The organism is Mammaliicoccus lentus, assembly GCF_947036595.1.
Classification (GTDB): Bacteria; Bacillota; Bacilli; order Staphylococcales; family Staphylococcaceae; genus Mammaliicoccus; species Mammaliicoccus lentus.
In genome coordinates this window covers 2,133,846-2,191,180 of the sequence record NZ_OX344834.1, presented here as the reverse complement: position 1 = coordinate 2,191,180, position 57,335 = coordinate 2,133,846, and the positions used below count along the sequence as shown (strand labels likewise).

The following is a 57,335-nucleotide window of genomic DNA, read 5'->3' as shown; positions in this document are numbered from 1 at the left end:
TGAAACGAAAAAATTAAATTTTATTTTTTCTCTAGTATCTGCTAAGAAAAATGAAGATAAGTATATTAAAATTAGAGTTAAGAAATACTTACTATCAATATTAACCAGAGAAAATATTAATAATAAAAAACCTAGCAAAACAAAAAGCCAAAAAGATAATTTTGATTTTAAAAATTTAATTGCTCATACCCCCTATATATGCATAATTAAGATATAACCCATTATTATCGTAATTTTATAAAAAGGAAGTGTAATTTTGCATTTGTCTAAAAGAAGCGTAATATTTAACTTTATTTTTATATTTTTAATAGCGTGTTTTATAAGTTATGTTGGTTTAACTAAAACATTTGATTTATCATTTCAAGTTTCATCTGTAGGTGGATTATTATTTGGTTACTCAATACTAATGCCAATGAGACTTTATGCTGAGAATTCAAAATATAAAGATGAGAATTAAAAAATATACATTAAATAAGTGTCAAACGCGTGTCAATTTAGTTATAAATAATGACACTTCGTTACAAAGTTAAATGTCTATAAACGTTGTATTTACAGTGTTTTACTACTACTTACATAATCATTAAAAGGACCCGTCTCCACTACATAGCTCTCAACCATTGTGGTTGAGGGTTTTTTATTTTGCATTAATATAGTACAGAAATATGGAAAAACTATTAGTATATTAAACCTTTAGAAGTAATCATTGGTTTAGTATTAATTAGTAAGAAAGACCATAAAAAATAACCATCTCTAGCTTTGGTCGGCAAGATGGTTATATAAATTCAATTCCGGCTACCGTCTTTTTAACGGGCTCATAAGGGCGATGCATGTATGTGCGTCGTCCTTTTTCTATATTCAAATTACCATAATTTACATATATTGTCTATTAAAAATAATAGATGGATTTTATAATGAAAATATATTAAAATCTAATGACTGGTACTTCAGTCGAAATAAAAAAATTAAAATTTGTGTAGATTCAAACTAATATATGCGTTTTTTGTAAATAGACAAATTTTGGTAATGAAGATAAAATATTAAAGTGAGCAAGTTGGATAGATGGTGGCTAATCTTGTATAAATGGGGTGATGCCTATGAAATATGGTTTAACTCCTAGAAAGGTGTAATATTGACTGATTATGAATTACTGATGATTGTCATATCAATCATTGGTTTAATATTAATTAGTAAAAAAGACCATAAAAAATAACCATCTCTAACTTTGACCGGTTTTGATGGTTATTCAATAATTTATTAAAACGAGGTCACCGTCTTTTTAACGGGCTCATAAGGGCGATGCATGTATGTGCGTCGTCCTTTTTCTATATTTAAATTACCACATTTTACATATATTGTCTATATATTTTGTTACTTATTAGCCTAGTGGTAACTATCATTTTGTTTGATTATTTCATTAAAAATATTATGTTTATATTAGCACAAATACAACTGTTCAAAATCTATCAACTTATTCAATAATTGTCTTACTCTCACAATTATTAAAACATTCTCTTATTTGTTTTTCGGTAATTCTCTTAGTTGATAGTTTTGGTAATTGATCAATATCAAAATATTGTACCGAACTTGTTTCTATACTTGTTGTTAGGTTTCCACTTAATCTTTTACAATAATAAACTAACTTATAATAGTGTGCTAATGAATTTTCTGGATTAGACTTATTAGTATCATACACTGCAATAAGATTGGATACAGAAACTGATAAACCAGTCTCTTCTATCACTTCTTTCACTACATTTTCTACTGGGGAAGTTCCTACGTCAGCAAAACCTCCAGGTAACGACCAAGATTTTGTTTTAGGATCTTCTACTAATAAAACTTTATTGTCTTTATCTAAAATTAAAGCTCTAACATCAATTTTAGGTGTAGGGTAACCAGCTTCCTTTTCTAATGTTAAGTTCTTGTTATTGCTCTGAGAATTTATGAATTCTTGAGTTATATCAAAAATTTCATTGAACCTCTCTACGTCATATGGGTCCTTAGAATAATTAATACCAGAGTTTGAAATAGCTAATAACTTTTGGAAAAATTGTTTACTATCCATAATTACACCTCAATTCCTTTAAGTATATATTATCTTAAATAGAAATTATGGACTAATCATAAGTCTATAAAAAGAAAGTTGATAAATAACTAGTGTGTAATTAATAGTTGAAATATTTATAATTAATAACAATAAAAAATTAAATAATTTAATTACACCTATTAATTTACTGATAAAACATATATTATTGAAGGTAATATATGTAAGGGGGAATATGTAATGAAAAAATTATTTATTTTATTATTCGCAAGTTTATTAGTATTAGGAGCATGTGGAGAAAAAGAAGAAACCTCATCTAAATCAGAAACCACAAAACAACCAGATGATAAAGAAAATAAAAAGCAAGATGAGAAAAAAGATAAAGATAAGGAAAAGGATAATAAACAAGATACTTCTAATGAATCAGAAGCAGATACAGAAGAAGAACAGTCTGCTGAAGAAAATGAAAATACAGAAGGCCAAGAAGAAATTGAGAATAGTGAACAAACAAATAACGAAAATGAATCAGAAAATAGAGAATTAACTAAAGAAGAAATATCAAAACAAATAAAAAGCGGGGTTAATGTAGATGGTATGGTAGACGCAGATGGGGACACATGGTATCAGGCACCTGGTAACGGTGATGTTGTGGGGTATGTAAAGCCTGATGGGACACAATGTACAGTTGGCGGATGTGTAACTCCTGAGCAACAAGAGAAAATGGACGAAGAAGAAGATTTAGATATGCAAGATGATGAACCTGATGATGTTAACGCCGAAATCAATGCAGCTGAGACTGAAGATGAGTATATAGACGCTTTACGTAAAAAATATAATGGTGGTTTATCTTCTGCTGAAATACAAACTAAAACAGCAATTGAACAAGGTTATTATGAAGGTGACGATGCCGAAGATGTTTACAAAGAAATAGAGGAGAGAGAATCTGAAATTGAATCAGGTAAATATGATCACTATAATAAATAAAGTTAATATGAGTTTAAATATCAACTAAAGTAAAACCTAATGTGACAATAATGTTCGTTTAAAAACATCAAGGTGTTTGTTAGCATTAATATAAACCTTTAAGGAGGGAATATTATGTTTCTAGATGTGTTCGGATACTTATTGGGTTCTGGTTTTTTAATACTTGGTATTTGTGCTTTGTATTTTATGTCTTATGAGATGTATGAAGTTTTTACAAAAGGTGAGAAAACTGTAAGTTTCAAGGGAACTACTTACTTTGCATTAGGTTCTGTATTTTGTGGAGTGGTTTTGATTATTATGGCAAACGTTCTTTGAATTTATTAAAATATACGTAAAACACTCCAAAAGTTTAACTTTTGGAGTGTTTATTTTTATATGTCATCCTCTAATATATTCGTATTCTTTATAGAGAATCCTGTGATTTTATCGGAAAATGCTGCAAATAGTGCTGCTAAAATTACATAGGCGATTGATCCGATTATATAATGTGTTTCTAAATCAGTGATTAATAGGTATGTTTCTGCAAGTAGTAACACAACAGAAATACCGATTAAAGTTTTGAGTAATGCTGGTGGCAGTTTGATAGGTGCATTAGCGTATGCTTCTGGGTATAGCTTAGGTAATCGTCCTGCTGCAACTACTGGGAACATAAATACGATTAATGAAAGGCTTGTTCCAAGTTGTGCTACTACGTTTAGCGACACGTTTGTTAAAATTGGTACTGCTCCAATGATATAGAAAATAGTGAGTAACCAATGTGGTGTTCCAAATTTTTCGTTTACTGCTCCTAATTTCTTAGGTAAGACGCCATCTTGTGTAGCTACATATAAACTTTTTGTTACCCAAGTGAATGTTGCGTTTAATGTTGTTGCTAGAGCAAACATGGCACCACCTACAATAAAGATAACAAATACAGGTTTTGGTAATACTTCATTAGCTACTGCTGTTAAAGGCTGACCTGCAACTTGTTCAATAGGTAAGACACCTACTGCAACTGCAGCAATTAAAGCATAGAAGAACCCGATTAGTACTGTAGATCCTATAATGACGATAGGTAAATCTCGTCGAGGATTCTTCATTTCCCCACCTAATTCCGCAACGAATTGTGCACCTCCAGTTGCAAAACCTACCAATCCAATTGCAGTAAAGAAGCCTGTGAACCCTGCTGGAAACATTGTTTCTGGTTGGAAAACTGTATAATCTACTTTAGGTAATCCAAAAACTACGAAACAACTTAATGAAAGGATTAAAATAATAACCATCCATTTATTAATGATAGAAGCTGTTTTTACACCAACTAAATTCACAATAAATAGTAATGTTAATAAACTAAAAGCAATTGGTGTGATAGGTGCTTCCGGTAAAACGCCTTGTAAATATTGTGCAAAGGAAATAGCATACATTGCTAATGTAATTTGCATCAATGTAAACATGCATAGCCAAAATACACCAATTTTTGGTGATAACAACCGACTGGTATATTTATATAAACCTCCTGTAGTAGGGAGTGTTCCTCCTAAAATAGCAATTGGTGACATCGCAATAATACCAAGTAATGAAGAAATTATATAAGCTAAAGTCACACCGCTACCAGACATTTGAATACCTATGCCAGTCATGGTCATAATCCCTGAACCGATAACTTGTCCTAGTGCGATACCCATGACATCACCTAGGCCTAAATTCTTCTTTAAATGAGTTGATTCAGACATAAGCGCCTCCGTGTATATGTATAATTAATAATTCATACTTCTAAACTAAGATAAAAGTACCACAAGTTATTATAGTCCAATTGAGAGAAATTATCAATTGGAACTTTGGCTTTTATATAAGTATAGTTATTTTTGAATTCCATGGGTTTTATTATTTACTTTTCTAACCTAAATATACTTATTGCTAGACCAATTAAGACTGTACCAATAGCGTAATCTAGCATACTTTTGATTTTTACATTATTAAAAATTTGTCTAATATAGTTAAATAAAAAGCTACATAAGAAGAACCAAATGAAAACAGTTAATATGAATAAAGAGGAAAGTACTAGAATCTGCATTGATCCATCTTCTTTAGTTATAAATTGAGGTAAAATGCTGACATAAAATAAAATTGCTTTTGGATTAAAAATAGTACTTATAAAACCTTGTTTATAAGACAATCTAAGTTTCATATCTGTTTTTACATCTTTATCAGTACTAATATTAAAGGCTTTTTTCGCATTTAAAATTGTTTTAATGCCTAGATATGCAATATATATTGAACCTAAAATCTTTATAACTGTAAAAACATAATAAGATGTCGTTAAAATAAATATTAATCCAAATGCTGCAAGTGCTGAATAAAAAACATGTGCACTTGAGATACCCAAACCAGCCATAATACCGTTTTTCGCATTACCTTTTAATGTGTTATTCAATACAATGAAAAAGTCAGGGCCTGGTATTATGATGATCATTAAAGATATTACGATGAAGCTTAACCAATTATCCATATATTTACACCTCTCTGTTGATTAATGTTTCTCACAAATATATCAAAAACTAGTTTGAATAACTATATTATTTATAAAATAACTATATTTATTTTATAATTTGGTTTAAGTAAGTATAGTAGTTATAATCATCATAGATGAATAAGAGATTATATATGAATACAATTAGAAATGAGGATTAATATGAAAATAGGTAAATATTCGGTTGATTCAGTATGGCTAAGTATTATTTTAGGCTTTATATTTGTAGCTTTAGTATCCCCGTTTATGTGGGTTTCAGTTTTAGTATTAATAATCTTTGCGATAAAGAAAGATAAAATTAAAGAAGAAGAATGAAGTAAGTCTTTAGAATTACTAAGTATATAATTGTATTTATATTTCACCATGGCTTATTAACTTTTTAGTCGTTTGTTTTCTAAAACAAACGGCTATTTTTAATGTCTTTTTATATACATATTCTACAAATAATGATTTTGATAGGTTTATATAAAAATAATCATTAAATTTAAAGAAAATTAAAAAAATAGTTATTAATTAGTGTAAAATCTGTTATTATTACTTTAATGAATATATTTTAGGAGAGTAAGTTATGAAAAAAGGATGTTTATGGTTTTGTTTTGTAATCTTCATGCTTTTTATTTTAATAGGGGCTTGTAGTGATGATGATGTGAATAAAGATGATAAGAGTCAAGTAAGCGAAGAGAATAAGAAGCAAAATGATGACAAACAAAAGAAAGATGAAAAAGCTCATAAAGAAAAATCTGAGAAAAAAGAAACAGATAAAAAAGAGAAAACTAATTATACTAAGAAAGATTCAAAGGATGAAAAGAAAGAAGTAGAGAATGCTACGCAAGATTCAAACAAAGAAGAAAAAAAGACATTCACACCTGGTACGACTGATAGAATACCTGTGGAACTTTCATCAACAGTAGACGGGGATACTGCTAAGTTTATATATAATGGTAAAGAAGGATCGTTTAGATTTTTATTAATAGATACGCCTGAAACGAAGCACCCTAGAATTGGGAAACAGCCGTTTGGTCAAGAAGCTTCTGATAGAACGAAATCGTTACTCATGAACGCTAACAAAATCGAAGTTGAGTTTGATGTAGGTGAGAAACAAGACAAGTATCAAAGATATTTAGCTTATATATATGTTGATGGTGAAATGGTAAACGAAATATTAGTTAGAGAAGGTTTGGCGAAAGTAGCGTATGTTTATCCTCCTAACACACGTTATCTAGATCGATTGGAAAGTGCGCAGGCTGTAGCTAAAGAACAGAAATTAGGTATTTGGAGTTTAGATAGTGCTTTTGAAGAAGCTAATAATACAGAAGCAAATACAAATTCAAATACTTCTAATAACAATACAACGACAAATGTTCCTGCCTCTCAACCAGAGACTCAACAATCACAAAGTAAAGAATTTTATAAAAACTGTACTGAACTAAGAAAAGTATATCCAAACGGTGTACCAAGTACTCATCCAGCATATTTACCAAAACTTGATAGAGACAAAGATAACTTTGCATGTGAAGCAAATTAAAATAAAACTATAAAAAATAAAAGAAAACCTATTAAAGTTATTTTAAACTTTGATAGGTTTTTTATTCCACGTTTCATATATGCTTAAATAGTATTAATATAAAAAAGAGTCATATATTACTTATAAAGAGCAGGAGTGAGACAACATGAACATAAGAATGTTTGAAACAAAAGATGCTGAAGAAATAAGCGAATTAATTATACATACACTTAGAACAACGAATGTTAAAGATGAGCCTGTTGAAGAAATTGAGAAAGTAGTTAGTACGATGACACCAGAAGCTATTATAGAAAGAGCAAGTTTTACTAACTTTTATGTCTTTGAAGAAGAATCTAAAATCGTTGGAACAGGCGCTATTGGACCGTACTGGGATAGTGAAACTGAGAGCAGCTTATTTACAATATTTGTTTCACCAGATTATCAAGGTAAGGGAATAGGAAAGTTAATCATTCAAACATTAGAAAGGGATTTTTACTTTAAACGAGCTGAGCGCATAGAAATACCCGCTTCTATCACTGCCGTACACTTCTATAGAAAATATGGATATGATTATAAAGATGGTATTAAAGAACCAGATGATGAAGGACTTTTAAGACTAGAAAAGTTTAAACACAATTAATATATAGACTAAAAAAGATGGGTATATAATATACATATGAACTGTAAAAAATTAGGATTTTTTAAGGAGAGATGTTAAATGCAAAGAATGAAAAAGCGAACGATTTTTATGGAAGTGGTATCAGATATTTTATTTGAAATACCAGGTATATTAATGCTTATACCAAGATTTTTTATCTGGATTGGAAGAGTTATCTCTAAAATATTCTAGTAGTATAATTAATTTGTATACAAAAAATGAAGAGATAAATAAGATATTAATATAAATAAATGTGTAACCTTCTTAATTGTTGGGTATGTACTGATAAAGGTATAAAATAATCCGAAAACAAGGAGTTAAACAATATGCAAAGTATTATCAAACGAATTTTTAGATATATTAGTGTAGCAGTCATAATGAGGTTAATACGTAAATTAATAAATAAAGGTTCTAATAAAAAGGGTAATTAGGTGTAAAACACTTAATTACTCTTTTCCCATTCTTCTCTTAATAATCCCATGCGAATAGAATCATAATAACAACCATTATAATATCTCACTTTTCTTATTTTAGCTTCCATAGACATACCAAGCTTTTCACCAATTCTTATCATGCCTTTATTTCCAGACCATGTTGTATAGCCTACACGTACTATATTTAAAGTGTTAAATAAATGTTCTATCCATATACTCATAACTTTTGTGTTGAATTCATAACTTACCTCATTTCTATATCAATATTAAATGTAATTATACAATATAATGTTGTTTCTTGAATATGAGTCATAAAAATAAAAAACAAAATATTTCAAACATGTTAATTAATAATTACAAATATTAATATCCTGTATTAATTAATATTATTTTATCATACAATGTTCAAAGAACTTTAATGAAGGAGGATTATTATGAAGTATAAATTTGGAACGGTATTAATTTTGACATCTGGTTTATTGCTTTCTCAATCTGGTTTGCATGTGAATGCTGAAGAATCTAATGAGGCGAGTAATAGTCAAACTGAAAATACAAGTAAATCAATTAACTTCGAAGAGGCTCAAAAAATGAAGCCGAAAGAACTTACGAATTTACTAACGGATGAAGATTTAGAGTTACATAATAAAGTTGCTGAGCATGGTTCTACTGAAATGAGATCAAAGAAAAGTACGAACGAAGCTTATCAAAATGTAAATAATTACATTGAGAAAAATAACATAAAGCCATCGAATATTACTCAAGATTCTAGAATGGATAGCTTACCAAAATATGATTTTAAATCTGATGAATTTATTGGTGTAGTTATTCATGAAACATCTAATCCTAGTAGTACAATCGATGATGAAATTAATTATATGTATAATAATTATGAGAGTGCATTTGTGCATGCATATGCAGGTAGTAATAAAATAGTACAAACAGCATCAAGTGACTATTTAGCGTGGGGTGCAGGTGCTAAAGCGAATCCTTACTTTTACCAAATAGAATTAGCGCAAGCAAGTACGTTTGATGAATTTGCTAAATCAGTAAATAATCAAGCATATTTAACAGCTGAAATGCTTAAACAAAATGGTTTAAAACCATCATTAGCAGATAATAATGAAGGTACTGGTACTGTAATCAGTCATAATGCCATCAGTGAATATTGGGGTGGAACAGACCACACGGATCCTATCAATTACTTTAGTCAATGGGGATACGATATGGATCAGTTCTATAAACTTGTAGAAAAACATTATAATGGAACGAATGAAACAGATAATGAAGAGACTATAAGTGGTGATACACATAAAGTAGTTTCAGGAGATACATTATATAATATTTCTAAACGAAGCGGTGTAAGTGTAGATAAACTTAAAGAATTAAATGATTTAAGTTCAAATGACTTAACAGTAGGACAAGAATTAAAGTTAAAATAATTAAATAAAGCTAATAAGATTAAACAGCTCTAAACGTAAGAAAACCTTACGTTTAGAGCTGTTTTTTATGAAATATATTCACATTTTAATAAAGCCATTAAAAAAGCGTCTTTATATTTACCTTTAGCATAAAAGTGTTCTCTTAATAGACCTTCTTTTTTAAATCCGTAACTTTCATATATATGTATAGCTTTTTCATTATCTTGGTCTACATATAAATAAACTTTATGCATATTTAAAATATCAAACGCGTAACTTGTAGCATTATCAAAGGCAAATTTAGCATATCCTTTGCCACCGAATTCTGGTTTAATAATAATTTGAATTTCACAGTTACGGTGAATATAATCAATTTCTACAAGTTCAACAATCCCTACAATCTGTTTATCATCTTCAACTATAAATCTTCTTTCAGATTCATCAAGTAAATGTTTATCAAACAAATACTGAAGCTCAGTTAACGATTCATATGGTTCTTCAAACCAATATGACATGATTGAATATTCATTGTTTAATTCGTGTACAAAAGGTAAGTCATTAGATTCTAATGCTCTAACTCTCAAGATTTCACTCCTAATTATTCATAATATAACTCTATTATTACACGACTTCATTAAATAACAAAATAAAGTTATTAAGATATTAAAAAATAATTTATTTGATGAATTTTTTTATGACGCGTATATAAACTAATTCACCAATTAATTCAACAACTGTTTGTGTCACAATTACTACCGTAACGATAGCAGACCATTCTTTAGGTAACGAAAGAGCTAAAGGTAATACAACTAAAGCATTTCTTGTACTAGAACTGAATGCTAAAGTTCTTTTTAAATCAACAGGTAGTGCAAAAAGTTTTCCTGTAAATGACCCAATGAATGGAGCGATAGCCATAAAGCAAATATAAATAGGAATAACTGTAATAACATTATCTAAATCATGAGTTAACGTAGAAATATGAGAGGCAATAACCACCATTAAAACAAGTGCCATAAAAGGAACAGGAAGCCATTCAGTTAAATTCAAACACTTTTTCATTTGGATAGATTTTTGACTCGCTAGTTGTAAAATCAGGACTAAAATAAATGGAATTAAAATTAATAAAACAAACGTTTCAATAAATGGTCCTAATTTTATATATTGAGAGAAGTCTTGTCTTAAAAATAATACAAAATAAACAGGCAACAAGACAAACTGTACAATAAACAATATTGGAGTAGAGATTAGCATGTACTGAGCGTTACCTTTACCTAGTTTAGTGAAGACGATGACATAATCAATGCATGGTGTCAGTAAAACAAGATAAACACCGATTAAAATGGGTATAGATGTCACATTGAAAAGAGACACGAGTATAAAAACAAAAATAGGTATTAAAATAAAATTCGAAACAAGTAGCGCTAAAACATATTTAAAATCTAATAGTTTATCTTTAAGGTTTAAAAACGGTATTTGAGCAAACATGCTAAATAATAATATAGCTAAAAAAAGTGAAATAAAAGGCTCAAACAGATTTTTTAAATCACCAAACGATAAACCTAAAACAGCACCACAAATCAAGAAAATAATATAAATATAAATCTGTTTAACCTCTAAAAATGATTTAATATGCTGCATAAAAATCTCCTTCAAAATATCATTTCAATTATATATAAGTTTACCAAAAATAATGAGAATGTATTATGGTATATTAAAAATGAATAGAATTTGTTAAATCACTTTAAAAAGTCGGTGGTAGATATGAAAAGTATATATATGTTAGATAGTTTAGATACGAATGTAGAAGTTGAAAAATTAGCAAGATATTTTTATAACGAAATTAAAATCTATGTTGAAAAATTAAAAATAGAATATGAATTAAAAGATGAACCAGCACATATTATTTGGACTAGTAAGTATGTAATGGAAAATGTGTTACAAAAAAATATCCCAGCTTATACTAATGAAAAAGGTGTTTTTATAAGTATAGACTTAGATGGCTGGAAAGAATTTTTAACAGAAGCAATCCAAGACGATATGAGTGTTGATACAAAAACATTTTTTGATCATTATTTGAAGAAGGAAATTTTATGTATATTAGGGCATGAAATAACACATCACTGTGATTTTTTCTTGTCTGATTTTGACGATGAAGATGTTTCTTCAGATGATTTATGGTTTGAAGAAGGACTAGTTATGTTCTTACCGAGATTTTATTTTTATACAGAAGAAGAATTTAGCAAAATATATAATCTTGAATTAGAATTATTTAATTATTATAAAGAACGTTATGATGAAAAATATTTAGAGGCTTTCACATATGATTTGTATGAAAATGAAGATACAAATTCAATTATGTTTCATTATTGGAAAAGTTTTTTAGCAATCACTGATTTAGTATTTAATCATTACAACAAAAATATACATCTATTAATTGAAGATTATCATAGTTGGGATAAAGGAGGACGTAATCAAAGGTTGAGTGAATATTTGTATAAAATCAAAAATTGAGATACTTTAAACTCGCTATGAAAACGTGTTCTTTCGGTTTTTGAAACAAAATAAATGACATTTGTTTACATTAGGTCTAATATAAACTGATGTAAAAACGAAAAAATCAAGGGAGTAATGTAAAATGGAAAGTTTTATATTTAGCGTTTTAGGAATTATAGTATTAATAGCTTTTTGTGCAGCTCTAGGTACAACTGTGGTTAAAGCGATTAAAGATACTAGGTTTAGAGTTCCGTTGCTAAGTACCATTGTATTATTCTTTTTAACTTTAGGTTGTATTGTTGGCGTTGTATCTACTGAGCCAAACCAAGATCGTGATTCAACTTTTAATATGGATGGTAATGTGGCACAAGCTCAAGCTGATCACTTCAATCAAGAGAAAATGAATCATTCTATTGAGATTGATCATGATAAGTTCAATAATGAAACTTATGATCATGATCAATTATTAAAAGTAACGAATGCAAAGGTTAAGAAAATTAGCGAGAATGAAGTAGGGAATAAGGTTGTGGAAGTAGTAAAAGAAAGTGGTAATAGTACAGAATCTTATTTTATTATTGATTACGACCATAAATTGCTAGAAGAAGGCAAAACTTATACGTTTTATGGTAAAGAAGATTTGAAATTTGACGAGAATAGCCAAGTGCATGGTCTAAATGTTTGGAAAGTAGAATAATATAAAATTCAATTTATAAAAAAGCATCTCATCATTTACTTTGATGAGATGCTTTTTTTATTTCATTAGGGGAAAATACCGCTTCTTTATTCAAATTATCGCCAATCAATATTAAGTAATCATCGATATTAATGTTATATTGTTCTATCCTTAGGTTATCATTTGAAACTTGGATTAAATATTTATTTGGATCGTTTTTAAATGTAATAAAGCCTTTAATTCTATAGATGTTATTAGGTAAATCTTTTAACCATGTTTTAAAACCTTCCATTGTAATTGGTTCTGTTAATGGATAATATTTATGGAAAACATGACCATGATGATGTGCGTCGTGTTGTGTAACCTTTAAATCTCGATTAGATTTTGTAAAATGACTAAAATGGATATTTCCAAATGTCGTAGAAAAGATATCTGCTTCTGTATAGTCTTTTTGTATAGATTTCATTGTGTTTATAGCGTCGTCTGTATCCATCATGTCGATTTTGTTTAATACAATATCGTGACAATATTTAAGTTGTATATCTATCAGTTGTTGTGTTTGTTCAGTATAAGAAGAAAGGTGTTGATAAGCCGGTAAATCCACAATGCCAATAATTGTTCTTATTGTTGAAAATGGCGCAAGTACCGGTGTTAAGCATGCATCTAATACTTCAAGTGGATGGGCGATGCCGCTACATTCTATAAATACGACATCTGGTTGGTATTCTAAATAAACTTGGTGTAATTGTGTTGCAACATCTTCTTTCATAACACAACATATGCATCCATTTATCATTTCACTTATTGGAACGTCAGATTGAATGAGCTCAGTATCAATGCTACGTTTTCCGAATTCATTCATAATGACTGCTGATTTTTTATTTTCTTGTTGAACATCATTGATTAAACTATTCAACATCGTCGTTTTGCCGCTTCCTAAAAATCCGGTTATAATTACAATTTCCATTTAAAAGCCACCTTTATTTTGGGTCTTTATCCATATAAACTTTACTACCTGTTGTATTCTTTTGTCCTTGATATTTACCATTGTAAGCATGATTGGCAGGAGAACGTGTTTGAGCGAGAACTAATTGACATATACGCTGATTAACATTTATTTCTAATGCAAAATCGTTCGCGTTGAATAACTCTAATGTAATTTGTCCAGCAAATCCTGGATCAACCCATCCTGCGTTTTGTATGAATAAACCAGCTCTTCCTATAGAACTTCTTCCTTCTACAAATCCTGTTATATCATTCGGTAACTCAATATACTCAACAGTAGTTGCTAAGACAAAGGATTTAGCAGGTATGGTGAATTTCTCTGCGTGAATCTCGTTGTACTCTATAGCTGTTGATAAAGGCTGCACACCACTTTTAGGTGTTTTAGGTAAAAGGAAATGATTGCCTAATGTTAAATCGATAGAAGCGGGTTCAATAAACGCTTCATGAAAAGGTGTAATTTTTAATTTTTCTTCGTTGATATATTGCTTTATATCTTGATCCGATAATATCAAGGTTTAATCCCCCTATAATAAATTTAAAATTAATACTGTAATGAAGAAACAAATCGTTGCAGTTACCATCTGTTTGCCAACGATTTTAATGCCTTCTAGCCAACCTAAACTTTTAATTATCATCGTAATTGTTACTGAACAAGCAGAAAAAGTCGAACTAAATAATATAAGTAAAAAAGCACTTTTTAACGAAATAGATTGTAGTATAGCTCCATGATTCATATTAAATAAAAGCATGCCGTTTTTTCTGATCATTGAAAAAAGAATGCCTGTAGACATTTCTTTAGGTACGTTAATTGCTTGTAATATGACATTGAATATATTTGAGACATAAACAAGTATAGGTGTCATAGATAATAAACTTGCTATGATGCATATTACGAAGAATATAGGTAAAGCTTGAACGAGAAAAGACTTAATTGTATCCATAGATTGAAGCCATATAGCTTTTATAGAAGGCTTTCTTACTTTATCTAATACAAAATAATGTGTAGGTAATATAGACTTTGGAGACCATAGTTTTATATGTATGATTCCACCTATAAAGACAATTAAAATATAAGGCATAAAGAGCCAAGGTGCGTTCATCACACTAAAAAGTGATAAAGTTGCACCAATTTGATAACTGCATGATGAACCGAAACTTATTAAACTAATGCAATTGCTTTTACTACAAGCACTACAATCATGGTTGGCTCTTAATACTGCAGCTGAGTTACAACCGAACCCTTCAATCACTGGTATAATATCGTAACCGGTTAAACCAACTTTAGTCATAATTGGATCGATTGACCATACGATATAAGATTTTAAATGACTTTCACTCACAATGTTTGTAGAAATACTAATGAATATGACAACTGGTAACGCCCAGACGACAGAATAAATGCCAAGGGATAGTAGCCCATAATCACCGAACAATATATCATTTAAAAAATCTGATTGAAAGTGTAGACTGTTAGATGTAAAACTAAGAAAACTTTCCATCCAGTTGTTTTGAACAAAGCTTGAAAGATAAAAAGATATATAAATAGGTAACATAAACATTAAAATAATAAGTAATAATGATGATGTCATATCTTTCAATGTAGGAACTCGACGCAACTTTTCTTTTCTAAGTAATTCTAATTCTGAAATGATATCTTTAGTTTCAGAACGATTTTCTATGATGTTTTTATGTGATTCATCTAATGTTAAATTTAATTTTTTCTTAATAATAAAGTTTTTGAAAGACATTTTTTGTTCAGTTGTCAGTTTATTTAAATGCTTTACAACAATATAATGTTTTTCATTAGGTATATTAGAAAATGACCCATCTTTTAAATTGTATTCCACTCTTAACATGAGCAATCAACTTCGCAGCAAGAATAATCATCTAAATACATTTGATTATTCTTATAAAATTCAATTGCATCTTCATTTGCTTCTATGCCTTCTCTTTCACAAACAAGATTAGCTAATACTGCAAAGCGTGTTCTAAATTTATAAATGTAGCAAAGAATGACATCTTGATGTTTAACTGTATCTCCAATTAGGAATATATTTTGATTAATTGTTGATTCATCATCGTCAGTTAATTCATAACTATTCCCGTTATTTTCAAATAGAATATTTGTTAACGGATTATTTTGAACAGGGTTAAAGCCAGTAGCTAAAATAGGTTCATTTGCAACAGTTATACTTCGTGTTTGATTTTCAAAATGTATTGTATATTGATTATATATGAAATCAATTTCCTCTATAGAATAGTTTGAGTGTAGTTTAATAGGATAACCTTGTTCTACTAACTCAACATAACGCTGATGTGTATATGGCGAAAGTCTAACGCTTGGGTCAGGGTCTTGTTGGTCGTAGCTTGTAGAATTTGTGTATATATCGACTTTCTTACCTAAAAGGGCTAAGTGTATTGCAGCATCGAAGCCACTTTCATTTCCTCCTATTATAGTAGCAGTTTCTCCTTCAACATTTGAAAAATTCTTTATCTCACAGTAATGAACACCATGTTTAAATGGTTTATGTGGAAATGAGAAATTACCTGTTCCTATAAAAATATAATCTGCTTTAAAATCTTTCTTTTCTGTACTTATAGTATATGAATCATTTTGTTCATCAGTTGAAATATCGATGACTTCTGTATGTTCCTTTATATTTAACTCATATATTTGAGTAAGTGCATTTAAATATTGAGCGTATTCAAATCCTGAAATATGTTCCTTTTTAAATGTGAATGCTGGAGAGCTATGTGGTGTAATAGCATTGATGTCTGGTGTACCAAATCCATTCGTAGTAAAAGATGGCGTAATAAATCGAGTAGTATTTGGCCAATTAATGAATGATTCACCAACTTTACCTTTATCTAAAATCATGACATCTTGCAAACCAAGTTCTTTTAGAGCAATAGCCATACCGATTCCAGAAGGGCCGGCACCAATTATTATTGCTTTAAATGTGTCTTTCATATTATACACTTCCTAAATCGTAATAATTACGTTTTGTATAATAGTAAAGTATCATCTTTGAAGTAGGTAAGCAAGTTTAAAATTATTGAAATTGAAAGAAATGAAATTTTCTACTTGCAAAAGTTGGAATTATGTTTTATAGTTAAAGCGTAGTCATTACGATTTACCTCCGAGAGATTACGTGGCTACTTCATTTACTTTATTTAATATACGATTTCAAGCCAACTTCTTTGTTGGCTTATTTATTTCATTATTCACATTATGTTCAATAATAATTTAAAAGGAGTTATATACATGGCAAAAAAATCTAAAATAGCAAAAGAACAAAAACGTATTCAAATGGTAGAGAAATATAGAGAAAAAAGAGAAGAATTAAAAGCAAATAAAGACTACGAAGGTTTGAAAAAACTTCCTAGAGACGCATCACCTACGCGTATTACACGTAGATGTCAAGTTACTGGTAGACCTAGAGGTGTATACAGAAAATTTGGTATGTCTAGAATTGCTTTAAGAGAATATGCGCACAAAGGTCAAATTCCTGGCGTGAAAAAATCAAGTTGGTAAGCAACTGTGTGATTTGGGCATAAGCAATTAGAAAGTAGGGGGAAACAAATTGAATAAAATACCTGTAACTGTACTAAGTGGATATTTAGGTTCAGGAAAAACGACGTTATTAAACAACATCTTAAAAAATAGAGAAGGTTTAAAAATAGCGGTCATCGTAAACGATATGAGTGAAATCAATATAGATAAAGATTTAGTCATAGAAGGTGGGGGTATTTCTAGAACTGATGAAAAACTCGTCGAACTTTCTAATGGCTGTATTTGTTGTACATTAAGAGAAGATTTATTAGTAGAAGTACAAAAAATAGCAGAACGTGGAGATGTAGACCAAATTGTAATTGAATCAACAGGTATTTCAGAACCCGTACCAGTTGCTCAAACATTCTCATATATTGACGATGAACTAGGTATCGATTTAACAAGCATTTGTCGATTAGATACTATGGTAACAGTAGTCGATGCGCACCGCTTCATTAACGATATGCGCTCTGAAGATTTATTAACTGATAGAGATCAAGGTGTTAGTGAAGAAGACGAAAGATCAATTTCTGATTTATTAATAGATCAAATTGAATTTTGTGACGTGTTGATTCTAAATAAAACAGACTTAGTGGACAAAAAAGATTTAGATCAACTAGAGAATGTATTAAGAAAATTACAACCAACCGCTAAATTTATAAAAACAAACTTTGCTAATGTACCAATTAAAGAGGTTGTTAACACAGGCTTATTTAATTTTGAAAAGGCGAGTAATTCTGCCGGTTGGATTAAAGAATTGACTGAAGGCGGTCATGCTAGTCATACACCAGAAACTGAAGAATACGGTATTTCATCATTTGCATACAGAAGACGTTTACCTTTCCATGCTGATAGATTTAATAAATGGATGGAAAATATGCAAGGGAATATCATCAGAGCAAAAGGTATTGTATGGTTAGCACAATATAATCACGTAGCTTGTCTATTTTCACAAGCAGGTTCATTCGTTAATATCCATCCAATAACATATTGGGTTGATGCAATGAGTGAAGCACAAAAAAATGAAATACTAAGTGAAAGACCTGAAGTAAAAGCAAATTGGGATCCAGAATATGGAGATAGAGAAACACAATTTGTTATTATCGGCAGTGGTTTAGACGTTGATGAAATTACAAAATCATTAGATGAATGTCTCATTAATGCAGATGAAATAGATCAAGACTGGTCACAATTAAAAGATCCATATAGTTGGGTATTACAATAAAACTTATGAAATAGGAAAGAATCCGAGACAAAAGCACGCTCGGGTTCTTTTTTTATGGAATAATTTATTTCTCATACTCTTTCCTACGATTAGTCAAGTGCTTAAGTTTAAAATAGTCATCACTTAATAAGACCGTCCAATTTTATTTTTTTGAATAAGGTGTTAGACTATATGTGATTATACGATTTAATGTGGGGACATTTCGTAATCGTATAGTTTATGTTTCATTATTAAATAATGAAATGTTTTTAATAGTCGATTAATACATGCGACAACAGCAGTCTTATGAGATTTCTCATTAGGCTGCTTTCTTAATTTATAGTAATAATCTACAATATGATTATTATAACGATGTTGTCCACGAATAATATTCATTATTACCAAAAATAATAAGCGTCTCGCCTTTTTATTACCTCGTTTATTGATGGTATCTCTATAATGTGTCCCACCAGATTGATATCGTTTGATATCAATTCCTACAAAAGCATTTAACTGTTTATTTGATTTGAATCGAGATATATCTCCAAGCTCACCGATTATCATGGCTGCAGTTAGATCTCCAATTCCTGGTATAGAATAAATAATTTCAAAGCAGTCAAGTTCTTGAGCTAATTGAATCATTTCTTTATCTAATTGTGATAATTGTCCAATGGACTTTTTCAATTTTTGAATTAATAATTGTGCTTTTTTAACTAGGAACGAAGATGAATTGACGTTAGGGTAACTATCATTCGCTAATTTAAAAAGTGTTTCTCCATAACTTTCTGCTTTTCGTTGAGATAATCCTTTATCTGTAGATTTTAAAATTGTAGAAATGATACTTTCCATATCATTTTGTTGAACAAAATCAGGATGAGTAAATATTTCAGCGATATTTAAGGCAATCATTGAATAACGATTTTTAAATAGTTTTTCTAAGCCAGGAAATGTTTGAGGAAGTATCTCAATAATTTCAACTTTCAATCGATTTTGTTCATTTTCGAATTCTAGATGAAATCGAGCACGCTCACGTAATTCAAAGTAAATATCATCATTTGTATTATTTAAACTATCGGAATCATTAAAAAAAGGTGCTATTTGGGCTAACTTATGTGCGTCTGATTGATCTGTTTTCCAAGACCTTAAAGAGCTTGTTTTGAACTTTGCTTCTAAAGGATTCAACTCAATATAATTAATTTGGTTAACTCGACAGAACCGAACCATAGCTCTTGAATATATACCTGTGGATTCAAAAATTAATTTGGGCTGATTTACACGATTCAAATAATTTAATAAATAATTATAACCATTTTTGTTATTTTGAATAGTAAATTCCTTTTGGAATTTTTCATCAATATAGTGTGCAATCACACTATCTCTTTTACTAATATCAATGCCTAAGTAATCGATAAATAAAACCTCCTTAATAAATTTGAGAAGTTGTAACTTTACTGAACCTTTCTCATTTCACTTTCCTATACACGGTTTCAAGAACCCAACATACTACAATCGAATTTCAAAAGGCGAGAGTAAAGCTGACTAGTTTTTTTTACGGATTTCAAACCCAAGAGATCGCACAGTCTACTCCTCTCTATAACTATAAAAAATAGCTATGAAAAAATCTATCGTCATAGATTTCTTCATAGCTAATCTTAGTATGTTTTTTTGTACATAATGGTAATATTGGTGGAAATAGATTCATAATGTATAAAAATATCTTCGAAAGAAGTAGTGAAACGTGAAACATATGAAGAAACGAATTTGTCTATTAAAAATTCAAAGTTTATTGAAATAAACAAGTTACTAGATAATTTAAGTTGACCAAATAGAACTAAAGAACTTATTTTATGTTATTTATTAAATAAGGGGTGATCATTTGAAGATTAGGTTAAGTTCATATAAAGAAAGTTGGAAAAGTCTTTATCAAAATGAGTGTAAAAATTTAGAGGGAATTTTAGGAGATTTAATTATTCAGTTTGAGCATTTTGGAAGTACTTCTATTGAAGGGATGAAAGCTAAACCAGTTATCGATATGATGGTTATAGTACGTGATATTCAAAAGGTCGATCAGTTTAACTCATTATTTATAAACTTAGGTTACGAAGTAGCGGGAGAATGGGGTATTAGTGGCAGAAGACTATTAAGAAAAGGCGGAGAAAACAGAACCCATCATATACATATATATGAACAAGGAAATAAAGAAATAGAAAGACATATCATTTTTAGAGATTATTTGAGAGTAAATGAAAAGGTTGCCCAAGAATATAGCCACTACAAAGAAATGTTAGCAAGTAAATACCATGACACACGAGAATACAGTAAAGCTAAAAAAGATTACGTGAGAAATATTGAAAAAGAAGCTTTGATGTGGTTTGACAATCTGAAATAGGAGGCGATTTATATTGAAAATTCGTAAATTAAATAAAACTGATGCCATTGAATTTAGGGAGCTTAGATTATTAGCTTTGCAAACTGATGCCCAAGCTTTTGCTTCTTTGTATGAAGATGAGGTTGAATATCCTTTTAGTAGATTTGAACAACGTTTAGAAAGTACTGATTCTAAATTTACATATGGTGGATTTAGAAATGATGAACTTGTATGTGTTGCAACATTTTATAGAGAAGGCGTTAAAAAGCTACAACATAAAGGGAACATAGTCGCTATGTATTGTAAAGAAAATGATAGGGGGAGTGGTGTTTCTGAAAGCGTAGTGAAAGAACTTATAAAAGAAGCATCTAGTATAGAAAGATTAAAAGTGATTGATTTAACAGTTTTATCTATGAATGATAGAGCGATTCAATTTTATAAAAAATTAGGTTTTGAAAGATTTGCAACTGAACCGATGGCTATTTATGATGGAAAGCAATATTATGATGAAGATATGATGCGATTTTATTTATAGATGGTTCGATAAAACAAAATTATCGAACCGTAAAAACCTAAAAACGACAAAAAAGAATCGCTGGTATCTACAGGCGATTCTTTTTCATTATTCTATTCCTAATATACAGTCCATATCTAAGTACATGACTTGTTTATTTTCTTGATTAATAACTTGTAGCATATTAATTTCGGAGTTGAATTTATGTATTTCACATTTCACTTGTTTAATATAGCCATTGTGCCAATATTTAATTTCGCAATTTGGATTATAGAAAATTTTTTCCGCTAATACATGGTTTAAATCAGCTAGCGCGGATTCATCAAGTGTAGGTTTTTCTATCTTTGTTTGATCTTTAATATATTGTGAGATTTCTTCGAATTGCTGTGGCATTGTCGCAAATGGCGCCCATTTAATCATTCCTCTTCCTTGAGGAATTCTCGGATTTAAATATTCTCTTGGAATATTTCTGTAATCTGTCTCATTTTGAAATTCTTCAGGCATATCTGGATTAATTATTTTTACCACATTATCATCTCCAAAAACATTATACTTTTATTATACGAACATATGTTCTGTTTTGTAAAGTGAAATCTTCTTTCAATAAAAGTTGAGTAAATATATAGGAATTAGTTTATATAGATATGTAATTATGTTAAGATAATCCCAATCGTTTAGTCATAAAGCATAGAAATATTAGGAGGATTAGGATGGATTACTATTTAAGAGATTTAAAAGAATCGGATTTAGATGATATTCACGCGTATACTTCACTACCTGAAGTGGCGAAATATCAAACTTGGGATCCGTTAACATATGAAGAGACTGAAGAATTTGTACAAACGTTATTAAATAGAGATGAAGATTGGATGTACAATGTAATAGTAGATGCGGATACGGATAATGTTATAGGTGCTATCCAATTAATAAGTGATAAGAAGAATAATAGTGGAGAAATTGAATTCACTATCCATCCAGAATATTGGAGTAATGGTATTGCAACAGATGTAGCTAGAACTATTGTGAAGTATGGTTTCAAAGTGTTGAAACTGAATAGAATATGGGCTTCAACAGACATAAATAATACCGCTTCAGAAATCGTACTTCAAAAATTAAAAATGAGACATGAAGCGATATTGAGACAAAATATTAAACTTAAAGATGGTTATAGAGATACACTAGTATATAGTATCTTGAAAGATGAATACTAGAACGTAACAAGAAATGGTTCTTTTTCATTCAGACTTAAAGAGATTCTTTCTTTGAAATTTTTCCACGTAACCATTTCCATTGCTTCATCATATGTAAAGAAGCCTACTTCTAAACTTTCGTCACTCGTACATAACTCGCCACCTATGTAGTGTGCTAAAAATAATGTGTTGACAATACCGTCAGTAGTGTTTTGGAAAATACCACAGAATCTGGTGATTTCAATGTGAGCGCCAGATTCTTCTTTTACTTCGCGTATAGCTGCTTCATGCAAAGGTTCACCGATTTCGACTTGACCACCAGGCATCTCCCAACCACGTTTAGGTCCTTTAATTAGTAATATTTCCTGTTCGTCGTTTAATACAATACATGCAGCTGAAACGATATGTTTAGGTATCATGCTAACCCTCCTAAAAATTAAAAAGCCAAAAACCTTTCTAATGTAATTTGTTTCCTTTAAAATAATATTATATATATCATTTTATATAGTAGCAATTGTAATGAGAATCATAATAATTAACAATTTCGAAAAAGACCGTTAGAAAATAAAGGAGCTCTATTATGACTATTCAAATAGAAGAATTAGAAATAAAGTTTAATTATGAAGGGCATGAGCATGCTATATATCCAACGCTCATCGTGTTAGAAGAGGCTTTAACACTTGTTGATACTGGGTATCCCGGTTTCTTACCGAAGATAGAAGAATCTGTTCAAAACTTAGGTTATGATATGAATAATTTACAAAATATCATTATTACTCATTATGATGACGACCATATAGGGGCTCTTAAAGCCTTTAAGGATAAATACCAACACGTAAAAGTAATAAGTAGTTTCATAGAAGCAAAGTATATAAACGGTAGTGAAAAATCTGAAAGACTTACTCAAGCGGAAGAATTATTAAAAAGCATGCCTGAATACGATAAAGAGAAAGGTACACAGTTCATTGAACTACTTGAATCTTTAGATCATGTGGAAGTTGATATAGAAGTTACAGATGGTGCAATCATACTAGAAGAAGAGGTCGAGATTGTGCAAACCCCTGGTCATACAAGTGGACACATTTCTTTATACATACAGTCAGAAGATAGCGTGATAACAGGTGATGCCGCAGTAAAAGAAGGTGAGGAGCTTATAGTAGCAAACCCGGACTATAGCATGAATTTAAAAGAAGCAAAACATTCATTAAAAAAAGTTGTTGATTTAAATGCTTCAAAATATTTTTGTTACCATGGTGGTTTGTTAGTAAAAGAGAAAGAGTAAATAAGTTTAGTGAATTAATTTTAAATTTCAAATTTTAGGGAATGATTATAAAAAGGAAATAAAGTTTGTTTTATTATTTTTATTTAGATAATCCGTGCTATTATAAGATAAATAAAAGATACGATAAGGAGAGAAAAAATGAACAGTTTAATTTTTACGTTTGTATGGATTTTAATATCTATAGCATTTGTCACGATGTTGGTGACGACTATTGTAAAAATTGCGAACAAAAGTAAGTTTGTTGGAGTGTTAATAAGCACTGTAACACTATTTTTCGTAGGGTTAATTTGTTTTGTTTCGATTTTTTTAACGCTGCCGAAAAGTAGTAGTTATTCTGTAGACCAGTTATTTGGCGAGCAACAAACGAAAGATAAAAAGACTGAGACTAAAAAGCTCGAAGACACGCCTGAAAAAGGTCTGAAGGGTTTGGAATTAGGAGATAAAATTAGAGTGAACGGACTTGAAATTACTGTTGTTAAGGCAGAGTTTGTTCAACCTGAAGATCAATATTACTACCCTGAGAATGGTAAAGTATTAAAAGTATATTATAAATTTAAAAATGTAGATAAAAAGCAAATTCTAGTGGATAATTCTGCTTTTGATCTCACGATTGATGGTGAAAGTCAAAATCAATTCTTTGGTATGAATGAAAATACACCTGGATTCCAACATCAGTTAAAAAAAGGTGACACAGAAAATAGTTATTTATATTATGATGTACCAGAAGCGGATAATTATAAAGTAGAAATGAACTTTAAGCCAGAAGATAAGACTTATAAAGCAGACTGGAATATTAAAAATTCAGAAGTAAAAGAAACTGAAAGTAATCAACCGCCAGCAACAGAAGAAGTACCAACTGAACAAATACCATCATCAGAAGAACAATATAATAATAATGCGGTCCAAAATAATGATCAACAGAAAAAATTAGAAGAACAAGAGAAGAAGAGACAAGAAGAGGCAGATAAAAAAGCACAAGAAGAAGAAAAACAAGCTGAAGCGGATAAAAAACGTGAAGAAGAACTAAAACAAAAAGAAGAAGAGAAAGCTAAAGAAGAAGAAGAGAAAAAGGCTCAAGAAGAGGCAGATAAAAAAGCTGAAGAGCAACAGCGTAAAGAAGAGGAACAAGCACAAGAAGAAGCAGATAAAAAAGCTCAAGAGGATGCCGAACAAAAAGCTAAAGACAACTCAAGTAACGAAGATAAAGCTGACTCAAAATCTAACGAAGATGAATAATAAAAAACATACTAAGATTAGCTATGAAGAAATCTATGACGATAGATTTTTTCATAGCTATTTTTTATAGTTATAGAGAGGAGTAGACTGTGCGATCTCTTGGGTTTGAAATCCGTAAAAAAAACTAGTCAGCTTTACTCTCGCCTTTTGAAATTCGATTGTAGTATGTTGGGTTCTCGAAACCGTGTATAGGAAAGTGAAATGAGAAAGGTTCAGTAAAGTTACAACTTCTCAAATTTATTAAGGAGGTTTTATTTATCGATTACTTAGGCATTGATATTAGTAAAAGAGATAGTGTGATTGCACACTATATTGATGAAAAATTCCAAAAGGAATTTACTATTCAAAATAACAAAAATGGTTATAATTATTTATTAAATTATTTGAATCGTGTAAATCAGCCCAAATTAATTTTTGAATCCACAGGTATATATTCAAGAGCTATGGTTCGGTTCTGTCGAGTTAACCAAATTAATTATATTGAGTTGAATCCTTTAGAAGCAAAGTTCAAAACAAGCTCTTTAAGGTCTTGGAAAACAGATCAATCAGACGCACATAAGTTAGCCCAAATAGCACCTTTTTTTAATGATTCCGATAGTTTAAATAATACAAATGATGATATTTACTTTGAATTACGTGAGCGTGCTCGATTTCATCTAGAATTCGAAAATGAACAAAATCGATTGAAAGTTGAAATTATTGAGATACTTCATCAAACATTTCCTGGCTTAGAAAAACTATTTAAAAATCGTTATTCAATGATTGCCTTAAATATCGCTGAAATATTTACTCATCCTGATTTTGTTCAACAAAATGATATGGAAAGTATCATTTCTACAATTTTAAAATCTACAGATAAAGGATTATCTCAACGAAAAGCAGAAAGTTATGGAGAAACACTTTTTAAATTAGCGAATGATAGTTACCCTAACGTCAATTCATCTTCGTTCCTGGTTAAAAAAGCACAATTATTAATTCAAAAATTGAAAAAGTCCATTGGACAATTATCACAATTAGATAAAGAAATGATTCAATTAGCTCAAGAACTTGACTGCTTTGAAATTATTTATTCTATACCAGGAATTGGAGATCTAACTGCAGCCATGATAATCGGTGAGCTTGGAGATATATCTCGATTCAAATCAAATAAACAGTTAAATGCTTTTGTAGGAATTGATATCAAACGATATCAATCTGGTGGGACACATTATAGAGATACCATCAATAAACGAGGTAATAAAAAGGCGAGACGCTTATTATTTTTGGTAATAATGAATATTATTCGTGGACAACATCGTTATAATAATCATATTGTAGATTATTACTATAAATTAAGAAAGCAGCCTAATGAGAAATCTCATAAGACTGCTGTTGTCGCATGTATTAATCGACTATTAAAAACATTTCATTATTTAATAATGAAACATAAACTATACGATTACGAAATGTCCCCACATTAAATCGTATAATCACATATAGTCTAACACCTTATTCAAAAAAATAAAATTGGACGGTCTTATTAAGTGATGACTATTTTAAACTTAAGCACTTGACTAATCGTAGGAAGAGAGTCTGGGACAATTATTTATGTCCCAGACTCATTTTTTATAGATGTACTTTGCCATCAGCAAATCGGTAATTAGATGTATCTCGTTGTGTTAGAAGGGCTAATAATGTAATAATGCCTATTTTACCAACAATCATGACGATAATAATTAGTGATTTCGAACATGTGTTGAGGTCAAAAGTAATACCAGTAGACAAACCGACTGTTCCAAATGCAGAAGTTACTTCAAATAATTGCTTATGATATGCAATGTCTGGTTGAAATAGGTTCATAGTTAAACTCACGATTATTACCAAAATAAAGCTGAGTAATGCGATAGATAAAGCTTTTGATATTTGATGAAATTGAATTGTTCTTTTAAAGATATAAGGATACTCATAATTCCTAATATTTTGCCAAAGAAATACTAATATTAAAACAAATGTAGTTACTTTAATACCGCCAGCACTACTTACTGGAGCTGCTCCGATAAACATTAAGAAAATCATAACTGCATATGTAGCTGGTAATAAATGATTTAATTCTATTGTATTAAAACCTGCAGTACGAGTTGAAACAGATTGGAAGTATGAAGTTAATAATTTATCTTTTATTGATAATTTAGACAGACCATGATGGTATTCAAGTAAAAATATAGACAATGTACCAAATAAAATTAGAAAAGCAGTAGCTGTTATCACGATTTTAGTATGTAGGTGCAGTTTGTTAAAACGTTTTTTAACGACAATATCATAAACAACTAATGGTCCTATACCACCTAAAATTATTAAAAAAGATACGACAAAATTAATATATAAATCTGATGAAAAAGACATCAAGTTATTAGAAAATAGTGATATGCCAGCGTTATTAAACGCAGATATAGATGTAAAAAGTGATATGAAAAGTCCTTTTTTTAATCCGAATAATGGTAGAAATTTGATTGATAATAGTAAGAAACCTGCACTTTCCACAATGATTGTATATATAAATAGGTTTCTAAGGATTTTTATAACTCCACCGAATTCATCGAAATTCCAAGTAATCATTAATAATTCTCTGTTTAAGAATGAAATTTTTTTATTAAATAAAATCAAAGAAAACAGAGCTACTGCGACGATACCTAATCCACCAATTTGAATAAGTAGTAAAATAACAATATACCCTAACGTATTGAATTGGCTAGGTATATCTACAGTAGATAGACCAGTTACTGTAAAGGCACTTGTGGTTACAAAAAATGCATCAATAAAAGAAATAGTTTTCCTGCCTGTAATAGGTAGAAAGAGCAATAATGAACCAATAAGTGTAGTGCTCAGAAATAAACTTAAATAAAAAATGATTAGTTTTATAAATATTTTCATCTTTTCATCTCATATCCTAAAATTTTACATTTAATAATGAGAGTATATATCTTTAGTGATACATAAACAAGTAAATTTAAATAATTGATATAATAAAAATTAATTATTATGTATAATGGTGCTATTGGGAATGAAAGAAGGGTATATAAATGAAGACAGTATATTTTAACCATGACGGTGGCGTGGATGACTTAATTTCGCTATTTTTATTATTACAAATGGAAGATGTAGATTTAATAGGCGTTAGTGCAATCGGAGCGGATTGTTATGTTGAGCCTGCTACGAGCGCTTCTTGCAAAATTATCAATCGTTTTTCAAATCAAAAATTAAATGTTGCACCTTCAAATGAAAGAGGGAAAAATCCATTTCCTAAAGATTGGAGAATGCATGCATTTTATGTAGATGCTATGCCTATTTTAAATGAAGAAATGAATATTCATTCAACAGTTTCAGAAAAAGAAGCATACGAAGATATTATTGAAAAATTAATGAATAGCAAAGAAAAAGTAACAATGTTATTTACAGGTCCTCTTACTGATTTAGCTAAAAGTTTAAAAGTTGAACCTAAAATAGAAGAACGTATAGAAAGATTAGTTTGGATGGGCGGTACGCTTTTAGACAAAGGTAACGTTGAAGAACCAGAACATGATGGAACAGCTGAATGGAATGCTTTTTGGGATCCTGAAGCGGTTAAAGTTGTATTTGATACAGATATTAAAATAGATATGGTAGCATTAGAAAGTACAAATCAAGTACCTCTTACACCAGATGTTCGTAAAAGGTGGGCGAATGAAAGAAACTATGAAGGTGTAGATTTCTTAGGGATATGTTATGCGCTTGTTCCACCACTTACACATTTCGTTACAAATTCAACGTACTTCTTATGGGATGTGTTAACAACTGCTTATGTTGGTAAACCAGAGCTTGTACAAAAAGAACAACAAAAACTAGGTGTACTTACTCATGGACCAAGCCAAGGTAGAACATTCAAGAGTGAAGAAGGAAGAAACGTTAATATTATTAATGATGTAAATAGAGATGCATTCTTTGATTATATGACTGACTTAGCAAAGAAAATATAAGTTTATTCTAGAACAAATAATATATACATTAAAGTTGTGAGAATTTATATAGGAAAAGCCACTCTGTTGAGGATTCAACAGAGTGGCTTTTTAATTAAATGATAGAATTATAGCGATTTTGCGTCGAAGCTGTATGTTTGTTAGTATGTATATTATGCAAATATTGCGATAATTACAAGGTGTAAAAAACCTGTAATGAATGGGCCGTAAGTTTTAAAATTATTTTTTAAAATTATCCCAATAAACCCATCAAAGATATGTGTTAAAGCAACAGCGAGCGCAACACCAGTTAAAAAAGCAGCGCTACCAGTAAATAAGGCGATAATAGATAATAAAAATAAAACTAAACTTCGTGATAAAGCATAAAGTGCGTTTGTTTGAGATTTTTGATTTTGTTTTCTATCAGCGACTGCATTTAAAGAAAATCCTAAACTCACAATAGCACTGATTATTGTAACAATTACTAAAAAGTAAAACCCTGACATGTATTCCCTCCTAAAAAATATCTTTATTTCAATATAGAGCTAAATATAGAAAAAGTAAATTTATTAGTACTTCTATAATTATTGGTATGAAAATATTTTAAGAAATATTTTAAATTGAATTTCAAAAATTTTGATTAAAAATTTTTTAATAGGTTATATGTTTATATAGAGATAAATGGGGAGTGTATTTAAAAATGAAGTTTAAGAAAGACAACGTCAATGTTGTAGATGCGAGTAAAACGAAGAAAACCGTATTTGCAACAGGTATTGGTAACGCTATTGAGTGGTTTGACTTTGGTCTTTACGCTCAACTAGCGGTTATCATTAGTTCGAATTTCTTCGGGAACATGCCAAAAGAAATACAGTTGGCATCAACCTTTGCAGTTTTTGCTTTTGCTTTTATAGTAAGACCGATTGGAGGAATATTCTTCAGTCACATAGGGGATAAACATGGTCGTAAAGTTGTTCTGTCATCAACCATTATTTTAATGGCATGTTCTACTTTAGTGTTAGGGTTACTTCCAACGCAACATCAAATCGGGATTTGGGCACCAATCTTATTGCTTATTGTTAGAATGGTTCAATCATTCTCAACTGGTGGAGAATATGCTGGTGCGATGACATACATAGCGGAGACATCTCCTGATAAGACAAGAGGAAAATTAGGAAGTGGCCTTGAAATAGGGACATTATCAGGGAATATTTTAGCTGCGGCATTAGTTGGTATTATGTATGCATTACTAAGTGATGAACAAATGGCAGCATGGGGTTGGAGAATTCCATTCATTATTGCGGCACCATTAGGTATTGTAGGGGTTTATTTAAGAAACAATCTAGACGAAAGCCCAGCATACGAATCAACTTTAGAAGAACAAGAAGAACTCGAATATTCTTATAAGGATATCTTCAAAAAATATTGGAGAGATATCATTGTATGTTTCACTGGTGTAGCATTTTTAAACGTTGCAAACTACATGGTATTGTCGTACATGCCATCATTCCTAAATGGAACGATTGATTTAGGTGGTACGATGAGTAGTGTATTAAGTACAGTAACAATGGCTGCAATGATACCAGCAGTATTCTTCTTTGGATGGTACAGTGATAAAGTAGGTAATAAAAACACAATATTATTTGGTTTAATAGGTTTCAGTTTATTCTCAGTTGTAGCATTCTGGTTTATGAGTATACCTTCTATACCAATGATTATTATCGGTCTATTTATTATTGCTTTATTCATGTCAACATTTGAAGGAGTTATGCCTTCAGTCTTACCAAGTATATTCCATACGAAAGTAAGATTAAGAACGTTATCGCTCGTTTATAATATAGGTGCAGCGGTATTTGGTGGTTTAACACCATTTATTTTAACAACTTTAGTAGAAACAACTGGTCAAAAAATTGCACCGTCATATTATTTAACTGTTATTAACGTTATAGGACTACTTGTATTTGTGTTTATGTTTAAAACAACATCAAATAAATCGCTTCGTGGATCTTATCCAAACGTTGATAATAAAAAGGATTTACATGAAGTTTTTGAAAATCCGAAAGATGCATTATGGTGGCATGCTGAAGAAAGTGAAAAAAATTAATGATGTCACATTAAAATAATATATTAAATAAAAATCAGGAGGCGTTCTTTTAAATTGAAGAACGCCTCCTGATTTATTTGATTTTAAATTAATCTAGGCAATTATATTAAACTGCTTCTACGTTTAATTTAACGTCGATATTACCTCTTGTCGCTTTAGAATAAGGACAGAAGTCATGAGCATCTTTTAAATATTTTTCCGCATCTTCTTGAGAAACATTTTTAACTTTTGCATCAATGTCTACCTCTAATTTAGGGCTTTCAGCTTCTGGATCATCTGCTAAACGAACTGTTAACGTAACTTCTGGTTCAGCGTCACGCACTTTGTTTTGTTTAAGGATTAAATCAAAAGCACCATTGAAGCAAGAAGCATAGCCTGCAGCGAATAACTGTTCAGGGTTAGTCGCATTGCCATCAGCTTGTTGTGGTGGTAATACGTCTACATCAATTGCTTTATCGTCTGTATAAACATGACCTTTACGTCCACCAGTGTTTGTTGCTTTAGTTTCATATTGAGTTGCCATAAAAAAAAGACCTCCTTATAGATTATATATATTGTTTACCCGCTTATTATAAATTAAACCATTTTAAAAATATTTAATTTATAAATATGAGATATTTTCTAAAAAAATAATGTAAAACGTCATTCTTTTATGGAATAATGAATATTAAACGTATAAGAGAGAGGGCTAACATGAGAGCGATTTTAATTGGTATTTTGGCAGCTTTATTTTTTGCAGTTACATTTGTATTTAATCATTTAATGGCTAATGAAGGTGGATCATGGTATTTTAGTTCATCTCTTCGCTTTATTTTCATGTTGCCTTTTTTATGGTTAATTGTAGTAATTAAAGGAAAAACAGGTCATGTCTTGAAGCATATCAGCATGTACAAATCATCTTGGTTTATATGGAGTTTCTTTGCATTCGTTTTATTTTATGCACCTTTAACGTTTGCAGCTGAATATAGTCCTGGGTGGGTAATATCAGGGACATGGCAAATTACGATTATATGTGGCATGTTATTAGCGCCACTCTTTATAGATAAAGTGAAAGTATCCGGTGAAACCATTTTAGTGAGAAATAAAATACCATGGAGGTCACTTGCTATATCTAGCATTATGTTTGTAGGCATTATCATTATACAAATACCACAAGCTTCGGAAATTCATTTAAATATTTTCTTGCTTGGATTTCTACCTATAATAATTGCTGCATTTTGTTATCCGTTAGGAAATAGAAAAATGATGAGTGTAGTCAAACATGATATAGGTACAATTGAACGAGTATTTGGAATGACCTTAGTTACGATGCCCGTCTGGTTTATAATATTTGGCATAGGATATATTAAACATGGTCTACCATCTTCTAATCAAGTTACACAATCTTTTATAGTTGCGTTGTTTTCTGGAATTATTGCAACAGTACTGTTTTTCTATGCAACGAATCTTGTAAAAGATGACCAAGAGAAATTAGCAGGAGTCGAAGCAACGCAGTCTTTAGAAGTTGTCTTTGCTATTATAGGAGAGATGATATTACTTGGATTGCCTATCCCAGGGCCATTGAGTGTGCTAGGAGTGGCACTTATTATTATCGGCATGGCGATATATAGCTTTATAGATAGTTTGCCATTAAAAAAACCTTCCAAAATTAATGTTTAAAGCTATATGGAAAGTGGTATGTAATTAATGAATGATAAATCATTCAAATTGATTTATAAAGGGTGATAAATGATGGCAGACGAAAGTAAATATGAAAAAGCAAAAGGTAATGTTAAAGAAACAGTAGGTGACGTTACGGATAATAAAGATTTAGAAAACGAAGGTAAAAAAGAAAAAACTTCAGGCAAAGCTAAAGAAGCTGTAGAGAACGTTAAAGATAAAGCAAATGAAGTAATTGATAAATTCAAGAAATAAAAAAGCTAAGAAGCCGTTAGACAAGTTTATTGTCAAACGGCTTCTTATTTACTTTAAATCTGAATCTTTAATATTCCATTTCATTCTATAACTATTATCTTTTGATTTTAATTGTAAATGTACCTCATATTTATCTGCATCAGGCACGTCATAATATACATAACCTTCATCTGATTGTCCAGGTTTTAAGCTAAAGCTGAAACCAGCATCGGAATCACGCATACTATAGAATTTACTTACTCTCTGGCCATCTGCTGTAACGCCAAAGTTAGTGTCGCCTACAATCAAGCTAGAATTATTAATGTTTTCTAGTTTATAGTAAACTTTTAATATTTTATCTTTGCTTGGTTTACTATATTTAGAATCTGGTTCAACGAATTCTGCTTTTTCGACTGTGATTTTTGTACCCACAGCGTTAATTGATCCGCCAAGATTTGATGTTTTATTTGTCACCGAACTATCGTTGTCATTTTCTTCAGTTGTTGATTCCTCAGTAGTAGATTCTTCGCTTGTCTCTTCTTCAGTTGTTTCTTCTTCTGTAGATTCTTCCTCAGTTGATTCCTCTTCGGTAGACTTTTCTTCAGTAGATTTTTCTTCAGTATCACTCGTAAAGTTATCAATTTGTTCTTTGATTGGCCCTGCTGCACATGCACCTAGAATAATCGCCAATATTATGAATATAACTAAGCATCCACCACAACCAAATAACCATGGTTTAAGATTTGAATCTCCCTGATCTCCAGAATGAGGTGGTTGATTCCCTTGAAAACCACTTTGGTTCGACTGATTAAACGGGTTCTCTTGTTGTGAATTTTGTTGTTGATTGCTTTGTTGGTCTGAGTTGTTTTGATTGAATGGATTTTCATTTGATTGGTTAGAATTATTCATAATATTTCCCCCTTCCACAAAACTATTTTTTAATAAAAAATAAATAGAAATTCATTTTTTCTAATTGCCTTATAATAGAGATTAAAAAATGAAAAACAATTGTATTCTTTATTAATTATTTTTAGTTTATAGTAATTTGGGAAATAAATCTACACTTATTATTAAATATACAGAATATTAATAGTTGGTTAATAATAAATATATATAATGGTTGATAAAAGTTGAATAGTGCTTACAATATCATTTAAAATAAAGTAAAGGAGTGGTAAACATGTATAGAGACATTTTATTCGGCATCGATACAGATATGAAAAATGAAAAAGTTCTGGAAGAAATAGCAAAACTTTCAGGTGAAGGTACAGTTGTTACAATGATTAATATGATAAGCGAGAAAGATATACAAGCTTCAGTCCGTACAGGTGTGCACTTTGAAGAAATGACAGAGAAACGTCAAAAAGGTATTCAACATGTATTTGACTTCTTTAATGAACGAAACATTAAATATAATCTAGAATTTATTAAAGGTAATCCAAAGGCTGGGTTACTTAAATTAGCAAATAGCGGAGATTATGAAATTGTAGTACTAAGTAATAGAAAAGCTGAAGATGCTGATAAATTAGTACTAGGAAGCGTAAGTCATAAAGTAGCTAAAAGAGCTAAGATTCCAGTTTTAATAGTAAAATAATAAACTTTATTATAAGCAGTAAAAGTTCTTAATAAAATAAGAATTTTTGCTGTTTTTTTATTATCGTATTATATTGAATTCAATAGAAAAAAAGCGCTAACTAATGTAAAATGGTAATAGAAGAACATTGGAGGAATGGCTATGAAACAAAAAGGCAAAGAAACGTTTCCTGATATTGTTGCGACCGTATCTTTAAAAGATAAAAACGATATTGAAAAAACAGTAGAAGAACTTAATATGAACGACAAATCAGTAGATATTGTAGAATTTAGAGCGGATACACTATCTGATACTTCTTTGGAAAATATAAATGAAGTGTTAGCTGCGTTTAAATCAAAGTATACCGCTTCACCAATTCTCTTTACTTATCGTTCAAAAGGTCAAGGTGGATTAGGGGACTTCGACCATGAAACATATTATAAATTGATGCAAGATATTATTTGTAATCAAAAAGCAGATTATGTCGATGTTCAATTAGATACTTATGAAGATAATCTAATGAATTGTATTACAAGAGCTAAAAATAATAACGTCAAAATAATTATTTCGCACCATGATTTTAAAGCAACGCCAGATGTGGAAGAAATGTTTGTGACTTACGAAAAAATGGCAGAGCTAGGTGCTGATATTGGAAAATTAGCAGTAATGCCTAACAACGAAAAAGACTTATTATCGTTGTTAAATGCGATGAATAGAGCATATCATCAATTAGATATCGACGTAGTAGGTATATCAATGGGTGAGCTTGGTATTATGACTAGGATTACTGGCGGTTTATTTGGTTCACGACTTACTTATGGTTTTGTAGGTAGCGAAGCAGCACCAGGGCAATTACATGTTAAAAATATTAAAGAACAACTCGCACTGTATAACCAGTAGAATATTTTTAAGCCTGAATTCTCAAAGTTAGAACTCAGGCTTATTTATATGCTATAATTGATAATAATTATCAATAGATTAATAGGAGTGTTAAAATGGAATTACAACAAGTCATACAAGAAAGACGTAGTGTTAAAAATTATGATCATGATATGCACATCGATGAAGAAAAGCTAATGTCACTAGTTGATTTAGCAACATATGCTCCGAATCATGGAATGAGAGAACCTTGGCGTTTAGTATACGTTAGTAAAGACAAAATAAATGAATTTGCTAAAAAGGTAGCTACATCTGCATTTGTGAATGATGAGAAAAAACAAGAACAGCATATAGAAAAAGTTTCAAGACTTGGTGGTATTTTTGTGATATTAGCTAGAAGAGATACTAGACAAAAAGAAAATCTTGAAAATCAAATGGCTGTAGCAACATTTATGCAAAACCTAATGCTATTGATACACGAAGCGGGTATGGGCTCATGTTGGAAAACACCTGACTACATCTTTAAACCAACATTCCGTGATATCGTTGGTGCAAATGATGATGAAGACGTAAACGGATTTTTATATGTAACTGAAAAAGATGAAAATGCTGTATTCTCAAGAAGAAAAAATAAATCCACATTAACGAAGTGGTAAGTTTTAATTTAAAAGAGCTAGGGATATAAATACGTGTCTCAGCCTCTTTAATTATAATGGCAGTAGCTGACTGGATTGAAAATGCGCTTATATCAAGCTTTTTCCAACCCTAGTCATCCTTGCCGGGGTGGGACTACGAAATCTGTTTATTAAAATGAGATTTCTGTCCCACTCCCTTTTTTGGATGTTATTAATCAAAAAAAGCATGAGTTGATATTGTTATTGGATTTACTAAGACAATAATCCAAGTAGACGCTCTTTATTGGATTTACTAAGACAATAATCCAAGTAGAGCACTTTTTATTGGATTTTCTAAGACAATAATCCAAGTACATGCACCTTTATTGGATTAACTACGACAATAATCCAAGTAGACACCTTCTTATTGGATTAACTACGACAATAATCCAAGTAGAACACTTTTTATTGGATTAACTAAGACAATAATCCAAGTAGACGCCTTCTTATTGGATTTACTAACACAATAATCCAAGTAGAGCACTTTTTATTGGATTTTCTAAGACAATAATCCAAGTACATGCACCTTTATTGGATTAACTACGACAATAATCCAAGTAGACACCTTCTTATTGGATTTACTAAGACAATAATCCAAGTAGAACACTTTTTATTGGATTTACTAACACAATAATCCAAGTAGAGCACTTTTTATTGGATTTACTACGAAAATAATCCAAGTAGAGCACTTTTTATTGGATTTTCTAAGACAATAATCCAAGTAGACACCTTCTTATTGGATTTACTAAGACAATAATCCAAGTAGAGCACTTTTTATTGGATTTTCTACGACAATAATCCAAGTGGACGCTCCTTTATTGGATTTACTAAGACAATAATTCAAGTACATGCACCTTTATTGGATTAACTAAGACAATAATCCAAGTAGACGCCTTCTTATTGGATTAACTACGACAATAATCCAAGTAGACACCTTCTTATTGGATTTACTAAGACAATAATCCAAGTAGAACACTTTTTATTGGATTTACTAACACAATAATCCAAGTAGAGCACTTTTTATTGGATTTACTACGAAAATAATCCAAGTAGAGCACTTTTTATTGGATTTTCTAAGACAATAATCCAAGTAGACACCTTCTTATTGGATTTACTACGAAAATAATCCAAGTAGAGCACTTTTTATTGGATTTTCTACGACAATAATCCAAGTGGACGCTCCTTTATTGGATTTACTAAGACAATAATTCAAGTACATGCACCTTTATTGGATTAACTAAGACAATAATCCAAGTAGACGCCTTCTTATTAGATTTACTAATACAATAATCCAACTACACACCTCTATTGGATTAAGTAATACCTAAACTCACGAATTAACTTTTTATTCTGGCTCAAACCTAAAAACAAAGCACTTTCGTATATCTTCACAATGAAAATCTAAAGTAAAATATGATTTATGGGTTGCTATAATAACAATAAACATAAAAAATGGCAGATCTAAGAACTAGCAAAACAAGCATGAACTTTTTAAAATATCATATAAAAAATCTCCTCATCCGTAAATAACAAACCCATCGGATGAGGAGAAGCCTTAAATCATCTTATTTTAAATTTTCAGCTAAAAATGCTTTTACGTCTTCTGGTGTTTTAGCATTTGCTGAATGTAAGTGTGCTAGTTTTTCATTGTTTTTGAATATTAATAAACTTGGGATACCCATTACATCATTTTCAGTTGCTGCATCTGGGACATCGTCACGATTAATTTGATACCAATCGTAATTATTGTATTCTTGGACAATCGGATCTATCCATTGATCCATACGCGTACAATCTGGGCACCAGCCTGCAAAGAATTTAATGACTACTGGTTTATCGCTTTGTGTAACCTCTTTGAATTCATCATATTGGTTTATTGTTTTCATATATTTTCAAGCTCCTTAAGAATTAATATTATAAATGAATTATAGCTTATTTTTGTTTATTAAAAAAATATTTAACTCAAGACTATGTGTTCTTAATTAATATTGGTATAATGATGTTAAATACACATATGGAGGTATAGACATGATAAAATTTTATCAATATCCTAACTGTACAACATGTAAAAAAGCTGCAAAATTTTTAGAAACAAATGGTGCGAGTTTTGAACCAATAGATATTACTCAATTAACACCAACTGCTAACGAATTAAAAGATATGATTGATGGAACAGACGTTACTGTTAATCAATTATTTAACACGCGTGGTGCAAAATATCGTGAGTTAGGTCTTAAAGATAAAATTGATGATTTATCTGACGACGAAAAATTCGAATTATTAGCTTCAGATGGCATGTTAATTAAACGCCCATTAGCTGTATTAGGTAACAAAATCACTTTAGGTTTTAAAGAAGATGAATACCGCCAAACTTGGCTATAAAATAGTTGCTTGAATAAGGGCTTTATGTCATTATTATAATTGAATTACATATAGGAGGGGATTACTTTGGCAGTGCCTAGTGAGTTAAAATATTCAAAAGAACACGAGTGGGTAAAAGTTGATGGCGATGTAGTTACAATCGGTATTACTGATTTCGCTCAATCTGAATTAGGGGACATCGTATTTGTTGAGTTACCAGAAGAAGGTGACGAATTAACTAGTGGAGATTCATTCGGTAGTGTAGAATCTGTAAAAACAGTTTCTGAACTATATGCACCTCTTTCTGGTAAAGTTGTAGAAGTAAATGATGAATTAGAAGATAGTCCTGAATACGTTAATGAATCTTCTTATGACAAAGCTTGGATGGTCAAAGTAGAATTAACTGATAAATCACAATTAGATGATTTATTAGATGCTGATGCGTATAGTGAAATGATAGGTGAATAGCAATACAACAAACTCCACGGTACAGTAGTATCATGGAGTTTTTTAGCATAATCTCATTGAGAAGTAAAAATATAATATTATTCATTTGTAGAAGGTGAAGGCCATGGCGATGATTAAAAAAGTAATAATCGTAGAAGGTATTTCAGATAAGAAGCGAGTGAAAGAAGTATTAAATGAACCCGTTCACGTAATTTGCACACACGGTACAATGGGTGTCGAAAAAATGGACGAACTTTTAGATGAAATTTATGGTAAACAAGTGTATATATTAGTCGATCAAGATAAAGAAGGTAAACGCATAAGAAAATGGTTCAAAAAATATGTGAGTGAAAGTCATCATATTTATATAGATTCAACTTTTACTGAGGTAGCACGTTGCCCAAGACAATATTTAGCGAATGTGTTAAACTATCATGGATTTGAAGTTAATCACGACTTTGTATTGAAAGGGAAGTATCGTTATCATGAAACGCACAGAAATATCGAACGATGTATACAAGCTTTTTAATGAAGATATACATTTGTTATTCGGTTATACACCAACATGTGGAACGTGTAAAATCTCAGAACGCATGCTAGATATTGCCAACGAAATGACAAAACTACCTATAAACAAATGTGACTTAAACTTTTATCCGGAATTTTGTGAAGAATATGAAATACAATCCGTACCAGTTCTATTTATAATGAAACAAGAAAAAGTTATAAAAAGAATTTATGCATTTCAGTCAGTTCCGTATATAGTTGAGAATATTCAAAAAGTTATTGACGATAAAAACTTATCGTGATAGTATGAATTTAATTAAATACGTAATAGCTCTTATCAAGAGTGGTGGAGGGATGTGCCCTTAGAAGCCCGGCAACCGTCATATAAATATGAAATGGTGCCAATTCACAGAAAGTGTAAACTTTTGGAGATGAGAGAAAGACAATTAATAACGCCTTTCTCTAATCATTAGAGTGAGGCGTTTTTAATTTAAGGATTAGGAGGCAACAGATTTGATCGAGTTAAATAAGGTCGTAAAGACTTTCAAGACAAAAAAAGGTGACATAAAAGCTGTTGACCATGTTGACTTAAATATAGAAAAAGGAAGTATATATGGCGTAATCGGTTTTTCAGGAGCTGGAAAGAGTACCTTGATTCGAATGTTTAACGGGTTAGAAACCCCTACTGAAGGTGAAGTTATAGTAGATGGTGCGAATATAGGTAAATTGTCAAAACAAGAACTTCGAAAAAAACGACAAAAAGTAAGTATGATATTCCAGCATTTTAACTTACTTTGGTCTAGAACAGTTAAAGACAACATTGCTTTTCCGTTAGAGATCGCAGGTGTCTCTAAAAGCGAGATTAATAAAAAGACAGAAGCGTTAATCAAAAGAGTAGGATTAGAAGGTCGTGAAAATGCTTATCCATCTCAATTATCTGGTGGGCAAAAGCAAAGAGTAGGAATCGCGAGAGCTTTAGCAAATGATCCACACGTATTATTATGTGATGAAGCTACGAGTGCCCTTGACCCTCAAACAACAGATGAAATACTAGATTTATTGATAGACATCAATAAAGAGCTGGATTTAACAATTATACTTATCACACATGAAATGCACGTTATAAGAAAGATTTGTGATCATGTTGCAGTAATGGAAAATGGTAAGTTTGTCGAAGAAGGAGAAGTCATCAATGTATTCAATAATCCTCAAACACATGTAACGCAAAGATTTGTTAAGGATGATTTGAAAGCAGACGATTTAGAAAGAACGTTGCAAGACTTCAAGAAAGAACAGCCTGAAGGTGAAATATGGAAGCTGAACTTTGTAGGTGGAACTAGTTCAGAACCTGTGTTAGCCAAAGTGATTAAAGAATATAACGTAAATATTAATGTCATTGAAGGCGACGTTAAACTCACTCAAAACGGTACTTTTGGGCATATGATTGTACATCTGCCTGATGGAAACTATTCTAAAGACCAGATTAAACAAGAATTAAATAATCTTGGTGTGAAAGTTGAGGTGGGTATTAATGAATAAGTCATTTGGTGAAATAATCACTGAAATGGTAACAATGCCTAACGTGAGATGGGACGCTGTATGGGAAGCGTTATACGAGACCTTATACATGACCGTCATTTCAACAGTTTTTACACTAGTGTTTGGCTTAATACTAGGAACGTTATTGTTCTTAACATCTAAAGGAACATCTAAAAGTTCTCGTGTATTTTATTCAATTGTTTCATTTATAGTGAATTTATTTAGAGCAATACCATTTATCATACTTATACTATTGTTGCTACCATTTACTGATATTTTACTTGGTACAATAAGTGGTCCGAAAGGTGCTCTACCAGCCTTAATCATTGGAGCTGCGCCATTCTACGCAAGATTAGTAGAGATTGGCATGAAAGAAATAGATAAAGGTGTAATAGAAGCGGCTGTATCTATGGGTGCAAACACATGGACAGTTGTGAGAAAAGTATTACTTAAAGAATCATTACCTGCACTTGTATCAGGTCTAACTGTAACTGCAATTGCATTAGTAGGATCTACAGCAATCGCTGGTGTTATCGGTGCAGGAGGATTAGGTAACTTAGCATATCTAACTGGTTTCACACGAAATCAAAATGATGTAATCCTAGTTTCTACTATATTAATACTAGTTATTGTATTTGTTATCCAATTTATTGGAGATTTAATTGTTAAGAAAATTGATAAACGTTAAAGGAGTGCCTTAAAATGAAAAAAGTTCTAGGACTATTGTTTGTTTCAATATTGACAGTTGTATTGGCCGCTTGTGGCGGAGGAGACGGAGATAAAGATAAAAAAGAAACGATTAAAGTCGGTGCATCTCCAGCACCACATGCAGAAATATTAGAAGAAGCTAAACCAATTCTTGAAAAAGAAGGCTACAAGTTAGAAATTAAAACGATTAATGACTACACAACACCAAATAAATTATTAGATAAAGGTGAATTAGACGCAAACTTCTTCCAACATACACCATACTTAGAAACTGAATCTAAAGATAAAGGTTACAAAATAGAATCTGCAGGTAACGTACATATCGAACCAATGGCAGTATATTCAAAGAAGTATAAAAAATTAACTGACTTACCAAAAGGTACAACAGTATATGTATCTAATAACCCAGCTGAAGAAGGACGTTTCTTATCATTCTTTGAAAAAGAAGGATTAATTAAACTTAAAGATGGCGTTGATCCAGTAGATGCTACATTCGATGATATCGCTGAAAATAAAAAAGATATAAAATTCAATAACAAACAAGCAGCTGAATTTTTACCAAAATCTTATCAAGCAGATGAAGGTGACGCAACAATTATCAACTCTAACTATGCAATTGAACAAGGGTTAAATCCATTAAAAGATTCAATCGCAGTTGAAGGTAAAGATTCACCATATGCTAACTTAATCGCAGTACAAAAAGGTCATAAAGACGATGAAAAAATTAAAGCATTAATGAAAGTTTTACAATCAAAAGAAATTAAAGACTTCATCAAAGAAAAATACGATGGTGCCGTAATAGAAGCAAAATAATGATATAAGAATTAGCCCGGGACATTTATATATGTCTCGGGCTTTTTTTATTCTAAATAGTTTGGTTAAACGTCTCATGATTTACGCTATGCATCTTTCTTGTTTTTACTTTGTTGGTTTAATAAACTACATTTAAGACTTAAAACAAAGGTGGATAAACATGAAAATAATACTAGTTGGAGCACATGGCACGATAGGTTCAGCCGTTGTAACTGAATTAGAAGAAAATGGTCATGAAGTCATAAAAGTTGGACGTAATTCAGGTGATTACCAAATGGATATGACAAACATAGAGGATATCAAACTCATGTTTCAACAAATCGAAAATATAGATGCTGTAGTCTCTACTGCAGGAGCAGCGAATTTTGATGATTTAAGTGAGTTAACACCAGAATCAAATGAGGTAGCTATAACAAGTAAGCTATTGGGACAAATCAATTTAGTACTTATAGGCCAACATTATATAAATGATGGAGGAAGCTTTACTTTGACTACGGGCGTTATCATGGATGATCCAATAAAAGGGGGCGTTTCTTCAGCGATGGCCGGCGGTGGTATAGAAGCATTTGTTAAATCTGCTGCCTTTGAATTAAAACGGAATTTAAGAATTAATAACGTCAGTCCTAATGTAATCGAAGAAGCGCTTGAAGATTATGGTGATTTCTTTAAAGGTTTTAACGCAGTACCAGCAAGTAAAGCAGCAAAGGCATATTTGAAAAGTATAGAAGGAATACAATCAGGACAAACTTTTCGTATATATGAATAAAATATAATTGAAGACAAAAATCAGGAAAAATTCTTTTTTCAGTAGAATTTTTCCTGATTTTTTAAAATTATTCTAAAATAATTCGTTTGCAAGGTACAATACAAGCATTAAAGCGGCAATAGCATATAAAATCAAGCCGATAAATTTAGAATTTCTAATATTAAATGTGGCTATCGTAACTATCGTTAAAATAGTAAGTAAAGTATTTATTAAACTGCTCAAATTAATAACATTGACTAGATTGAGTAATAGTATAAAAGCGCATATCGCACTAATTACAAATGAAAATTGTTCATATCGTTTCATATTTAAAATCCTTCCTAAATTTATATCTCTAATTATTATAATTATATTATAAAAAAATAAAAAATGCTTACTGAGGCCTTTCAAATAGAATATTTATAAATTGAGAATGAAATCATTTTATTATCATTTAAAAAATATTTCACTTAAACCCTTGTAATAATAGGGTTTTATAATAAAAAGTGAGCGTAAGTGTTTGATTGCCTATATAACTACGTTATAATAATAAGAGTAAAGAAACATAACAAACTTTGACGTTACATTAAAATTATTATAAACTAGAAAAGATAATGTAGGGTTATCTTTTTAAAATGTGAATAAATTCTCTGGAGGGAAATAAACATGGCATCAAAATTAGAAATCAAAGATTTACACGTAGAAATAGAAGGCAAGGAAATTCTTAAAGGAGTAAACTTAACAATACAACAAGGTGAAATCCATGCAATCATGGGACCTAACGGTACTGGTAAGTCAACTTTATCATCAGCTATTATGGGTCACCCTAAATATGAAGTAACTAAAGGTGAAATCCTTTTAGATGGTGAAGATGTATTAGAAATGGAAGTTGATGAGCGTGCTCAAGCAGGTTTATTCTTAGCAATGCAATATCCATCAGAAATTTCTGGTGTTACAAACGCTGACTTCTTACGTTCTGCAATCAATGCTAAACGTGAAGAAGGCGATGAAATCAACTTAATGCAATTCATCAAGAAATTAGACAAACAAATGGATTTATTAGATATGGATCAAGACATGGCTCAAAGATACCTAAATGAAGGTTTCTCTGGCGGTGAGAAGAAACGTAATGAAATTCTTCAATTAATGATGTTAGAACCTAAATTCGGTATTTTAGACGAAGTTGACTCAGGTCTAGATATCGACGCATTAAAAGTAGTATCTAAAGGTATTAACAATATGCGTGGTGACAACTTTGGTTGCTTAATCATCACTCACTATCAAAGACTATTAAATTATATTTCACCAGATTTCGTACACGTAATGATGCAAGGTCGCGTGGTTAAATCAGGTGGCGAAGAATTAGCGAGACGTCTTGAAGCTGAAGGTTATGAATGGATTAAAGAAGAGCTTGATATTGAAGACGAAACAATTAACGCTGAATAATATATAAGAATTATAGTCAAGTAGGAGGAGTATAAATGGCAACTGAAACAAAGTTAAACATTAGCGTTGAAGATTTAGTAAATTATTCAGCATCTCAAAATGAACCACAATGGATGACTGATTTACGTAAAGACAGTTTTCAAAAGTTAGAACAATTAGAAATGCCTAAACCAGATAAAACAAAAATAAACAGATGGGATTTTGATTCTTTCAAATCTCACACTGTTGAAAGTGATACATTTGAGTCTATCGATAAATTACCTGAATCAGTTCAAAAAATTATCGATACTGAAAATGCTAAAAATCTAATCGTTCAGCATAATAATACACCTGCTTTTACAAAAGTAGATGATAAATTAACTGAACAAGGTGTTGTAATTAAAGATTTAAAAACTGCACTTATTGAAAACAGTGATTTAGTTCAAAAATATTTTATGACAGATGCTGTTAAAGTAGATGAGCATAGATTAACTGCACTACATGCTGCATTAGTTAATGGTGGGGTATTCGTTTACGTTCCTAAAAATGTAGTAGTAGAAGATCCTATCCAATATGTAGTATTACATGACGATAGCGATGCGAGTTTCTTCAATCACGCTATCATTGTGGCTGAAGAAAGTGCAGAAGTAACATACGTTGAAAACTATTTATCAACTGTTTCTTCTAACGATAATCAATTAAATATCGTATCTGAAGTTATTGCTGGAGCTAATTCTAAAATAACTTACGGTACAGTTGATTTCATGGATAAAGGATTCACTGGACACATAATCCGTCGTGGTATTGCAGCAGCAGACTCTACTATCGACTGGGCATTAGGTTTAATGAACGACTGTAGCACTATTAATGATAATACAACATACTTAATGGGCGATCGTTCAAACTGTAACTTAAAAACAGTAGTAGTTGGTCGTGGTGAGCAAAAACAAAACTTCACAACTCAAATTATTCAATATGGTAAAGAATCAAATGGTCATATCTTGAAACATGGTGTAATGAAAGATAGTTCTTCATCTATTTTCAATGGTATTGGTTACATTAAACACGGTGGAACAAAAGCAGATGCACAACAAGAATCACGTGTACTTATGCTTTCTGAAAAAGCACGTGGAGATGCAAACCCAATATTATTAATTGATGAAGACGATGTAACTGCAGGACACGCAGCATCAGTAGGTAGAGTAGACCCTACTCAACTATACTACTTAATGAGTAGAGGTATTTCTCGTGAAGAAGCTGAAAGATTAGTTATACATGGTTTCTTAGACCCAGTTGTTTCTGCATTGCCAATTGAAGGCGTTAAACGTCAATTACGTGAAGTTATTGAAACTAAAGTAACAACGCAAATATAAAAATAGGCACAGAAAGGTCTGATAATGTGGCCGAATCAACATTTAATGTAGAAAAAGTAAAAAAAGATTTTCCAATATTAGAGCAAGAAGTAAACGGTAAAAAACTTGTATATTTAGATTCATCTGCCACAAGTCAAACGCCGATACAAGTAACGGATTCTATTGCAGATTACTACAATCGATATAATTCGAATGTACACCGTGGTGTGCACACACTTGGAACGCTTGCTACGGATGCTTATGAAAAAGCACGTGAAACAGTCAGAAGATTTATCAACGCTCGATACTTTGAAGAAGTTGTTTTTACTAGAGGAACAACTACAGCAATTAACTTAGTTGCACATAGTTACGGAGACGCAAATGTTTCTGAAGGTGACGAAATTGTCGTGACTCAAATGGAGCATCACGCTAATATCGTCCCTTGGCAACAACTTGCTAAACGTACTGGTGCAACATTAAAATTTATTCCGATGTCTGACAGTAGCGAACTTGAAAAAGAAGCAATTGATAACACGATAACGGATAATACAAAAATTGTTGCAGTTACACATGTTTCAAACGTATTGGGTACGATAAATGATGTTAAATATATTGCTGAAGTTGCACATCAACATGATGCAGTAATTGCAGTTGATGGCGCACAATCAGCTCCACATATGAAAGTTGACGTTCAAGATTTAGATGTGGACTTCTTTAGCTTCAGTGGACATAAAATGCTAGGTCCAACCGGCATTGGTGCACTATACGGTAAACGTCATTTACTTGATAAAATGGAACCAATTGAATTTGGTGGAGACATGATTGATTTTGTAGGATTAGAAGATGCAACTTGGACAGACTTACCAACTAAGTTTGAAGCAGGTACACCACTTATAGCTGAAGCTATCGGATTTGCTGAAGCAATTAGATACATTGATGAATTAGGCTTAGAAGAAATTCATCAACATGAATATGAGCTAGTTAATTACGCATATAATGAGATGTCTAAAATAGAAGGTTTAGAAATTTACGGACCTTCACCTGAAAAGCGAGCTGGTTTGATTACGTTCAACGTTGAAGGTGTTCATCCACATGATTTAGCAACAGCACTAGATTCTGAAGGTGTAGCTGTTAGAGCTGGACATCACTGTGCACAACCGCTAATGAAATGGTTAAATCAATCATCTACAGCACGTGCTAGTTTCTATGTATATAATACTACTGAAGATGTTGATAAGTTAATTCAGGCACTCTATAGAACGAAGGAGTTTTTCTCTTATGAATTTTAATAATTTAGATCAACTATATCGTTCTGTGATTATGGATCATTATAAAAATCCTAGAAATAAAGGAGCTATCGAAGATGGTTCCATGACGATAGATATGAATAACCCAACATGTGGGGACCGCATCCGCTTAACATTAGATGTAGTAGATAATGTTATTAAAGATGCTAAGTTTGAAGGTGAGGGTTGTTCTATTTCAATGTCTAGTGCATCAATGATGACGGAGGCGGTAAAAGGTCATACCATCGAAGAAGCATTACACATGAGTCAAGAGTTTTCTAATATGATGCTAGGAGAATCTTATGAGATCACAGATGATATGGGTGATATCGAATCTTTATCAGGTGTGTCTAAGTTCCCAGCACGTATTAAATGCGCGACTTTAGCGTGGAAAGCATTTGAAAAAGGCACAAAAGAAGAAGATGACCAGTAACTTTTGAAGATTGGGCGTAAGCTATAATAAAAGAGGAGTGAAGAAAATGGCTAAAAAATCACCAGAAGTTGGAGATTATAAATATGGTTTCCATGATGAAGACGTTTCTATTTTCCGTTCAGGTAGAGGTTTGACAGAAGAAATTGTTAGAAAAATATCTGAAATGAAAGACGAACCACAATGGATGCTAGATTTCCGTTTGAAATCATTAAAACAATTCTATAAAATGCCAATGCCAATGTGGGGTGGCGATTTATCAGAATTAAACTTTGATGAAATCACATATTATGTAAAACCATCAGAACGTTCTGAACGTTCATGGGATGAAGTACCAGAAGAAATTAAAAACACTTTCGATAAATTAGGTATTCCAGAAGCTGAACAAAAATATCTTGCAGGTGTATCTGCACAATATGAATCAGAAGTTGTATACCACAACATGGAGAAAGACTTAGAAGAACAAGGTATCATCTTTAAAGATACAGATTCAGCTTTACGTGAAAACGAAGACTTATTCAAAGAATACTTTGCTTCTGTAATTCCAGCAGCAGATAACAAATTCTCAGCATTAAACTCAGCAGTATGGTCAGGTGGATCATTCATTTACGTACCTAAAGGTGTAAAACTTGAAACACCATTACAAGCTTACTTCAGAATTAACTCTGAAAATATGGGTCAATTCGAAAGAACTTTAATCATTGCAGATGAAGGTTCTTCAGTACACTACGTAGAAGGTTGTACTGCTCCAGTTTATACAACAAATTCACTACACTCAGCAGTAGTTGAAATCATTGTTAAAAAAGACGCATATTGCCGTTATACAACAATCCAAAACTGGGCAAACAACGTTTATAACTTAGTTACAAAACGTACGTTTGTTTATGAAAATGGTACGATGGAATGGATCGATGGTAACTTAGGTTCTAAGTTAACTATGAAATATCCATCATGTTTCTTACTTGAAGAAGGCGCTAGAGGTATGACATTATCTATAGCACTTGCAGGTAAAGGACAAGTTCAAGATGCTGGAGCTAAAATGATTCATAAAGCGCCAAACACATCTTCAACTATTGTATCTAAATCAATCTCTAAAAATGGCGGTAAAGTAGTTTACCGTGGACAAGTACACTTTGGCCGTAAAGCTACAGGTGCTCGTTCTAACATTGAATGTGATACTTTAATTATGGATAATGAATCAACATCAGATACAATACCATATAATGAAATTATGAATGATAACATTTCATTAGAACACGAAGCGAAAGTTTCTAAAGTATCTGAAGAACAATTATTCTACTTAATGAGCCGCGGTATTTCAGAAGAAGAAGCAACTGAAATGATCGTAATGGGCTTCATTGAGCCATTCACAAAAGAACTACCAATGGAATACGCAGTAGAAATGAACCGTCTAATCAAATTCGAAATGGAAGGTTCAATCGGTTAATTATATAACGACAAAACCCCTTACCAATTTAATTGGTGAGGGGGTTTTGTTTTATAAGTGCGAGTAGCTTATTGTTTATGGTGGATAAGAAGAAGGTAAAGCCTCTAACGTGCAAGAAATTTGAGACAAGCTCGTTACATCTTCTAACGGGCTAGTGCTAATAAACAAGCCCGTTAGCGCAATAAAAAGCTGTGATTTTTATTAATTCCACTTAAAATTTATACGAAATTAACTGCTAACGTGCAAGAAATAAAAGACAAGCCCGTTACATTTTCTAACGAGCAAGTGCTAGTAAAAAAGCACGTTAGCACAATATCTTGTATAATTATAATGTAATTTTACATCAAATATATATGATACATCACTCTAACGTGCAAGAAATTTGAGACAAGCCCGTTAGAGCGATATTTTCTATGATTTTGCAAAAATAAGCATATCACTTTCAAACTGAAATAATCAGTTAAGTGATATGCTTATTTATTTTGAGTTGGGATTTTTATCCGAAACTCTAAAGCTTATTCTTCATTTTTCAAAACTTTAATATTAATCTACTTCTGATAATTTAGTAGATGATGTTCTATTTCTTAAGTCTACTTCTATTTCTTCTAAGCTACGTCCTCTTGTTTCTGGTAGATACTTAATAACAAATATCATAGCTAAAATACCGATTACTGCGAAGATTAAGAACACTAGCTCAATACTTAATACTGACGTAAGTATTGGGAATAATTGAGCTACTAATAAGCTCCCGATTGATAGTGATAATGTTGCTATACCTGTAGCAGCACCTCTAGCTCTCATTGGGAATAATTCTGGTAGCATTACCCATAATATTGGTCCCCAAGTAAATGCGAAGAATACAATAAATAGTGTTAGACAAGCTACAATAATCCAAGCACCAACTGTTGAACCAAGACCGATTGTCCATACTAACCCTGCCATTATAAGTAATGATCCAACCATACCTATGTTACCAGTAATTAATAATTTCTTTCTATCTATTTTATCTATGATTTGAATAGCAAAGATTGTAACAATCACGTTTACTGAACCTATTCCTACTGTTCCTAATATTGCAGTAGAATCTCCTAAACCTGCTTTTGTAAAGATAGTAGGTGCATAATAAATGATTGCGTTAATTCCGATTATTTGTTGTAGTAGAGCGAATAAACAACCAATTATGAGTACTGGTCTTAACCATACTGATTTCAATACAGTCCAAGTACTTTCTGAAATGTCTATAATTTCTTTCATTTCGTCAATTTCTTTATCAATTTCTTTTTGTTTACGCGTCATACCCATAACTTTACGAGCTGATTTTTCACTTTTATGTTCGAGTAGCCATCTTGGACTTTCTGGCATGAAGTATACACCAATCATTAAGATAACTGATGGTACAACAGCTAGTCCAACCATCCATCTCCAAGCTTCCATATCTGCGAAAGCATAGTTTATAAGATATGAAGCAAGTATACCAATTGTTATCATCAATTGGTTTAATGAACTGAGCGACCCTCTTTTATCTGTAGGAGCCATTTCTGATAGATATACCGGAACGATTGCTGAAGAACCACCTACAGCTAACCCGATTATAAATCTACCTATAACAAGCATGCTTAAGTTTTGTGCACCTGCAAGTAATAGCGCACCAGCAATAAATACGATTGCTATTATAAACACAAGTCTACGTCGTCCAAGCTTGTCTGATAATGGTCCACTTGAACCGGCACCAAATATAGCCCCGATAAGCATTGAACTAACGACAAATCCTTCAGCAGTACTTGAAAGTGGTATGTCATTTTTTATGAATAGTAAAGCGCCTGAAATTACGCCTGTATCGTAACCGTAAAGCAATCCACCTAAAGCTCCTAGGAAGAATATTAACTTTGTTCGAAAATTGCTTGTTCCCATTCTAATAACCTCCAAAATTTTAAATATTTAAAGACAAATGTCAGATTTAATTATCTTAAATAACTAAATACTTGTTTTTAATTATTAAATCTGATTTAATATTAAATGTAAGCCTTTGCAGATAGAAAATCAAGTGAAAAATATTTTATTTAACATATTAATAGTTATTGTAGATTACTGAAGGTAATGGAGGACGGCTATGAAAGATTCATCAAGAATTAATGTGAATTTGATGAAAGATTATAATAAACAACTCGTTTTAAGAACAATTCAAAAATATGGACCTATTTCTAGAGTGGAAATAGCTAAACAGATTGACTTATCTAGACCGTCTGTATCTGAAATAGTTTCTATTTTGATTGAAGAACAATGGATTCAAGAAAAACCTTCTGAAATAAAAGTAAGAGGTAGACAGCCTATACCGTTAGATATTAATAAAGAGAAGAAAGTTATAGTCGGTTTAGAAATTGGTGCTTACTCAACAAAAATTATCGTAAGTAATTTGAAGGCTGAAATATTAGATCAAATTCAAATAGAAATGAACAAGCAAAAGGATCCAAATTCAACCATTGAATATTTAGGTGAGCAAATTAAATTAATTACAAATGAGTATAAAGCAAAACAAATTGAAGTATTAGGTATAGGTGTTGGAATGCATGGTCTTGTAGATACTAAAGAAGGTAAGAATATTTTTGCACCTAATTTAGGTTGGGAAAATATTGAGATTAAAAAGATTCTAGAAAGCATAACACAACTCAAAGTAATAATTGATAATGACTGTAATAGCGCTGCACTGGCGGAGATGTGGTTTGGCCAAGGAAAAGATGAAACGAATTTCATCTCAGTCCTGGTAGATTATGGAGTGGGCGCAAGTATTATCAACAATGGCTCCATATTTAAAGGTACACATCATGTAACGGGTCAAATTGGGCACGTAACAATCGATCCAGATGGTCCATTATGTTCATGTGGGAATTATGGTTGCTTAGAGACGTTTACATCTGAAACAGCTATTTTGAAAATGTTAAAACGTAAATTGAAATTAGGTGAAAGTAATGTATTTTCAATGCAGAATATAAACATTGATGACTTGAATATAGATGACTTTTATAACGCAGTAAACAAAGGTGATGAACTTTGCATCGATATAGCAAAAGAAGTTGGAAGAAATTTAGGATTAGGTTTTACAATTTTAATCAATTTGTTCGGACCTAAGTTTATTGTGTTAGGAGGTAGCTTAACTAAAATCAGTGACATTTTGCTACCGATTATTAAAGAAGTTATTCAATTTAAGGTAATGGGTGAAGAAGCTAAAAAAACACCTATCATTACATCAGCACTAGGTGAGAATTTGTATACGATAGGTGCAGCTTCTTTAATTGTTGAAGACATATTTACTTTGCCAAAACCAAATAAATAAAAATAGGGAGGATTTATAATGGCTAATTTAAACGAACAAGTCGTAATAGTAACAGGATCAGGAAAAGGTATAGGAAAAGGTATTGCTAAGCAATTGGGTCATAAAGGAGCAAAAATAGTAGTAGCTACTATTGATGCAGATTTTGGTAAAGAAACGGTTGAAGAAATTATTCAAGATGGTGGAAATGCATATTTTGTAGAAACTGATGTCTCTAAAGAAGAAAGTATAATAAATATGGTAGAAGAAACAGTGAAGCATTATGGAAAAATTAATACGCTTGTTAACAATGCAGGTATCACAGTATTTAAATCTATTGAAGAAGCAACTGTAGAAGATTGGGATTCAATTATTAATATCGACTTAAGAGGTACATTCTTATGCTCAAAACACGTAATTCCAGAAATGAAAAAACAAAACGGTGGTTCTATTATTAATATTTCTTCTAACCATTCAATCGCTACATTACCTGATACAGACATGTATGCCGCTGCTAAAGGTGGCGTAAATGGTATGACAAGAGGAATGGCGCTTAGCTTAGGTAAATATAATATTCGAGTAAATGCTATTTGCCCTGGATTTACAAATACTGCCCACTTAAAAAATTGGTTTGATTCAATGGATAATGAAGAGGAAGTTAGACAAGGTGTCTTAGATTTACATGCTACTTCAAGAATTAACGAACCAGAAGATATTGGCAAATTAGCTCAATACTTGGCTTCAGATGATTCTGAAATGATGACAGGTGAGCACTTAGTTATCGATGGTGGTTTATCAGCTCGCTTATATAACGCAGATGGTTATTAATATTTAAGGAGGATTAGAATAATGGATGTATTATCGATAGGTGAAACGATGATTGCTTTTTCTCCAAATGAAGTTGGACCAATGCGCTATGCTCGTGATTTTTCTACTCATATAGCTGGAGCGGAAACGAATACGCTTATTGGATTAGAAAAACTTGGTGTAAGAACTGGATGGATTAGTCAACTTGGTAACGATGAATTAGGACATAGAATACTTTCATTCGTGAGAGGTGAGGGTATTAATGTAGATTCAGTAAAATTGACTGATGAAGCACGCACAGGCATTTTCCTTAAAGAAAAGGCACGATATGACCAAACACATGTACATTATTATAGAAATGATTCAGCTGCTAGCATAATGTCAAAAGATAATATTGATAAAAGTTATATATCACAATTTAAATATTTATATATAACAGGTATTACACCAGCATTAAGTGAAAACTGTAAAGAAGCTGTTCTTTATTTAATTAATGTCGCTAAAGAACTAGGTTTAAAAGTTATTTTTGATCCAAATTTAAGATTAAAGTTATGGAGCGAAGAAGAAGCAAGAGAAACTTTACTCAATATTATTTCTTTAAGTGATATTGTTTTACCTGGTATAAGTGAAGGAGAATTTTTATTTAATGAGAAATCTGAAGATAAAATCGCTCAACATATTGTTGATTTAGGACCTTCAACAGTTATTGTAAAGTTAGGAGAAAAAGGTGCATACTATCAAACCCGAAATGAATCTGGTTATGCGAAAGCATCTAAAGAAATAGAAGTAGTTGACCCTGTAGGTGCTGGAGATGGTTTTGCAGCTGGATATATAGCAGGATTTATTAACGGATTATCATTACATGATGCTGTGGAGCAAGCATGTAATGCAGGTGCTCTCGTTACTACGGTCAAAGGTGATGTAGAAGGATTGCCAAGTAAGAATGAACTTGAGCAATTCAAAAATCAAGATAAAACAGATGATGTTATTAGATAAGGAGCTGTCAAAATGGACACTTTAAATACAATAAAAGAAACTAAAATTATAGCAATCATAAGAAACGCAAAGCCTGATGATATTTTACCAATTGTTAAAAGTTTATATAAATCAGGTATTCGAGCAATTGAAATCACAATGAATTCTCCTAAAGCTTTAGAATCTATCGAACTAGTTGCTACTGAGATGAAGGATAAAGTCGTTGTTGGTGCAGGCACAGTATTAGATGCAGAATCAGCAAGACTAGCGATATTGAGTGGAGCTACGTTTATTTTATCGCCAACACTGAATAAAGAAACAATACAAATGACTAAAAAATATGGGGCAGTGAGCATACCAGGTGCATTATCTCCTACTGAGATTTTAGATGCATATGAGTATGGTGGAGATATTATTAAAGTATTTCCTACAACATCTATGGGGCCAGAATATATTAAAGATTTACAAGGACCTTTACCACAAATTCCATTGTTACCGACGGGTGGTATTGATTTAAATAATATTGAGCAATTTATGAAAGCTGGCGCTGTAGGCGTTGGATTAGGTAGTTCTTTAGTGAATACTAAATTAGAAGCAAATGAAGAATATTATAAAAATTTAGAAGAAACAGCAAAACAATTTAGTGATATTGTACATTTGAAAAAAGGACGTGCATAAAATGAAAATTATTGATTATGAATTATTTCAAGTGCCACCACGTTGGTTATTTTTGAAAATTACAACGGATGAAGGAATCGTTGGTTGGGGCGAACCAGTAATAGAAGGTAAAGCAGCAACAGTAAAAGCAGCTGTACATGAATTTATGCAACAATTAATGGGAGAGAATCCTTTAAATATCGAAGATCATTGGAATATGATGTATAGAAGTAGCTTTTATAGAGGTGGCCCGATATTAATGAGTGCCATCTCTGGTATTGATCAAGCTTTATGGGATATAAAAGGTAAATACTATAATGCACCAGTTCATGAATTAATGGGAGGCGCTTGTAGGCACTCCATGAAAGTTTATTCTTGGATAGGTGGAGATAGACCGATAGATACTTCTAACGCTGCTAAAAAAGCGTATGAGAATGGATTTTCAGCTATTAAAATGAATGCGACAGAAGAATTACAATATATAGATAGTTTCGATAAAATTGAAAGTGTTGTTGAAAGAGTAGCTGGAATTAGAGAAGAGGTTGGCAATAATCTAGGCATTGGTATTGATTTTCATGGTAGAGTACATAGACCAATGGCAAAAGTGTTAGCAAAAGAATTAGAACAATTTAATCCGATGTTTATAGAAGAACCTGTATTGAGTGAGAATATAGAAGCGATAAGAGAAATGAGTCAGACAACAAGTATTCCTATAGCTTTAGGCGAGAGACTATACTCAAGATGGGACTTTAAACCAATTTTAGAAAGTGGCTATGTTGATGTCATTCAACCTGACTTATCTCACGCTGGAGGTATAACAGAATGTAAAAAAATTATATCTATGGCTGAAGCTTATGATGTTGGAGCAGCACCGCATTGTCCACTAGGTCCTATAGCGCTAGCTTCATGTCTACAAGTGGACGCTACTTGTCATAATTCATTTATTCAAGAGCAAAGTTTAGGTATCCATTATAATAAAGGTAGCGATATTTTAGATTACATCAAAAATAAAGAAGTGTTTGAATTTGATAATGGCTATGTCAAAATTCCAAAAGGTCCAGGCTTAGGTGTAGAAATCGATGAAGACCTTGTTAGAAAAATGGCTGAAAAAGGTCATGATTGGCATAATCCAGTCTGGAGACATAAAGACGGAAGTATTGCTGAGTGGTAAGTTTTTAACTTTCAAAAAATGAATATATTAAAAAGCCCTAATTCGTTTATTAAATTCAACGAGTTAGGGCTATTATGTTTAATTGATTTCTTTATATTCAAATACTTGTAAGGGATTAAATTTAATTAAGTAGTTTTCATACCACGTGCTTAACCCATATTTTTGTTGGTAATGTTCTAATACTTCGTCTATATATCCTTCTGATACGTCTAAATAATTACTTAATTCATATTTATTATGCACGCCAGATTGGTAGGCTTGAACAATATTCTGTAAAGGAATAATCTTTTCAAAGCCAAGTCGTCTTGCTTTATGTTCAAACTTCCATTTCCATAATTCGTTAGTATCTAATATATCTCCATATGTAATATCGTGATGGGCTAACTCTTCACCTAGAACTTCTAATTTTTCTTTGTCTGATAAATTGTCTTTCAACAAAATTAATCCATCTACATATAAACCTTTCATATCCTTTGGAAGATGATTGGTTTCTTTTATGACGATGTGTTCATTATTGATCAGTGTTTTTTCATATCTATTCAAAATATCCCCACCATAGTAATCGATTATTAAATATAGATTATTTGTTTTGATGCTTCAAAAAGTCTACATATTCTAATACTTTTTTTAACTCTTCTTCTGATAATTCTCCATCTAAATGTGCAGCTATTGTTTCTGCAGTGGAGTTATAAGATTGTTTTGTTTCCCCGTCTAATATATAACTGACACTTACATTAAACAATTTAGCCATTTCTTCTATTTTCTTCATCTTTGGTGCTTTTCTTCCTGTTTCCCAATAAGAAATGGATTGTTTTGAAACATTGAGTTCGTCTGCTAACTTCTGTTGCGTCCATCCATTCTTTGTTCTTAATAAACTAATTTGTTCCGAGAGTTTATTTTCAGACACCATAAGCTTCCCGCTCCTTAAATGTTTTATAACTTTATTATAACCAATAGTTATATTAATTCAAATAAAAAATATAAAATATAACCAAAAGTTATTGACGTCAACCGAAAGTTATACTATAGTGTAACCAAGGAGGTGATAGACATGGTTAAAATGAACTTCAAAACAAACAAAGTAGATTTGAATTATTCAGAAGATGAAAGGGGGTTAGGAGTTGATTTAGATAAAGTTAAACAATTCATTGCAATGATTGGTGGATTTTTAGGCGCACTATATTTAGCCTTAAACGCTTCA

General features: G+C 31.3%; 66 protein-coding genes, 1 pseudogene and 1 riboswitch (2 of these 68 cut by a window edge). Of the genes and pseudogenes, 45 read left to right on the top strand and 22 right to left on the bottom strand.

Annotated features, from left to right (window positions below; genetic code table 11):
- A protein-coding gene (locus ACNMOQ_RS10865) for a hypothetical protein (RefSeq protein WP_416349825.1) crosses the window boundary here: on the top strand, positions 1-217 show its 3' portion. 8 nt of this gene lie to the left of the window's left edge; 217 of the gene's 225 nt are visible here — the last part of the coding sequence; its start codon lies off the left edge, out of view; the stop codon is at positions 215-217.
- A gap of 39 nt (positions 218-256) precedes the next feature.
- Entirely contained in the window at positions 257-457 is a 201-nt protein-coding gene (locus ACNMOQ_RS10860) for a hypothetical protein (protein ID WP_416349824.1), read from the top strand.
- A 1,011-nt stretch (positions 458-1,468) separates the two neighbouring features.
- On the opposite strand, the gene ACNMOQ_RS10855 is transcribed toward ACNMOQ_RS10860, so the two are convergent.
- Complete coding sequence (locus tag ACNMOQ_RS10855; RefSeq protein ID WP_282460972.1) at positions 1,469-2,062, bottom strand: NUDIX hydrolase; 594 nt, start codon at positions 2,060-2,062, stop codon at positions 1,469-1,471.
- 219 nt (positions 2,063-2,281) lie between these two features.
- Here ACNMOQ_RS10855 and ACNMOQ_RS10850 point away from each other — a divergent pair, with 219 nt between their 5' ends.
- Both ACNMOQ_RS10850 and ACNMOQ_RS10845 read left to right on the top strand, forming a co-directional pair.
- Complete coding sequence (locus ACNMOQ_RS10850) at positions 2,282-3,025, top strand: hypothetical protein (protein ID WP_416349823.1); 744 nt, start codon at positions 2,282-2,284, stop codon at positions 3,023-3,025.
- Positions 3,026-3,139: 114 nt separating this feature from the next.
- Complete coding sequence (locus ACNMOQ_RS10845; RefSeq protein ID WP_017000761.1) at positions 3,140-3,340, top strand: hypothetical protein; 201 nt, start codon at positions 3,140-3,142, stop codon at positions 3,338-3,340.
- A 56-nt stretch (positions 3,341-3,396) separates the two neighbouring features.
- Here the strand turns inward: ACNMOQ_RS10845 and ACNMOQ_RS10840 are convergent, their stop codons facing one another.
- Positions 3,397-4,737: an APC family permease gene (locus tag ACNMOQ_RS10840; protein ID WP_070044920.1), complete on the bottom strand. Its 1,341-nt coding sequence runs from the start codon at positions 4,735-4,737 to the stop codon at positions 3,397-3,399.
- A gap of 155 nt (positions 4,738-4,892) precedes the next feature.
- Complete coding sequence (locus ACNMOQ_RS10835; RefSeq protein WP_017000759.1) at positions 4,893-5,513, bottom strand: LysE family translocator; 621 nt, start codon at positions 5,511-5,513, stop codon at positions 4,893-4,895.
- 183 nt (positions 5,514-5,696) lie between these two features.
- On the opposite strand from ACNMOQ_RS10835, the gene ACNMOQ_RS10830 reads away from it, so the two are divergent.
- From ACNMOQ_RS10830 to ACNMOQ_RS10815, 4 genes are all read left to right on the top strand, one after another.
- On the top strand, positions 5,697-5,849 hold the full coding sequence (locus ACNMOQ_RS10830) for a hypothetical protein (protein ID WP_239724792.1): 153 nt from the start codon (positions 5,697-5,699) through the stop codon (positions 5,847-5,849).
- 253 nt (positions 5,850-6,102) lie between these two features.
- Positions 6,103-7,059 carry a thermonuclease family protein gene (locus ACNMOQ_RS10825; RefSeq protein ID WP_070044923.1) on the top strand — a complete coding sequence of 319 codons (957 nt, stop codon included), beginning with the start codon at positions 6,103-6,105 and terminating at the stop codon, positions 7,057-7,059.
- A 145-nt stretch (positions 7,060-7,204) separates the two neighbouring features.
- Positions 7,205-7,678: a GNAT family N-acetyltransferase gene (locus ACNMOQ_RS10820; protein WP_239705222.1), complete on the top strand. Its 474-nt coding sequence runs from the start codon at positions 7,205-7,207 to the stop codon at positions 7,676-7,678.
- 78 nt (positions 7,679-7,756) lie between these two features.
- A complete protein-coding gene (locus tag ACNMOQ_RS10815; RefSeq protein WP_265588489.1) occupies positions 7,757-7,888 on the top strand; it encodes a hypothetical protein in 132 nt (43 codons plus the stop codon).
- A gap of 250 nt (positions 7,889-8,138) precedes the next feature.
- Here the strand turns inward: ACNMOQ_RS10815 and ACNMOQ_RS10810 are convergent.
- A pseudogene (locus ACNMOQ_RS10810) lies at positions 8,139-8,342 on the bottom strand (GNAT family N-acetyltransferase); the annotation flags it as partial.
- Between the two features lie 222 nt (positions 8,343-8,564).
- Here ACNMOQ_RS10810 and ACNMOQ_RS10805 point away from each other — a divergent pair.
- Entirely contained in the window at positions 8,565-9,569 is a 1,005-nt protein-coding gene (locus tag ACNMOQ_RS10805; RefSeq protein ID WP_135031276.1) for a LysM peptidoglycan-binding domain-containing protein, read from the top strand.
- Between the two features lie 65 nt (positions 9,570-9,634).
- On the opposite strand, the gene ACNMOQ_RS10800 is transcribed toward ACNMOQ_RS10805, so the two are convergent.
- Together ACNMOQ_RS10800 and ACNMOQ_RS10795 are read right to left on the bottom strand one after the other, a co-directional pair.
- Positions 9,635-10,132: a GNAT family N-acetyltransferase gene (locus ACNMOQ_RS10800; RefSeq protein ID WP_017000748.1), complete on the bottom strand. Its 498-nt coding sequence runs from the start codon at positions 10,130-10,132 to the stop codon at positions 9,635-9,637.
- A 91-nt stretch (positions 10,133-10,223) separates the two neighbouring features.
- Positions 10,224-11,186 (bottom strand): arsenic resistance protein, encoded by a 963-nt coding sequence (locus ACNMOQ_RS10795; RefSeq protein ID WP_416349822.1) that lies wholly within the window; start codon positions 11,184-11,186, stop codon positions 10,224-10,226.
- A gap of 123 nt (positions 11,187-11,309) precedes the next feature.
- Between ACNMOQ_RS10795 and ACNMOQ_RS10790 the strand changes: the two genes are divergently transcribed.
- Entirely contained in the window at positions 11,310-12,059 is a 750-nt protein-coding gene (locus tag ACNMOQ_RS10790) for a hypothetical protein (protein WP_416349821.1), read from the top strand.
- Positions 12,060-12,183: 124 nt separating this feature from the next.
- Positions 12,184-12,735 (top strand): hypothetical protein, encoded by a 552-nt coding sequence (locus tag ACNMOQ_RS10785; protein ID WP_070044927.1) that lies wholly within the window; start codon positions 12,184-12,186, stop codon positions 12,733-12,735.
- Positions 12,736-12,766: 31 nt separating this feature from the next.
- Here the strand turns inward: ACNMOQ_RS10785 and ACNMOQ_RS10780 are convergent, their stop codons facing one another.
- From ACNMOQ_RS10780 to ACNMOQ_RS10765, 4 genes are read right to left on the bottom strand one after another with little or no spacing between them, the layout of a single operon-like run.
- Positions 12,767-13,681 (bottom strand): CobW family GTP-binding protein, encoded by a 915-nt coding sequence (locus ACNMOQ_RS10780; protein ID WP_416349820.1) that lies wholly within the window; start codon positions 13,679-13,681, stop codon positions 12,767-12,769.
- A gap of 13 nt (positions 13,682-13,694) precedes the next feature.
- Entirely contained in the window at positions 13,695-14,231 is a 537-nt protein-coding gene (gene dcd, locus ACNMOQ_RS10775) for a dCTP deaminase (protein ID WP_017000739.1), read from the bottom strand.
- Between the two features lie 12 nt (positions 14,232-14,243).
- Complete coding sequence (locus tag ACNMOQ_RS10770; protein ID WP_416349819.1) at positions 14,244-15,575, bottom strand: nucleoside recognition domain-containing protein; 1,332 nt, start codon at positions 15,573-15,575, stop codon at positions 14,244-14,246.
- Positions 15,569-16,690 carry an NAD(P)/FAD-dependent oxidoreductase gene (locus ACNMOQ_RS10765; protein ID WP_135031266.1) on the bottom strand — a complete coding sequence of 374 codons (1,122 nt, stop codon included), beginning with the start codon at positions 16,688-16,690 and terminating at the stop codon, positions 15,569-15,571. Before ACNMOQ_RS10765 ends, ACNMOQ_RS10770 begins: the two co-directional genes overlap by 7 nt.
- Positions 16,691-16,984: 294 nt before the next feature.
- Between ACNMOQ_RS10765 and rpsN the strand changes: the two genes are divergently transcribed.
- Positions 16,985-17,254: a 30S ribosomal protein S14 gene (gene rpsN / locus ACNMOQ_RS10760; RefSeq protein ID WP_017000733.1), complete on the top strand. Its 270-nt coding sequence runs from the start codon at positions 16,985-16,987 to the stop codon at positions 17,252-17,254.
- Between the two features lie 49 nt (positions 17,255-17,303).
- Positions 17,304-18,497, top strand: coding sequence for a GTP-binding protein (locus ACNMOQ_RS10755; protein ID WP_416349818.1), 1,194 nt, complete (start codon positions 17,304-17,306; stop codon positions 18,495-18,497).
- Between the two features lie 186 nt (positions 18,498-18,683).
- On the opposite strand, the gene ACNMOQ_RS10750 is transcribed toward ACNMOQ_RS10755, so the two are convergent.
- Complete coding sequence (locus tag ACNMOQ_RS10750) at positions 18,684-19,886, bottom strand: IS110 family RNA-guided transposase (protein ID WP_416350405.1); 1,203 nt, start codon at positions 19,884-19,886, stop codon at positions 18,684-18,686.
- 466 nt (positions 19,887-20,352) lie between these two features.
- Between ACNMOQ_RS10750 and ACNMOQ_RS10745 the strand changes: the two genes are divergently transcribed.
- Together ACNMOQ_RS10745 and ACNMOQ_RS10740 are read left to right on the top strand one after the other, a co-directional pair.
- A complete protein-coding gene (locus ACNMOQ_RS10745; RefSeq protein ID WP_017000729.1) occupies positions 20,353-20,865 on the top strand; it encodes a GrpB family protein in 513 nt (170 codons plus the stop codon).
- A gap of 13 nt (positions 20,866-20,878) precedes the next feature.
- Positions 20,879-21,379 carry a GNAT family N-acetyltransferase gene (locus ACNMOQ_RS10740; RefSeq protein ID WP_416349817.1) on the top strand — a complete coding sequence of 167 codons (501 nt, stop codon included), beginning with the start codon at positions 20,879-20,881 and terminating at the stop codon, positions 21,377-21,379.
- A gap of 87 nt (positions 21,380-21,466) precedes the next feature.
- On the opposite strand, the gene ACNMOQ_RS10735 is transcribed toward ACNMOQ_RS10740, so the two are convergent.
- On the bottom strand, positions 21,467-21,886 hold the full coding sequence (locus tag ACNMOQ_RS10735) for a YolD-like family protein (RefSeq protein WP_017000726.1): 420 nt from the start codon (positions 21,884-21,886) through the stop codon (positions 21,467-21,469).
- A 182-nt stretch (positions 21,887-22,068) separates the two neighbouring features.
- Between ACNMOQ_RS10735 and ACNMOQ_RS10730 the strand changes: the two genes are divergently transcribed.
- The gene (locus tag ACNMOQ_RS10730) at positions 22,069-22,569 is read left to right on the top strand and encodes a GNAT family N-acetyltransferase (protein WP_070044931.1); all 501 of its coding nucleotides are present in this window, start codon (positions 22,069-22,071) and stop codon (positions 22,567-22,569) included.
- Here ACNMOQ_RS10730 and ACNMOQ_RS10725 read toward each other — a convergent pair.
- Complete coding sequence (locus tag ACNMOQ_RS10725; RefSeq protein ID WP_017000722.1) at positions 22,566-22,967, bottom strand: NUDIX hydrolase; 402 nt, start codon at positions 22,965-22,967, stop codon at positions 22,566-22,568. The two genes, ACNMOQ_RS10730 and ACNMOQ_RS10725, sit on opposite strands and share 4 nt — an antisense overlap.
- Before the next feature lie 167 nt (positions 22,968-23,134).
- Here ACNMOQ_RS10725 and ACNMOQ_RS10720 point away from each other — a divergent pair, with 167 nt between their 5' ends.
- From ACNMOQ_RS10720 to ACNMOQ_RS10710, 3 genes are all read left to right on the top strand, one after another.
- Complete coding sequence (locus ACNMOQ_RS10720) at positions 23,135-23,830, top strand: MBL fold metallo-hydrolase (protein ID WP_416350404.1); 696 nt, start codon at positions 23,135-23,137, stop codon at positions 23,828-23,830.
- Between the two features lie 138 nt (positions 23,831-23,968).
- A complete protein-coding gene (locus ACNMOQ_RS10715) occupies positions 23,969-25,066 on the top strand; it encodes a DUF4352 domain-containing protein (RefSeq protein WP_416349816.1) in 1,098 nt (365 codons plus the stop codon).
- Positions 25,067-25,323: 257 nt separating this feature from the next.
- A complete protein-coding gene (locus ACNMOQ_RS10710; protein ID WP_416350403.1) occupies positions 25,324-26,526 on the top strand; it encodes an IS110 family RNA-guided transposase in 1,203 nt (400 codons plus the stop codon).
- A gap of 145 nt (positions 26,527-26,671) precedes the next feature.
- Here ACNMOQ_RS10710 and ACNMOQ_RS10705 read toward each other — a convergent pair whose 3' ends face one another.
- Positions 26,672-27,976 (bottom strand): TrkH family potassium uptake protein, encoded by a 1,305-nt coding sequence (locus ACNMOQ_RS10705; RefSeq protein WP_416349815.1) that lies wholly within the window; start codon positions 27,974-27,976, stop codon positions 26,672-26,674.
- Between the two features lie 149 nt (positions 27,977-28,125).
- Here ACNMOQ_RS10705 and ACNMOQ_RS10700 point away from each other — a divergent pair, with 149 nt between their 5' ends.
- Positions 28,126-29,058 (top strand): nucleoside hydrolase, encoded by a 933-nt coding sequence (locus tag ACNMOQ_RS10700; protein ID WP_017001061.1) that lies wholly within the window; start codon positions 28,126-28,128, stop codon positions 29,056-29,058.
- 152 nt (positions 29,059-29,210) lie between these two features.
- Here ACNMOQ_RS10700 and ACNMOQ_RS10695 read toward each other — a convergent pair whose 3' ends face one another.
- Complete coding sequence (locus tag ACNMOQ_RS10695; RefSeq protein ID WP_017001062.1) at positions 29,211-29,543, bottom strand: hypothetical protein; 333 nt, start codon at positions 29,541-29,543, stop codon at positions 29,211-29,213.
- Between the two features lie 194 nt (positions 29,544-29,737).
- Here ACNMOQ_RS10695 and ACNMOQ_RS10690 point away from each other — a divergent pair, with 194 nt between their 5' ends.
- Entirely contained in the window at positions 29,738-31,138 is a 1,401-nt protein-coding gene (locus ACNMOQ_RS10690; protein ID WP_017001063.1) for an MFS transporter, read from the top strand.
- Between the two features lie 106 nt (positions 31,139-31,244).
- Here ACNMOQ_RS10690 and ACNMOQ_RS10685 read toward each other — a convergent pair whose 3' ends face one another.
- Complete coding sequence (locus ACNMOQ_RS10685) at positions 31,245-31,661, bottom strand: organic hydroperoxide resistance protein (RefSeq protein WP_017001064.1); 417 nt, start codon at positions 31,659-31,661, stop codon at positions 31,245-31,247.
- A 170-nt stretch (positions 31,662-31,831) separates the two neighbouring features.
- Here ACNMOQ_RS10685 and ACNMOQ_RS10680 point away from each other — a divergent pair, with 170 nt between their 5' ends.
- Together ACNMOQ_RS10680 and ACNMOQ_RS10675 are read left to right on the top strand one after the other, a co-directional pair.
- The gene (locus ACNMOQ_RS10680) at positions 31,832-32,797 is read left to right on the top strand and encodes a DMT family transporter (protein ID WP_416349814.1); all 966 of its coding nucleotides are present in this window, start codon (positions 31,832-31,834) and stop codon (positions 32,795-32,797) included.
- A 72-nt stretch (positions 32,798-32,869) separates the two neighbouring features.
- Positions 32,870-33,052: a CsbD family protein gene (locus tag ACNMOQ_RS10675; RefSeq protein WP_017001066.1), complete on the top strand. Its 183-nt coding sequence runs from the start codon at positions 32,870-32,872 to the stop codon at positions 33,050-33,052.
- Positions 33,053-33,100: 48 nt separating this feature from the next.
- On the opposite strand, the gene ACNMOQ_RS10670 is transcribed toward ACNMOQ_RS10675, so the two are convergent.
- Complete coding sequence (locus ACNMOQ_RS10670) at positions 33,101-33,940, bottom strand: DUF4352 domain-containing protein (RefSeq protein WP_017001067.1); 840 nt, start codon at positions 33,938-33,940, stop codon at positions 33,101-33,103.
- 271 nt (positions 33,941-34,211) lie between these two features.
- Here ACNMOQ_RS10670 and ACNMOQ_RS10665 point away from each other — a divergent pair, with 271 nt between their 5' ends.
- From ACNMOQ_RS10665 to ACNMOQ_RS10655, 3 genes are all read left to right on the top strand, one after another.
- A complete protein-coding gene (locus ACNMOQ_RS10665) occupies positions 34,212-34,625 on the top strand; it encodes a universal stress protein (RefSeq protein WP_017001068.1) in 414 nt (137 codons plus the stop codon).
- 141 nt (positions 34,626-34,766) lie between these two features.
- The gene (aroD, locus tag ACNMOQ_RS10660) at positions 34,767-35,504 is read left to right on the top strand and encodes a type I 3-dehydroquinate dehydratase (protein ID WP_064204456.1); all 738 of its coding nucleotides are present in this window, start codon (positions 34,767-34,769) and stop codon (positions 35,502-35,504) included.
- A gap of 95 nt (positions 35,505-35,599) precedes the next feature.
- Complete coding sequence (locus ACNMOQ_RS10655) at positions 35,600-36,139, top strand: nitroreductase family protein (RefSeq protein WP_064204455.1); 540 nt, start codon at positions 35,600-35,602, stop codon at positions 36,137-36,139.
- 1,583 nt (positions 36,140-37,722) lie between these two features.
- Here the strand turns inward: ACNMOQ_RS10655 and ACNMOQ_RS10650 are convergent.
- Positions 37,723-38,043 (bottom strand): thioredoxin family protein, encoded by a 321-nt coding sequence (locus tag ACNMOQ_RS10650; RefSeq protein ID WP_017001078.1) that lies wholly within the window; start codon positions 38,041-38,043, stop codon positions 37,723-37,725.
- A 142-nt stretch (positions 38,044-38,185) separates the two neighbouring features.
- Here ACNMOQ_RS10650 and ACNMOQ_RS10645 point away from each other — a divergent pair, with 142 nt between their 5' ends.
- The 8 genes from ACNMOQ_RS10645 to ACNMOQ_RS10610 all read left to right on the top strand — a co-directional run bounded on the left by ACNMOQ_RS10645 (position 38,186) and on the right by ACNMOQ_RS10610 (position 43,298).
- Positions 38,186-38,539: an arsenate reductase family protein gene (locus tag ACNMOQ_RS10645; protein ID WP_017001079.1), complete on the top strand. Its 354-nt coding sequence runs from the start codon at positions 38,186-38,188 to the stop codon at positions 38,537-38,539.
- 66 nt (positions 38,540-38,605) lie between these two features.
- Complete coding sequence (gene gcvH, locus ACNMOQ_RS10640) at positions 38,606-38,986, top strand: glycine cleavage system protein GcvH (RefSeq protein WP_064204453.1); 381 nt, start codon at positions 38,606-38,608, stop codon at positions 38,984-38,986.
- Between the two features lie 103 nt (positions 38,987-39,089).
- Complete coding sequence (locus ACNMOQ_RS10635) at positions 39,090-39,494, top strand: toprim domain-containing protein (protein ID WP_017001080.1); 405 nt, start codon at positions 39,090-39,092, stop codon at positions 39,492-39,494.
- Positions 39,451-39,774, top strand: a complete 324-nt coding sequence (locus tag ACNMOQ_RS10630) for a thioredoxin family protein (RefSeq protein WP_017001081.1) — start codon at positions 39,451-39,453, stop codon at positions 39,772-39,774. Before ACNMOQ_RS10635 ends, ACNMOQ_RS10630 begins: the two co-directional genes overlap by 44 nt.
- 29 nt (positions 39,775-39,803) lie before the next feature.
- Positions 39,804-39,910, top strand: a riboswitch (SAM riboswitch).
- A 75-nt stretch (positions 39,911-39,985) separates the two neighbouring features.
- Positions 39,986-41,011: a methionine ABC transporter ATP-binding protein gene (locus ACNMOQ_RS10625; protein WP_064211461.1), complete on the top strand. Its 1,026-nt coding sequence runs from the start codon at positions 39,986-39,988 to the stop codon at positions 41,009-41,011.
- Complete coding sequence (locus tag ACNMOQ_RS10620; RefSeq protein ID WP_017001083.1) at positions 41,004-41,699, top strand: methionine ABC transporter permease; 696 nt, start codon at positions 41,004-41,006, stop codon at positions 41,697-41,699. The genes ACNMOQ_RS10625 and ACNMOQ_RS10620 overlap by 8 nt, the downstream gene beginning before the upstream one ends.
- Positions 41,700-41,713: 14 nt before the next feature.
- Entirely contained in the window at positions 41,714-42,532 is an 819-nt protein-coding gene (locus tag ACNMOQ_RS10615) for a MetQ/NlpA family ABC transporter substrate-binding protein (RefSeq protein WP_416349813.1), read from the top strand.
- Positions 42,533-42,692: 160 nt separating this feature from the next.
- Positions 42,693-43,298 carry a short chain dehydrogenase gene (locus ACNMOQ_RS10610; RefSeq protein ID WP_416349812.1) on the top strand — a complete coding sequence of 202 codons (606 nt, stop codon included), beginning with the start codon at positions 42,693-42,695 and terminating at the stop codon, positions 43,296-43,298.
- A 72-nt stretch (positions 43,299-43,370) separates the two neighbouring features.
- Here ACNMOQ_RS10610 and ACNMOQ_RS10605 read toward each other — a convergent pair whose 3' ends face one another.
- Positions 43,371-43,604 (bottom strand): hypothetical protein, encoded by a 234-nt coding sequence (locus ACNMOQ_RS10605; protein WP_017000936.1) that lies wholly within the window; start codon positions 43,602-43,604, stop codon positions 43,371-43,373.
- A 339-nt stretch (positions 43,605-43,943) separates the two neighbouring features.
- On the opposite strand from ACNMOQ_RS10605, the gene sufC reads away from it, so the two are divergent.
- The 5 genes from sufC to sufB are packed head-to-tail and all read left to right on the top strand — an operon-like array spanning position 43,944 to position 49,217.
- Positions 43,944-44,723, top strand: coding sequence for a Fe-S cluster assembly ATPase SufC (gene sufC, locus ACNMOQ_RS10600; protein ID WP_017000937.1), 780 nt, complete (start codon positions 43,944-43,946; stop codon positions 44,721-44,723).
- Between the two features lie 35 nt (positions 44,724-44,758).
- Positions 44,759-46,075: a Fe-S cluster assembly protein SufD gene (sufD, locus tag ACNMOQ_RS10595; RefSeq protein ID WP_017000938.1), complete on the top strand. Its 1,317-nt coding sequence runs from the start codon at positions 44,759-44,761 to the stop codon at positions 46,073-46,075.
- Between the two features lie 2 nt (positions 46,076-46,077).
- Positions 46,078-47,343 carry a cysteine desulfurase gene (locus tag ACNMOQ_RS10590; RefSeq protein WP_416350402.1) on the top strand — a complete coding sequence of 422 codons (1,266 nt, stop codon included), beginning with the start codon at positions 46,078-46,080 and terminating at the stop codon, positions 47,341-47,343.
- The gene (sufU, locus tag ACNMOQ_RS10585; RefSeq protein WP_064211459.1) at positions 47,333-47,773 is read left to right on the top strand and encodes a Fe-S cluster assembly sulfur transfer protein SufU; all 441 of its coding nucleotides are present in this window, start codon (positions 47,333-47,335) and stop codon (positions 47,771-47,773) included. Before ACNMOQ_RS10590 ends, sufU begins: the two co-directional genes overlap by 11 nt.
- Before the next feature lie 46 nt (positions 47,774-47,819).
- On the top strand, positions 47,820-49,217 hold the full coding sequence (gene sufB, locus ACNMOQ_RS10580; protein ID WP_017000941.1) for a Fe-S cluster assembly protein SufB: 1,398 nt from the start codon (positions 47,820-47,822) through the stop codon (positions 49,215-49,217).
- A gap of 543 nt (positions 49,218-49,760) precedes the next feature.
- On the opposite strand, the gene glcP is transcribed toward sufB, so the two are convergent.
- Positions 49,761-51,128, bottom strand: coding sequence for a glucose transporter GlcP (gene glcP / locus ACNMOQ_RS10575; RefSeq protein WP_016999751.1), 1,368 nt, complete (start codon positions 51,126-51,128; stop codon positions 49,761-49,763).
- Between the two features lie 199 nt (positions 51,129-51,327).
- On the opposite strand from glcP, the gene ACNMOQ_RS10570 reads away from it, so the two are divergent.
- The 5 genes from ACNMOQ_RS10570 to dgoD are packed head-to-tail and all read left to right on the top strand — an operon-like array spanning position 51,328 to position 56,134.
- Positions 51,328-52,548 (top strand): ROK family transcriptional regulator, encoded by a 1,221-nt coding sequence (locus ACNMOQ_RS10570; RefSeq protein ID WP_064204449.1) that lies wholly within the window; start codon positions 51,328-51,330, stop codon positions 52,546-52,548.
- Between the two features lie 18 nt (positions 52,549-52,566).
- A complete protein-coding gene (locus ACNMOQ_RS10565; protein WP_416349811.1) occupies positions 52,567-53,352 on the top strand; it encodes an SDR family NAD(P)-dependent oxidoreductase in 786 nt (261 codons plus the stop codon).
- Positions 53,353-53,373: 21 nt separating this feature from the next.
- Positions 53,374-54,327: a sugar kinase gene (locus tag ACNMOQ_RS10560; RefSeq protein ID WP_016999754.1), complete on the top strand. Its 954-nt coding sequence runs from the start codon at positions 53,374-53,376 to the stop codon at positions 54,325-54,327.
- Positions 54,328-54,339: 12 nt separating this feature from the next.
- A complete protein-coding gene (locus ACNMOQ_RS10555) occupies positions 54,340-54,984 on the top strand; it encodes a bifunctional 4-hydroxy-2-oxoglutarate aldolase/2-dehydro-3-deoxy-phosphogluconate aldolase (protein WP_016999755.1) in 645 nt (214 codons plus the stop codon).
- A 1-nt stretch (position 54,985) separates the two neighbouring features.
- Entirely contained in the window at positions 54,986-56,134 is a 1,149-nt protein-coding gene (gene dgoD / locus ACNMOQ_RS10550) for a galactonate dehydratase (protein WP_147641135.1), read from the top strand.
- 78 nt (positions 56,135-56,212) lie between these two features.
- Here the strand turns inward: dgoD and ACNMOQ_RS10545 are convergent, their stop codons facing one another.
- Complete coding sequence (locus tag ACNMOQ_RS10545; protein WP_016999757.1) at positions 56,213-56,677, bottom strand: ImmA/IrrE family metallo-endopeptidase; 465 nt, start codon at positions 56,675-56,677, stop codon at positions 56,213-56,215.
- Positions 56,678-56,714: 37 nt separating this feature from the next.
- The gene (locus ACNMOQ_RS10540) at positions 56,715-57,044 is read right to left on the bottom strand and encodes a helix-turn-helix transcriptional regulator (protein ID WP_026023660.1); all 330 of its coding nucleotides are present in this window, start codon (positions 57,042-57,044) and stop codon (positions 56,715-56,717) included.
- Positions 57,045-57,185: 141 nt separating this feature from the next.
- On the opposite strand from ACNMOQ_RS10540, the gene ACNMOQ_RS10535 reads away from it, so the two are divergent.
- A protein-coding gene (locus ACNMOQ_RS10535) for a phage holin (RefSeq protein ID WP_016999758.1) crosses the window boundary here: on the top strand, positions 57,186-57,335 show its 5' end (the start). The gene runs 171 nt beyond the window's last position; only the first 150 of its 321 coding nucleotides appear in the window; its start codon is at positions 57,186-57,188; the stop codon falls past the right edge of the window.

Coding starts and splice junctions, on each gene's coding strand:
- ACNMOQ_RS10855 (WP_282460972.1), bottom strand. CDS start 2,062: ATGGATAGTAAACAATTTTTCCAAAAGTTATTAGCTATTTCAAACTCT.
- ACNMOQ_RS10850 (WP_416349823.1), top strand. CDS start 2,282: ATGAAAAAATTATTTATTTTATTATTCGCAAGTTTATTAGTATTAGGA.
- ACNMOQ_RS10845 (WP_017000761.1), top strand. CDS start 3,140: ATGTTTCTAGATGTGTTCGGATACTTATTGGGTTCTGGTTTTTTAATA.
- ACNMOQ_RS10840 (WP_070044920.1), bottom strand. CDS start 4,737: ATGTCTGAATCAACTCATTTAAAGAAGAATTTAGGCCTAGGTGATGTC.
- ACNMOQ_RS10835 (WP_017000759.1), bottom strand. CDS start 5,513: ATGGATAATTGGTTAAGCTTCATCGTAATATCTTTAATGATCATCATA.
- ACNMOQ_RS10830 (WP_239724792.1), top strand. CDS start 5,697: ATGAAAATAGGTAAATATTCGGTTGATTCAGTATGGCTAAGTATTATT.
- ACNMOQ_RS10825 (WP_070044923.1), top strand. CDS start 6,103: ATGAAAAAAGGATGTTTATGGTTTTGTTTTGTAATCTTCATGCTTTTT.
- ACNMOQ_RS10820 (WP_239705222.1), top strand. CDS start 7,205: ATGAACATAAGAATGTTTGAAACAAAAGATGCTGAAGAAATAAGCGAA.
- ACNMOQ_RS10815 (WP_265588489.1), top strand. CDS start 7,757: ATGCAAAGAATGAAAAAGCGAACGATTTTTATGGAAGTGGTATCAGAT.
- ACNMOQ_RS10805 (WP_135031276.1), top strand. CDS start 8,565: ATGAAGTATAAATTTGGAACGGTATTAATTTTGACATCTGGTTTATTG.
- ACNMOQ_RS10795 (WP_416349822.1), bottom strand. CDS start 11,186: ATGCAGCATATTAAATCATTTTTAGAGGTTAAACAGATTTATATTTAT.
- ACNMOQ_RS10790 (WP_416349821.1), top strand. CDS start 11,310: ATGAAAAGTATATATATGTTAGATAGTTTAGATACGAATGTAGAAGTT.
- ACNMOQ_RS10785 (WP_070044927.1), top strand. CDS start 12,184: ATGGAAAGTTTTATATTTAGCGTTTTAGGAATTATAGTATTAATAGCT.
- ACNMOQ_RS10780 (WP_416349820.1), bottom strand. CDS start 13,681: ATGGAAATTGTAATTATAACCGGATTTTTAGGAAGCGGCAAAACGACG.
- ACNMOQ_RS10770 (WP_416349819.1), bottom strand. CDS start 15,575: ATGTTAAGAGTGGAATACAATTTAAAAGATGGGTCATTTTCTAATATA.
- ACNMOQ_RS10765 (WP_135031266.1), bottom strand. CDS start 16,690: ATGAAAGACACATTTAAAGCAATAATAATTGGTGCCGGCCCTTCTGGA.
- rpsN (WP_017000733.1), top strand. CDS start 16,985: ATGGCAAAAAAATCTAAAATAGCAAAAGAACAAAAACGTATTCAAATG.
- ACNMOQ_RS10730 (WP_070044931.1), top strand. CDS start 22,069: ATGGATTACTATTTAAGAGATTTAAAAGAATCGGATTTAGATGATATT.
- ACNMOQ_RS10725 (WP_017000722.1), bottom strand. CDS start 22,967: ATGATACCTAAACATATCGTTTCAGCTGCATGTATTGTATTAAACGAC.
- ACNMOQ_RS10715 (WP_416349816.1), top strand. CDS start 23,969: ATGAACAGTTTAATTTTTACGTTTGTATGGATTTTAATATCTATAGCA.
- ACNMOQ_RS10705 (WP_416349815.1), bottom strand. CDS start 27,976: ATGAAAATATTTATAAAACTAATCATTTTTTATTTAAGTTTATTTCTG.
- ACNMOQ_RS10700 (WP_017001061.1), top strand. CDS start 28,126: ATGAAGACAGTATATTTTAACCATGACGGTGGCGTGGATGACTTAATT.
- ACNMOQ_RS10695 (WP_017001062.1), bottom strand. CDS start 29,543: ATGTCAGGGTTTTACTTTTTAGTAATTGTTACAATAATCAGTGCTATT.
- ACNMOQ_RS10690 (WP_017001063.1), top strand. CDS start 29,738: ATGAAGTTTAAGAAAGACAACGTCAATGTTGTAGATGCGAGTAAAACG.
- ACNMOQ_RS10685 (WP_017001064.1), bottom strand. CDS start 31,661: ATGGCAACTCAATATGAAACTAAAGCAACAAACACTGGTGGACGTAAA.
- ACNMOQ_RS10680 (WP_416349814.1), top strand. CDS start 31,832: ATGAGAGCGATTTTAATTGGTATTTTGGCAGCTTTATTTTTTGCAGTT.
- ACNMOQ_RS10675 (WP_017001066.1), top strand. CDS start 32,870: ATGGCAGACGAAAGTAAATATGAAAAAGCAAAAGGTAATGTTAAAGAA.
- ACNMOQ_RS10670 (WP_017001067.1), bottom strand. CDS start 33,940: ATGAATAATTCTAACCAATCAAATGAAAATCCATTCAATCAAAACAAC.
- ACNMOQ_RS10665 (WP_017001068.1), top strand. CDS start 34,212: ATGTATAGAGACATTTTATTCGGCATCGATACAGATATGAAAAATGAA.
- aroD (WP_064204456.1), top strand. CDS start 34,767: ATGAAACAAAAAGGCAAAGAAACGTTTCCTGATATTGTTGCGACCGTA.
- ACNMOQ_RS10655 (WP_064204455.1), top strand. CDS start 35,600: ATGGAATTACAACAAGTCATACAAGAAAGACGTAGTGTTAAAAATTAT.
- ACNMOQ_RS10650 (WP_017001078.1), bottom strand. CDS start 38,043: ATGAAAACAATAAACCAATATGATGAATTCAAAGAGGTTACACAAAGC.
- ACNMOQ_RS10645 (WP_017001079.1), top strand. CDS start 38,186: ATGATAAAATTTTATCAATATCCTAACTGTACAACATGTAAAAAAGCT.
- ACNMOQ_RS10635 (WP_017001080.1), top strand. CDS start 39,090: ATGGCGATGATTAAAAAAGTAATAATCGTAGAAGGTATTTCAGATAAG.
- ACNMOQ_RS10630 (WP_017001081.1), top strand. CDS start 39,451: ATGAAACGCACAGAAATATCGAACGATGTATACAAGCTTTTTAATGAA.
- ACNMOQ_RS10620 (WP_017001083.1), top strand. CDS start 41,004: ATGAATAAGTCATTTGGTGAAATAATCACTGAAATGGTAACAATGCCT.
- ACNMOQ_RS10615 (WP_416349813.1), top strand. CDS start 41,714: ATGAAAAAAGTTCTAGGACTATTGTTTGTTTCAATATTGACAGTTGTA.
- ACNMOQ_RS10610 (WP_416349812.1), top strand. CDS start 42,693: ATGAAAATAATACTAGTTGGAGCACATGGCACGATAGGTTCAGCCGTT.
- ACNMOQ_RS10605 (WP_017000936.1), bottom strand. CDS start 43,604: ATGAAACGATATGAACAATTTTCATTTGTAATTAGTGCGATATGCGCT.
- sufC (WP_017000937.1), top strand. CDS start 43,944: ATGGCATCAAAATTAGAAATCAAAGATTTACACGTAGAAATAGAAGGC.
- sufD (WP_017000938.1), top strand. CDS start 44,759: ATGGCAACTGAAACAAAGTTAAACATTAGCGTTGAAGATTTAGTAAAT.
- sufU (WP_064211459.1), top strand. CDS start 47,333: ATGAATTTTAATAATTTAGATCAACTATATCGTTCTGTGATTATGGAT.
- sufB (WP_017000941.1), top strand. CDS start 47,820: ATGGCTAAAAAATCACCAGAAGTTGGAGATTATAAATATGGTTTCCAT.
- glcP (WP_016999751.1), bottom strand. CDS start 51,128: ATGGGAACAAGCAATTTTCGAACAAAGTTAATATTCTTCCTAGGAGCT.
- ACNMOQ_RS10570 (WP_064204449.1), top strand. CDS start 51,328: ATGAAAGATTCATCAAGAATTAATGTGAATTTGATGAAAGATTATAAT.
- ACNMOQ_RS10565 (WP_416349811.1), top strand. CDS start 52,567: ATGGCTAATTTAAACGAACAAGTCGTAATAGTAACAGGATCAGGAAAA.
- ACNMOQ_RS10560 (WP_016999754.1), top strand. CDS start 53,374: ATGGATGTATTATCGATAGGTGAAACGATGATTGCTTTTTCTCCAAAT.
- ACNMOQ_RS10555 (WP_016999755.1), top strand. CDS start 54,340: ATGGACACTTTAAATACAATAAAAGAAACTAAAATTATAGCAATCATA.
- dgoD (WP_147641135.1), top strand. CDS start 54,986: ATGAAAATTATTGATTATGAATTATTTCAAGTGCCACCACGTTGGTTA.
- ACNMOQ_RS10540 (WP_026023660.1), bottom strand. CDS start 57,044: ATGGTGTCTGAAAATAAACTCTCGGAACAAATTAGTTTATTAAGAACA.